This is a genomic window from Paenibacillus piri (genome assembly GCF_004354045.1).
GTDB lineage: Bacteria > Bacillota > Bacilli > Paenibacillales > NBRC-103111 > Paenibacillus_S > Paenibacillus_S piri.
Window position 1 is genome coordinate 57,672 of record NZ_SMRT01000019.1, and the last position, 57,671, is coordinate 115,342.

Below are 57,671 nucleotides of genomic sequence, written 5' to 3' on the forward strand. Positions count from 1 at the left end.
CAGATCATTTCTTGATAACTGTGTGGACCACATCCTTTCAATCAACAAGACCAATATAGAAATTCAAAAAGGCAATTTTTCCGGTTGGTGGGAAAATAAAAAGCGGCAAGATAACTTTGAGCTTGCAGAGAACGAAAAACTTAGAAAAGACATCAAACGCTTGTCGGAATCTGCTAAACGGACGGGCAACTGGTCACATGAAGTGGAAAAAACAAAAAACGGAACAAGAAATTCCGGTTCCAAGGTAGATAAAGGATATATTGGCCACAAGGCTGCTAAAATGATGAAACGCTCTAAATCAATTGAGCAAAGACAGCAATCCGCTATAGAGGAAAAGTCCAAGCTCCTTAAAAATATCGAAACCTCTGACAGCCTGGAGATTTCGCAACTTGATTTTCATAAAAACCAACTTGCTGAGCTTGATCATGTCTCGATTTTTTACGGCGAGAAGGTAGTTTGCACAGAAATAAGCTTTACGATTGAGCAAGGGGAGCGAATTGCGCTTTCGGGTAAAAACGGCTCCGGAAAATCAAGCATCATCAAACTTATTTGCGGAGAGGATATCAGCTATACGGGCGCCTTCAGGAAGGATAGCCAGTTGGAAATATCCTACGTTTCACAGGACACCTCCCATCTGCAGGGTAATTTATCCGACTATGCTGCAAATAACGGGATTGATGAAAGTCTTTTTAAATCGATTTTAAGAAAGCTTGATTTTTCCAGAGTTCAATTTGAAAAGGATATTTCAGCTTTTAGCGGCGGCCAAAAGAAGAAAGTGCTGATTGCAAAAAGTTTGAGTGAGAAAGCTCATTTGCATATTTGGGATGAACCGCTTAATTTTATTGATGTTATTTCTCGCATGCAGATTGAAGATCTGCTGCTTGAATACTCGCCGACCATTCTTTTTGTGGAGCATGACATGGAATTTTACAAAAATGTTGCAACAAAAATCATTGAACTCTAATGCAATTCGTATTGATGGGGCCTTCGGTATTCGGAAGGGCCCATTTTCATTATATTGGAAAAACGTGGGCAAGAATCACCTGTCGAAAAAATTATCGAATACGCCGACGTTAGGAGCGATGTCAATGAAATTCAGTAGACGAGGCGGAAATGACGTTTGAGGGGTTGACAAAATTGCCGCAAACTCATATAGTTAGTTACATAAGTAATTAACCAGTTTGGTGGTGTGGTCATATGGCTTTTTTGATTGACGACAGCCGCCCGATATTCGTACAAATTGCCGAACGGATCGAGGACGATATTATCGGCGGCGGATTGCCGGAGGAATCGCAAGTTCCTTCGACGAATCAATTCGCCGCTTATTACCAGATCAATCCGGCCACTGCAGCCAAAGGCGTCAATACGTTGGTGGATCAGGGAATTTTGTACAAGAAACGGGGGATCGGCATGTTTGTGGCGACGGGCGCACGTGAAGCGCTGATCGAAAAACGCAAGGAACAATTTTATGAACAGTACGTCGTATCGATGGTTCGCGAGGCAGGGAAGCTTGGCATTACGGCGGAGCAGTTGGCGGATATGATCCGGAAAGGAGAGGGTGAGAAATGAGCAGTATTGTGGAACTGAAGAGTGTGACCAAGTCATTTGGTCAAGTTATGGCGGTGCAGGATATTAGCTTTTCCATGGAACAGGGAAAAATATACGGGCTGCTAGGCCGAAACGGCGCCGGCAAAACGACGATTATGCATATGATCACAGCTCAACTATTTCTGACAAGCGGAGAATTGAAAGTATTCGGGGAAACTCCATACGAGAACAATCGGGTGCTCAATCAGCTATGCTTTGTCAAAGAAGGGCAGAAATATCCGGACAACTTTCGCGTTGTCGACGTGCTGGAGGTGGCGGCTGCGCTGTTCCCCAACTGGGACCGGGAGTATGCTCTCTCGCTGATCGAGGATTTCCGTCTGCCAATGAAGCGACGGGTCAAGAAGCTGTCCCGCGGGATGCTGTCCTCTGTCGGAATCGTGATCGGTCTGGCGAGCAGGGCGCCGCTAACGATATTCGACGAGCCGTATTTGGGACTGGATGCCGTGGCTCGGACGATATTTTATGATCGATTGATCGAGGATTTCGCGGTACACCCAAGGACGATCGTGCTGTCTACCCATTTGATCGACGAAGTAAGCCGGATTTTGGAGCACATTATCGTCATCGATCAAGGAAGGCTGCTGTTGGACGAGGATGCCGACGTTTTGCGCGGGCGGGCATTTACCGTCATAGGTCCGGCAGCAACGGTCGATTCGTTTGCGGAAGGCAAAGATACGATTCAACGGGACACATTCGGCGGTTTTGTATCGACGACAGTCATGGGTAATTTATACGGGACGGATCGCAAGCATGCGGAAGCGCTCGGTCTCGAGATTGCTCCCGTATCGCTTCAGCAGATGATCATCCATCTCACGAACGGCAAATCCGGCAATAAGGCGGTGGAACAACAATGAATCGGGTTAATGGCGTCATTCGCATGCATTTGCGAGACAAAGGCTCATTGCTTTATATGCCATGGCTTATCTTGTGTTTCAGCTTCGTGGTCAATCTGATCATCGGTGCCATGATGAGAGAGGATCATGGGCTTTATACCGGTGGCATAAGCAGCATCTACATTTATATGCTCGTTATCGGTATCATTACGGTCAGTCAAACGTTTCCTTTCGCGCTCGGCATGAGCATCAGAAGGAAGGATTACTTCTGGGGGACGACGGCGGTCATCGTCGGTACGAGCGCCTTGTCCTCCGTGCTGCTGCTCCTGCTCGGCTTTGCCGAATCCGAATTGACCGGCGGGTGGGGGGTTCATTTGCACTTTTTCAAATTGCCTTATTTGAATGACGGCTCGGCGTTTGCCCAGCTATGGATAAGCTTCGCTCTGCAGGTTCACATGTTCTTTCTCGGATTCGTGATTTCCAGCGTGCACCGCCGCTTCGGCAAAACCGGCACATGGATATTGGCGCTGGTCATGTTATTGGTGGGAACTGTCGGCTCTTTCGCTTGCACCTATTACGGTTGGTGGCTGCCGATGTTCGGATGGATTGCCGCGCATAGTGCATTTCAGCTTACGCTGTGGATATTTGCGCTTGCCATCGTGTATGCGATTGCCTCCTACTCGCTGCTGCGCAGAGCGACCGTTTGATAGGATGAATGAAGCCCAGCCGGTCAAAACTGAAGTTTCATAATGAAAGAAGACTAAGGCCGACATGGAAAAATAGACCAAAAGCAAAAATGGTAGTTCAAGGGTGACCCCATGAGCTGCCATTTTTGCTTTCGAAGCTTTTGTGGCCATTTGAAACTAAATCGTTAACCGTGCGAGGCATTACTTTGCTTCCGGATCCGAGGTCTGAAAAGGGCGGCAGCTGCTGTAAAATCCGCAATTTAAGCTTAAAGACCCCGCAGCTCTCGGTCCCACAATTATGAGTTGAAGAGGAAAGGCAAAAATAAAATTTTTAAATACTAAAGAAAAGCAACTTTCAAGCAAGATTCTCCAATGAGATTGTCGGAAAAGTAAGCATTCCCCAATCCATAAAGAGACATAAAGAGAACCATTCCACTCACCATAAGAATAAGTTGAGTAAGTATTCCTTTCAAGGATATCGTGCCAATCAAGCCGCGTGTAAATAAATTATAAAATGTCATGAATACAACCATCCCAAAGCACATCATCAACCCAAAATAAAAATCTTCTTTCTTCGTTGTCGGCAATTTCCATCATCCTTTCTGTTCACCCTTGTTATTATAGCGACAGTGGAAACCTCCTCATAAGTGAACAGTCTGTGAACATTTTGAAGTTGAGTGGATTTTTCTACTTTATGTAATCCATGTTTTTCCAATGTCAGCATTACTAAATCCAACATTTAAAGATTAAAAACCACCCTATTTCCAAGCACAAAAAGTGTCTATAGGATGCCGTTGAAGATGATGCTAGCATAAAGTAAGCAAGCGGAAAGCAATATTAAAGGAGGAACAAACCCATGGACCAAACTGATGGAGGACAACGAAAACAGGGAATTATCGATTGCGATGTACATGTGTATCCCAAAAATGTAGATGAGCTGAAGCAATATATGCCGCAGCCTTGGAGGGATCGCTACAAGCCGGGCGGAAGAGGCTTTTATGAAAATCCAGGTCATGGATCCCGTTTGGATGCAAGACCGCCTGGAGGAGGGGGCACAGGAACAGATCCTGACTTTCTGCGGAAGCAGCTCATCGAGGAATATGGAGTCGATCATGCGATTCTGCTTCCCAGGGCGTTCTGCAATATGCAGCCTGATCCCGATTACGCTTCAGCCATAGCATCGGCCTATAATGACTGGCTGGCTGATACATGGCTTGGCAAATACAACAAGGACGGTGTGTTCAAGGGTTCCATCACCATTGCCCATCAAGATCCTGCGGCCGCTGCCAAAGAAATCGACCGCTGGGCCGGACATCCGCACTTCGTGCAGGTCATGACCGATTCGGGAGCACGAGCACCGTTTGGACAGCGTCAATATTATCTCATCTACGAAGCTTGCGAACGGAACGGATTTCCATTTGCGATTCACCCGGGAACGGACGGAATGGGTATCAATGAACAGCCTTCGCCCGGCTATCCAACCCATTACATCGAATGGCATACTTGTCTGTCATTAAGCTTTCAGGCGCATCTGGTCAGCTTCCTTACCGAGGGTGTATTCGAGAAGTTTCCCAATTTCAAGGTTGTGCTTGTGGAAGGCGGCGTTTCCTGGGTGCCTGCTCTATTGTGGCGTCTGGATGCGGAATATAAAGGATTGCGCTTTGAGGTGCCATGGTTAACCAAACGGCCGTCTGAATATTTGCGTGACCATCTCAGAGTGACATCGCAGCCGATCGAACGTCCGGATAATGACCAGTACTTGCTGCAAATATTGGAGATGATGGATGCCAAAAACATCCTGATGTTTTCCAGCGATTATCCGCATTGGGATTTCGATTCACCGACAAGAGCATTTCCTAAGTTGCCAGAAGAGTTATACAGTCGGATTTTTTCAGACAATGCCAGAGAGTTATATAGGCTGTAGGAGGGAGAACAAAAAATGGCCAATCATCGAGTGGGAACAACCGGAGAGATTCCGCCCGGAGCTAGAAAGATTGTTCAGTTGGAAAACAGGTCAATCGGCGTATTTAATGTTAAAGGAACTTATTATGCACTTCGCAATAACTGTCCGCATCAAGGGGCTCCGCTCTGCCAAGGACGTTTGACGGGGTTGGCTATGCATTCCATGCCGGGTGAATACAACTATGGTCGAGAAGATGAAATCATCAGCTGCCCCTGGCATGGATGGGAGTTCGATCTGACAAACGGCAAGTCTATTTACGATCCTCACAAATGTTTGGTGAAAACCTATGAGGTCATTGTAGAGCCCCGATCTATATCGCAACCAAGGACGGTTACAGCTGCGACGGAGGCCGAACAGGAAACGATGATCGACACATATCCGGTGACTGTGGAGGGCGACTGGGTTATTATTCACATATAAGTCATTATTTTTACTTTAATAATAGAGCGCTTACAATCCATTAGCCTGGATCACTCCACTCATCATAAGGAAAGGAAGTACGGAGAATGAATATGGAAAAGGCAATTCCTCAGCAAAATACAATAACCCGCAGCAGAGCACCCGGTTCGTTCGGATTGTGGCAGCAAATCGTTAAATACCGATACATTTATTTGCTGACACTGCCTGGCTTGCTATATTTTATCGTTTTCAAATTCGGTCCGATGTGGGGTCTGTTGTTATCGTTTCAAAATTATAATCCCTTCCAGGGGTTCTGGGGCAGCGAATGGGTGGGCTTCAAACATTTTCATGAGCTTTTTACAAGCAATAATTTTTACATCATGGCTCGCAATACATTTTTAATCAACATTTTTGGGCTGGTATTTTCTTTTCCGCTGCCGATCCTGCTTGCGCTCATGCTGAATGAAATCCGGCACGAATGGTTTAAACGAATCAATCAAACCATTATTTATTTGCCTCATTTTTTATCCTGGGTGGTCGTGGCAAGCATGACCTTCTTCGTTCTTTCAACCGATGTCGGCATCATCAATAAAATTATTATAGGATTTGGCTTTAAACCGATTTCCTTCCTATCGAACCCGGATTACTTCTGGGGATTAATTACCGTGCAAAGTATTTGGAAGGATGCGGGATGGGGCACAATCATATTTCTGGCCGCCATGGCAGGTATCGATCCTCAGCGTTATGAGGCAGCTGTTGTGGACGGCGCAACTCGGATGAAGCAGATCTGGCATATCACCTTGCCAGCGATTCGTCCCACCATCATCATCCTGCTCATATTGCGGCTGGGCCACATAGCCGATGTCGGGTTCGAGCAGCTGCTGCTTATGCAGAATCCGATTGTCCTTCCGGTTGCAGAAGTGTTCGATACCTATGCTTTTAGTCAAGGTATCGTTCGCGGGCAGATTAGTGTAGGGGTTACTGTCGGCATGTTTAAAGGCGCGGTTGGGTTGATCTTAGTGATGGGCTCCAATTATATAATCAAGAAACTGGGCCATGAGGGTATCTACTAACTGAGAAAGGGGGAGGGGTTATGAGTTTCGTTCAGAAGAAAAGGCTAACGTTCGGTGATTATGTAAATTACTCGCTGTTGCTGCTGATTTCATTCGTTTGCGTATTTCCCTTTTTGTATGTATTCAGTGTGTCCTTTACCGATCCGGCAACATATATTCCGCTTCAATTTTATGTATTTCCGGAAAAATGGTCACTGTCGGCATACAAGTACATTTTGTCCACGAACAGCTTTATTAATGCGATGAACAGTACGGTTTTCATTACGGTTGCAGGAACGTTTCTAAATCTGATATTTACCTTTACAATGGCCTACGGATTGACCAAAACTGGGCTTCCGGGGCATCGAATCATGATGAGAGCCGTCGTGTTTACATTGGTATTCAGTGCAGGTCTTGTACCAAGTTATTTGCTGGTTAAGCAATTAGGCCTGCTGAATTCCTACTGGGCCCTTATTTGGCCGAGCCTGACGAATGCCTGGAGCTTGATTGTGGTCAAAAGTTTTATGGATTCGCTACCCTCTGAGCTGGAGGATGCGGCACGAATAGACGGCTGCACCGATTTGGGCGTATTCTTACGCATTGTCATTCCGCTCTCTATGCCGGCGATTGCTGCATTTACGCTATTTTTCGCTGTCGCTCACTGGAATACTTACTTTAATGCTCTCATTTATTTATCGGATTCAAAAAAATGGACGCTGCAGGTTCTTGTAAAGACGTTGGTCATTGACTCTGATTCCAATGGTGTAGGTGCGTCAGGAGCCAGCGATCAAGGTAGAGTGCCGCAGGAAACGATTCGTATGGCGGCGATTATGCTGTCTATGGCGCCAATTCTGGTCGTCTATCCGTTTTTGCAGAAGTATTTTGCAAAAGGTGTAATGTTGGGTTCGATAAAAGGATGAGCAACGCATTATTGTGATACAAATATTCTCCTGTAAAATGTTTAGTTTAATCCTTACAAACAAAATGGAGGTTTTGTACAATGAGTGGACAATCCAAACTGCAAGTGGCCTATGGGGCTGTATATTTCCGGAAGTCGAATCCGCCTGAACAGGATTGGGAACGAGATTACGCTCAGGCAGCGAAGGACGGGATGAACATATTCCGGCATTGGTTCATGTGGGGTAATATTGAAGTTGCCCCTGGCGTATACGATTGGGAGGAATATGACCGGCATATGGATCTGGCTGCCCAATATGGGATCCGCACGATCATTGCCGAGATGATGACTTTTATCCCCCAATGGATGTACCGTACACATAGCCATCTTTTGCAGGTTCAGGCTGACGGCAGCAGGGTGCAAAGCGGGATGAATGCAAGCAGTGCGACGGGAGGTTCGGCAGGCGGCTCAGGAAGCTCAGGAGGAGCTCTTTGCCTTGATTTTGCGGAAGCGAAAGATTTGGCAGGACGATTCTTGCGGGAGCTGGTAAACCGTTACAAAGACCACCCGGGCATGTACGGGTACGATGTATGGAATGAATGCAACTACAGCGCCAACATTGGTTACGCTACGGCAACACAGGCCGAATTCAGAAAATGGCTGGAACTGAAATACGGAAGCTTGAAGAAGCTGAATAAAGCTTGGAACCGTTATACGTATGCCGATTGGGAGGATGTGCAGGCGCCAGTGCAAATCGCACAATTTCCCGAGTGCATGGATTGGCTGCAGTTCAAGAAAGAGAATTTCCACAATCATATGCAATGGCGTATCGACTTGATCCGCAGCCTCGATACTAATAATTTGATTACCGCTCACGGGATTGTGGCCACCCTTGAAACGATGGCATCCGGTGGATCCGACGACTGGCTGGCTGCATCTAAGGTCGAGAGCTATGGGATGACTTGGGTAACCGCCCGCAAAGGCAGCGAGCCGTGGAAGCAGGCACAAGCGATCGACTTGCTGAGGGCTTCATCGCGAGAAAAGCCTTTCTGGCATGCCGAAATGCAAGGGGGACCGTTGTGGCTGCAGCCGCAGGTGATCGGTCGTGCCAAGGAGGATGGACGGGTAGCGACTCCGGAGGATATTCGTTTGTGGAACATGACATCGCTTGCAGGAGGTGCGCGTGGCATCCTGTACTTGCGTTGGAGGTCGCTCTTGGACGGACCGCTTTTCGGTGCTTTCGGTCTTTATGACACGAATGGGCTGCCGAATCCGCGTTCGGAGATGGCCAGTTCCATTGCCCGGTGGTCGAATGCACCCGAACAAGCAGGTCTGATGAGCGGTCAGCCGATTCGCGGCGATATTGGCATAATCGTAGTTCCTGAAACGCAGGTGTTCAATCATACTATTGCTCAGGCCGGTGAAGGCAAGTTTTACACCAAGTGTATGTGGGGAGCCTATCGCGGATTTTTTGACAACCATATCCAGGCGGATTGGGTACATATTGAACATATTGATGAGTACGGCACTTTATATTTACCGTACCCGATCATGTTAACAGCCGATCAGGCTGAGCAATTGGCGGATTGGGTGAAAGGCGGCGGGACTTTGATTTCGGAGGGCTGTCCGGCCTACTTCGGGGACCGCGGGACAGTGGGCGTCGTCCAGCCTAACTTCGGTTTGGACCAGGTGTTCGGCACCGTTCAGCATGAAGTCGAATTTATGCCGGATATCGCGCATACATTGACGTTTGATTGGGGAGGGGAACGGATTGGCGGCGGCTTATTCCGGCAATCCTACAAGCCGACAACCGGCAACGTTACCGGCACCTATCCCGATGGAAACACGGCTGTTGTCGAGCATACATACGGTGAAGGCAAAACATTGTTGATCGGAACCTTTCCTTCGGAAGCTTATTATCGCACCCAAGATGAGGGTACGCGCCGTTTTTTCCGGAGCCTCCTTGATTGGGCGGGGATAAGGCCACAGGTTCTAGTCGACTCCGAACATCTCCGCGTGAGACTGCAAAGCGGAGACGGCGGCAATTATGCATGGATCCTTAATCCCCATTATGAACCGGTAAGCTCAGTCATTGAGATTTCCGATGAGTTCGCTCCGGCAGCCTTGGGTGAAGTGTTATGGGGAGAATACAGCGGCAGCATGGAGGAGGGCCGATTCGAGATTACGGTGCCTGCTAAGGATGTAGTGATTCTAAAACTGTAATAGATAAAACTCTAGGAGGAGAACAAATGGAAAAACAATTTAGTCTCCATAAAACAGCGGCTGTGGTGTCGGCGATGACTCTGATGATGGGAGTAATGGCAGGATGCAGCGGAGGCGACCAGAAAGCAGCGGAACCGGTCAAAGGGGATACCAAAGCGCCTATCAGTATCAAATTACTTGCCCCGTTGTATGAAGAAGTACCCGATTTGAAAAATAAATACTGGACCGAGCTGCAAAAAATGACGAACTCACAGCTTGATATTCAATGGATTCCTTCCGGTGATTATGATACCAAATTTGATCTCGTACTCGCTTCCGGAGATATTCCGGAGGTGATTGTCGGTACGGCACAGAGTCGCCCTACTCTTGTATCCGCTATCAAACAAGGCGCGTTCTGGGACTTGACGCCGTTCCTGGGTGATTTTAAGGACTATCCGAATCTTAAGAAAAATGCCGATCTTGGTGTATTTAAATTCACGAAGGTAGACGGTAAAATATGGGGCGTCCCTCGTATGCGTTCTGTAATTGATATAAGTCTAAAATTCCGCAAAGATTGGGCCGATAAATTAGGCCTTCCTATTCCAAAGACGCTGGATGAATATGCAGCCACGGTGAAGAAAATCATTGACAGCGATCCGGATGGAAACGGCAAAAAGGATACGCTGGGCTTAATTGGTCATGGAGGTATTGTCGATGATGCTACAGGCGGTTTTCAAGCTGCATTTGGTGCATTCACTCCTACTTACGATGAGGACAAAGGACTAATTCATCACACTCTGACTCCTCAATATGTAGAGATGGTCGGTTGGTTTAACACGCTGTATAAGGACGGTATTATCCCTCAGGAGTTTTCTGTAATGAAGAAGACACAAGCAGAAGAACTATTCAATACGGGCCGCGCTGTATCTTACGGACGCAATACTTGGCGTGACTGGAGTATGGAGCAGGAGATAAAGAAGGTGCAAAAGGATGCTGAAGTCGTCAGCCTGCAGCTGCAGGGTCCTAAAGGCGCCAACATCGCACTATCAAGAGGATATTTTGGCGCGTTCTATATTTCCAAGAAAGTACCGGAGGCGAAGGTAAAACAAATCGTGAAGTTCTTTGATTCTACGGCAGCACCGGAAGTGATGGCATTCGGTTACCAAGGAATTCCCGATGTTCACTACAAGCTGGTAGATGGACAGCCACAACTGACCGAGCTGGGAATGAAGGAGGTCAATGTCACTAGTTTACAGCCTTTGGCACTTGCCGAGGATAGGTGGTCTAAGGTGAATAATCCATCAGCCCCGAAGGCATATAACGATGCGAAGAAGAAGCAGGTTGAGATCTACGAGAAAATAGGAATGAAAAATCAATTTGAGTGGCTTGTCTCCGATACTTGGACATCAACGTGGCCTAAGTATGACAGTGAATTCAAAACGAAGCAGACCCAAGCCATTGTAGGTCAAATTACTATGGATGAATTTAAAGCCTATGTGGAAAAATTGCGTAAAACGCCTGAATTGAAGAAAGCATTTCAAGAATTTACCGCGGCAGAGAAGGAATTTAATAAGAATTAATGAATTTGTTCAGCAAGAGGGTGAGGCCTCGATGCCTCACCCGTTTTATCGAATTATAGGACTCTAAAGGAGGTTTCCATGGTTAATCGTTTGCATGATTTTTGGAAAGCCCTATTCTCCAAATCGGCTGATTATAAGGGGGGATTTTTGTCCAGAATGATTTGGTTTGGCTGTATTTCGGCATGTATTCCGGTGATAGTAGGAGGGACCTTTTACTACCAGACCTCAATGAGCCAAATGTACAAGCAGATCAGGGACGAAAGTCAAGTCTCGTTATCCTTAGTTAACGACCGGTTAGAACGTGAATTGGAGCGGGTCGAACAGGAGTCTTTAAACCTAGCCATGGATCCCATTGTATCGGATACTTTCTACTCTTCAACTATTAAAGGGCAATACATCAATCAAAAGCTTATACTGGATATCCTTTCACGTAAAAAAAATGCAACGAATGTGATAGGCGATATTCTTCTTTACAATGTGGAAGCCTCATTGGTATTGTCCAATGAATATGGGCATATCTCCTATGAGGAATACAGATTTCGCAAGGACCTGGATGCCGCTGTCGCATCACCCAGACAGTCGGAATGGGTAATTTCGCCTGATTCCAAGAAGGACGGCTTTGTCTCATTTACAAGGCAGCTGCCCATTATTTCACTTGAAAAAGTAAAGGGGGCCATCGTTTTCCAGGCGAAAGAAAATGAGTTGAAAAGATACTTACTGGACTCCATATCTTTTATTCCGGGTCAAGAAATCATTGTTCTTGATACTCAAAACAAGATTATGCTTCACTCGAAAAAGATCGAATTATTGGGAACCAAGATAGCTGATGATACTGCTGTTAGAAACATTCTTGAATCCATGGATAAATCGGGAAATTTCTTTGCCAACAACTTGACAGGCGAGCAAACGTTGTATACCTATGTCAAATCCCCTTTGGGCCGAACCTACATAGCTACCCTTCCGAAAAAAGAAATTGATAACCGCATGAGCTGGGTGCGATGGGTAACGGTATTCGCGGTACTGTTGTTGCTCGGAATCGGTGTATTGATCAGCTATGTGAATACCCGAAGAGCTTACAATCCGATCGACCATCTGATCAAATATGGTAAAAGCTTGAGTCACGGGCGGATAGTTAGCAGCAATGATAACGAACTAAGTTACATCAAAGAATGCCTTAACTTTTTGAGCAAAGAGTCTGAGCAGTTAGCCGACTATTTGAGTCGAATGGAGCCCGGACTGCGGGAACGTTTTTTTCACAAGTTGTTGGGTAACGAATATGGCGTACTTAACTCGCTTAATGAGGATTGCCAGCGTTTCGGTATTGCCGTGACGGGCAGTTATATGGTGCTGGTTGCCGATGTGGAGCATTATTACCGGGAAAAACGATTCATGCCTAAGGATAAGCCCGTGGTCGGCTTTGCCATTGCCAATGTGATGGAAGAGCTGTTGAATGATCACCCGTCCTTAGAGGGATACGTGGTGAATTGTAATCAGAACCGGGGAATCGTGATCATGCACCACTGTAATAAAACAACTTATGATCAATTTGTTCAAGATACCAAACAGTATGCGACCATTGTATGCGAAGCTCTGCGCAAATATTTGTCGCTTCAAGTATCGATAGGCATAGGAAAAGTGTACTCACATGCAGCGGATATTCCGGTTTCCTACAGGGAGGCGCTGGTAGCGTTGCAATATCGGATGTATCGTGATACGAAACCGGTGCTTTTTATTGAAGATTTGGAAATTACAAAAAAAAAGACAGCCGTCTTCTACCCTCGGGCTGAAGAGAAGGCCATTTTGTCCTGCTTATCCAAAGACGAATTGGATGGAGCACAGGAAGCACTTCAAGCCTTTGCCGACGCTCTGCGCGGTTCTGAGTCTTATAATTTTATTTATCAGGCTTATCACGTGCTGCTTTCTTCTATTATCGATTCGATTGAACAGAGCGGAGTCAGTATCCTTGATATTTTAGAAAATAACTTGTTTGATCAATTGAAGGGGAGGCAAACACAATCAGAAATTTATGATTGGTTTGTCGATGTATGTTTTCCGCTATATAAAAGACTGATTGATCAAACGACTGAATCCGCAAAAATGGGAATTAAACGCGTCTGCCAGTATATCAAGGATAATATTCAAACCGATATCTCTCTGACCATATGTTCAGAACTGATAAGGATGAGTCCTTCTCATGTGAGCCGGTTGTTTAAAAAGGAAATGGGAGTATCATTTGTAGAATATGTGACTACTTGCAAAATGGAGGAAGCGAAGAGACTGCTTCTGGAGACCGAATACACTGTGAACGATATTGCAATATTGATTGGATATTCCGAGCGGAATTTAAGTCGTATATTCCAACGTTTTATGAAGCAATCGCCAGGTCATTACCGAAACAATCATAGATAGGCTGATTGAGCTATCGGAAAACCGTATATTTTTATTGAAGGAGTGATTTAGATGTTAAGAGCTATGATCCGAATTGATGAGCCAGCAGCGCCTATTGTTTTTGCCGCCGAACAACTGAAGCTTGTATTGCTGGAAAGAAACATTGAAGTCGTTTGGGAGGCAAGCTACGTGTCTCCCGCTAGTTCGGAACCAATTCGCTTCGAATTGGCTACTTTGAATTCGCTTCAGGCGGATGTCGGTCCTCTGCCGTCATTGGACCCTGAAGGCTATGTCGTACGAATACAGCAAGTGGAAGGACAGACCTTGTGCAGGGTGATCGGGGCCGATGCAACCGGCACGATGTATGGCGGACTCGACGTTGCGGAAGCCATTCGCCACGGAGAAACCATCGACGAACTTCGGGATTATCATAAGAATCCATTCATCTCACGCCGCGGAATCAAGTTTAATATCCCCTTGGACGCGCGTACGCCAAGCTATTCCGATAACGGAGATGCAGCCCAGCATAATATTGCGGAGATGTGGAGCAAGCCATTCTGGGAGGAATTTCTCGATCAGATGGCGCTGCACAGGTTTAATACGCTATCTCTCTGGAACTTGCATCCCTTTCCCTCCATGGTACAAGTTCCCGAATACCCGGACATCGCTTTACAGGATGTGAAGCGGACGACGGTGCCCTTTAAGGCCGAAATTCGGGGGCAGGGAATGTCGACGGCGGAAACGTTGTCCCACCTGACAACCGTTAAGGAAATGTCCATTGCAGAAAAAATATCGTTTTGGCGCGAAGTTATGCAATATGCCTCTGATCGAGGTGTTCAGATATACATTATAACATGGAATATTTTTACATACGGAACGGAAGGCAATCGTTACGGTATCGACGATCGCCAGAATAACGAAACCACCATCGATTATTTTCGGGCAAGCGTCCGAAGCCTGTTGGAAACGTACCCTCTCTTGGCCGGGATTGGCGTCACTGCGGGTGAAAACATGCAGCACCTGGAATCGCCTTATTCGGATGAGGAGTGGCTGTGGCGCACCTATGGCGAAGCGGTGATGGATATCAAACGGGACAATCCGGAACGACGAATCCACTTCATCCACAGAGCCCATGAAACCTCTTTATCCACCATTAAAGAAGCTTTTCGGGCATATCCCGACACGTTTACTTACAGCTATAAATATTCACTGGCACATATGTACTCGTCGGTAACCCCGCCTTTTATTTACAAGGATGGTTTTATCCGAGAATTGCCCAAAGGAAACAAAACATGGCTCACCGTGAGGGATGACGATTTCTATTACTTCCGGTGGGGGAATCCGGAATTTGCCAGACAATATATTCTGGGAATGCCGCCATCGGACCAGCTTGCAGGGTTCTACATGGGGCCGGACGGCATAATCTGGGGACGCGAATTCGTCAGTACAGAACCCGATTCCCCGCGGCAATCGATGATTGCAAAGTTGTGGTACTGCTTTTCGATTTGGGGACGCTTGTCCTACGATCCTGCCCTTCCGGATCAGCTGTTTGTTAGACAACTGGGTGCCCGCTATCCGGAGGTAGGTTCACGGCCCCTATACGAGGCATGGACGACTGCCTCCAAAATTATTCCGCTCGTGACGACGTTTCATTGGAAAGGCAACAGCCTGGATTTTCAGTGGTATCCGGAGGCTTGCTACAGCAACCCGGGCTACAAAGGGTTTCATACGGTTGAACATTTCATCGAGGATGCGCCTATGCCAGACAGCGGTCTTATGGGCATTCCAGAATATGTGGATCATCTCCGAAGCCAGCGGCCGATGTGGGGGATTACCCCGCTGCAGGTTGTAGACGATCTGCACACCTATGCCCGCAGAACGTTACAACTGATCGACGGGATAGGGGGAGGAAAAGATAAGGAATTGCGGCTGCTTCTCGGTGATCTGCAAGCGATGTCTTTCCTTGGGCATTATTATGCAGCTAAGATCAAGGGGGCAGTGGAATTGCATCTATACCGAACGAGTTCAGATCTAGATTGTCAGCGCCGGTCCATGGAGTACTTACTGCAAGCCTCCGCATACTGGAAGGAATATGCCTCATTAACAGCCAAACAATATGTTCCGCAAATTTTGACACGGCAAGGCTCTAAAACCGTGGACGTCCAACAGCTTTCAGAGCAGGTAGATAAGGATATCACCATAGCCGCGGGGAATATAAGTCAAGAGTAAGCACCCGGAAGCTGGGGGGGCTATGAACCGAACGTAAAGGCGAGTGGAACGGACTTGTCCGATGCGGTATAGTGAAAGGGAAGACCGCTTCTGGACGCGGTCTTCCGAATACTGTAACGGAAGAGGGAGAAGACGCCCATGCTGTTCATCGATAACCGCGGCATTACCGACCCGGCGCTTAACCTGGCGCTGGAAGAATACGCTCTGAAACATTTTCCTGCGAACGAGGACTATTTGCTCTTCTATATTAACGAGCCGTCCATCATTATCGGTAAAAACCAAAATACGGTCGAAGAAATAAACGCCGCCTACGTGAAGGAGAACGGCATTCATATCGTTCGCCGTCTGTCAGGAGGAGGCGCCGTGTATCACGACCTCGGCAACCTGAACTTCAGCTTCATCACGAACGACGACGGCAAGTCGTTTCACAATTACCGCAAGTTTACGGAGCCGGTCGTGCAGGCGCTCCGAGGACTCGGTGTCGAGGCGGAGCTTACAGGACGCAACGACATTCAAGTCGGCGAACGCAAAATATCCGGCAATGCGCAGTATTCCACAAAAGGCCGGATGTTCAGCCACGGTACGCTCATGTTCGAATCGAAAATCGATAATGTCGTTTCGGCGCTAAACGTGAACCCGGTGAAGATCCAATCCAAGGGTGTAAAATCGATTCGAAGCCGGGTAGCGAACATTTCCGAATTTTTGCGTGAGCCGATCTCGATCGGGGAGTTCAAGCGGCGGCTTCTCCAATCCATATTCGGCGGTTACGACATACCCGAGTACAAGCCCGCAGAGTCGGAATGGGAAGCGATCCGGGAGCTCGCAGACGAGCGGTATCGCAATTGGGACTGGAACTACGGCAAATCGCCGTCATTTAACGTCCGCAAAACGCAGCGGATCGAGGGGGCCGGAACGTTCGACATCCGGCTTAACGTGGAAGGCGGCATAATTGTCGAGGCAGCCGTATACGGCGACTTCTTCGGAGCCTGGGGCGTGAACGAATTTACGGACAAGCTGATCGGCATCAAATACGACGAAGCTGCAGTCCGGGCGCTGCTTAGCGAGGTTGAATTAACCCGATATTTCGGCGCGGTTACGGAGGAGCAATGGCTGGAATTGATGTTCTAGCTTTTGGGGACATGCCGAGGCTGTGCAGCGCGACGCCGTGCCGCTCCTCGGCTTTATGTCGGTTAATAATAATATGATTTTATTGTGAGTCGCTTTAATTGCGGCTCTTTTTAGTTAATGTTGTTAAATATCTATCTTTGAGCAAAGATATATAATTAATGATATTAATATTTAATGACAAGAATGGTTTGAGTTTAACCTCGAATTGCAGAATAGCAGTAGCATTTACAAAATATGCTCATTTCGACCCCAGCATGATGTCGTTAAGCCGATTGAGTTTAAGTATTAGTATAAATCATATCGGTTAGATGGAAACATTACGCAAAGATTTTCCGTCTAATAAGCATATGAATGTCAGGGGGTTGCCAAAATGAACGATAATTTTAGAAAAAGCAAACTTCTTGCGGCGGGAATGCTGCTTGTATTGATCGTGACTGCGTGTGCCAATCCTTCTGCTGCACCGATTTCAATGGAAAAACGACAAGCCGCGGCGGCTGGGATCGATTCGCGTATCGTCAAAGCAAGCAACGAGTTCGGCATGCAGCTCCATCGGCAGCTGGTCCAATCGGAGCAGAACAAGAAGAACATATTCATTTCGCCGGCCAGCATTTCTTTGGCGCTCGCCATGACTTACAACGGCAGCAAGGGGGAAACGCAAATCGCGATGGCCAAAACGATGGGTTGGCAAGGCATGTCCCTTGACGAACTGAATCGGGGCAACGAGACGCTCATCTCCCTTTTGCAGCAGCCGGGCAGCGGCGTTCAAGTACGAATTGCCAATTCGCTTTGGTCACGTAAAGGAAAATCGTTTCACAGCGATTTCATGAAAACCAACCAGTCGTTTTACGATGCTAAAGCAACCGAACTCGATTTTAACAACCCGAAAGCTCCTGATACGATCAATGACTGGGTAAAAAAGAATACCAACGGAAAAATTCCTAAAATGATCGAATCCATCGATCCTATGGAAGTCTTGATCCTGATGAATGCAGTCTATTTCAATGGCGGGTGGAAAAAGGAATTCCAACCTTCCGCAACGAAAGAAGAAAGCTTCAAGCTGCAGGACGGTTCCACCAAGCAGGTGCAGATGATGGCGCAGACAGGTACCTACGAATATTTGCAGGAAGAGGGATTTCAAGCCATTCGCTTGCCATATGGAGACGGTCAGATGAACATGCTGGTCATTCTTCCGGATGAATCGTCTTCTTTGGGTGCTGTCCATGAAAAGCTTTGGATAAATCATAGCCGCTTGCACCAGCCGTTCCAGCAGAAGCAAGGCGAGATCAAGCTTCCCCGTTTCAAGATTGAATATAGCGAACAGTTGAAAGAACCGCTCAAGGCCATGGGCCTGACGCTGCCCTTCGACGAGGTCAAGGCGGACTTTTCCGGCATGGCCCCTGTTCCGCCCAACCTGTTCATCAGTATGGTAACACATAAAACGTTCGTCGAGGTCAATGAAAAAGGAACGGAGGCAGCGGCGGTCACTTCGGTACATATGTCAGCGACTTCCGCTCCGATCGATAAACCGTTCCAGATGACGATAAACCGGCCGTTCTTCTTTGCGATTGAAGACCGCCAGACCGACGCATGGCTTTTTGTAGGGTCCGTGGTCGAACCATAAACGACTTACGTGAACTGCACCTATCCGACTTCCCAGTATTTGAACTTGCGCTGTGGGTATTCGCGCTTGCTTTCGTGTATGCGATTTTCACAGATGAATTCCGTCCGTAGCGATTCGATTCCGGGCGGCTTTTTTTATAAAAAATATTGACGTTTCTGTGAACTTTGTGAATAATATATAGCATAAGGGAGATGATTAAACTTGAAAAATAATACGCAAATCCTGCATGCAGTAAAGATTGTAGGCATTTCGCTGCTCACCATAGGAATTGTCCTGTTTGTACTTGGCTTTTTTGGAAGCAATTACAGCAATCTGACTGCAATTGGTATAGGCACCATTTCTGGCGCCGTACTCATTTTTGTAATGGGAATGTTCTTTGTTGCAACGGAAGAAATGCTGACGAAAGCCGGAGAGGGGAATAAAAGCTAATAAAGAGCGCCGGCAACGACGCTCCTTATTGTTGCTCAGGAAATGATACGCAGCTATTTCTGCAGATAACCGGGGCTCGGTTTCAGCTTAGAATCATATATAGCCCCAGACCATACATAATAAAGTACCGAAGATGGTAACCAATGCTATGGCTAATGCGTAGTAGATGTTCGTATAAATGGCCCCTCGGTCCCCGGTTTCACCTGCATGCATAAATACAACGAGTTGAAGGCCTGCCTGGATGAATGCTGTTACAAGGAGTATCGTCATGCCGACGGCAAAGGACATGTCCATAAAGTAAACGGTAAGTGCAACGGCCGTCAGGATGATCGAGGATACGAAACCCATTACTTGTTTGCACGGAAACAGTTGTGTCATTTTACATCATTCCTTTCAGATAGACGAAGCTGAAGATGAAGATCCATACGACGTCCAGGAAGTGCCAGTAAAGAGAGAAGATGAATGATTTATTGGCGGTTTGAGAAGTCAGCCCGTTTCTTTTGACCTGGATCATAATCATTAATCCCCAGAATAGCCCGAATGTCACGTGAGCCCCGTGCGTCCCCAATGTCGTTAGCAGGATGGCTGTAAATGCGCTTGTTTGCAGTCCCGCTCCGATGTGCACATAATGGATGAACTCAAATATTTCTACACTTAAAAAGCCTGCCCCAAGCAAAAGCGTAATCGCGAAAAATGTCATCATTGCTTTCTTATGGCCAATCCGCATGGCATGGATACCGAGTCCGATCATAAAGCTGCTTGTTAAAAGCAAAATGGTTTCTATGAGAACCGGTGTGATTTCGAAAATTTCTTTACCCGTCGGACCGAGTGCAGTACGATCAACCAATGAGAAAAATGAAGCGAATAGCGTACCAAAGAGCATAATTTCCGCTCCGAGAAAAATCCAGAAGCCCAGTATATTCAGTTGATTTTGTTCTGTGCTGTATTCAAGCGGCAGCGAGTGATCGATTTTCATGAATGGGCACCCCGCAGTCTTTTTTCGGTTTCTTCAATTTCATCTGCAGTAATGTAATGGCCGTGATCCTTTTCGAATGAGCGGTAAATCAAGCATGCAAAAATAGCGATGGTTGTGATAATGACGGGAATCCACATGCCGAATACAAATGAAAATCCCCATGCAAAGAAGATGCAGCTCATAATAAACGGTGCCCCGGTATTATTGGGCATATGAATTTTTTCGATTTTGCCCGGAAATAAGTCATGGCCTTTTTTCTTGAAATCCCAGAATGCTTCGATGGAGCTCGTATTTGGCGTAACGGCAAAGTTATAGGCAGGAACGGGACTATGCGTAGCCCATTCCAGAGAACGCGCATCCCATGGATCCGAGCCGATATCTCTTGGAGCGTAACGTATGCTGTAATAGATCGTGTACACCAGCAAAATGAAGCCCACTGCCAAGCCAAGCGCTCCGATGAACGAAAGCAGATTGAGCGGTCCGAATCCGGTTGATTCCGAATACGTGTACATCCGGCGCGCCTGACCGTTCAACCCCGTAAAGAACATAGGGAAGAAGGTGACGTTAAAGCTGATGGCGATAAACCAGAACGCCCATTTCCCGAGCCTTTCATTGAGCATGAAGCCGAACATTTTGGGCCACCAGTAGGTCAAGCCGGCAATCATGGCGAACACTACGCCGGGAATAATCGTGTAATGAAAATGCGCTACCAGGAACATCGTATTGTGGTATTGATAATCCGCGGCCGACATGGCCAGCATCACTCCGGTAACTCCGCCGATGGTGAATATCGGAATGAAGCCTATTGCATACAGCATCGGCACGGTAAACACAATTTTTCCTTTCCAAAGCGTAAACAGCCAGTTAAATATTTTGATCCCGGTCGGGATAGCAATGGCCATCGTTGTGATCGAGAAAATACTGTTTGTCAGCGCGCCTTGACCCATCGTGAAGAAATGATGAGTCCATACGAGGAAGGAAAGGAAAGAGATAATCACCATCGACGCTACCATCGATTTATAACCGTACAGGTTGCGCCGCGCAAAGGTTGAAATAATCTCGCTGTATACACCGAATGCAGGCAAAATTAAGATATATACTTCGGGATGGCCCCATACCCAGAACAGGTTCGCCCACAGCATATCCATACCGCCATTCGTTGTAGAAAAGAAGTGCGTTCCGAATAACCGGTCCATCGTCATCATGGCGAGCGCTACGGTCAATACAGGGAAAGCAAACACAACGATGACGTTAGCCGTCAAGGCAGACCAGGAGAACATCGGCATTTTCATTAATTTCATACCGGGCTCTCTCATTTTTAAAATGGTTACAATAAAGTTAATGCCGGATATTAATGTGCCTATACCGGATATTTGCAAAGCAAGCGCGTAATAGTTCGTTCCTGCAGATTGGCTGAATTCATTGCCTGAAAGCGGGAAGTAAGCCGTCCAGCCTGAATCGGGGGAGCCGCCAATGACGAATGAAATATTGAGCAGCATGGCGCCCATGAAATACAGCCAGAAGCTCAGCGCATTCAAGCGTGGGAAGGCTACGTCACGCGCTCCGATTTGTAAAGGAACAACAAAGTTCATTAACGCATAAATGAAAGGCATTGCCATAAAGATGATCATTACGATCCCGTGCGTTGAGAACACTTCATTATAGTGCTGGGCATCCAGCAGCGTATTTTCGGGTACGGCCGTTTGCGCACGCATCATTAACGCATCAACTCCGCCGCGGAACAGCATAATGAGAGCGGAGATCAAATACATGATGCCGATACGCTTATGATCAACCGTCGTTAACCATTCGCGCCAGAGATAACCCCATTTTTTAAAATACGTTAAGCCAACGACGATCGCAATGACGGTGAGTGCGATAGCGACCATAGATGCATAAATGGCCGGACTTGGATGAGGTACGGCAAATCGTTCAAAAAAGCCCATGCTTTAATGTCTCCCTTCATGTGAAGTCTCTGTATGAGCCCCGGTGTGAGGTTGAGTCTCGGCAGGAACCTCGGCAGGCGTATCCGTGCGAGCATCAGTACCGGCTGACCCATGATGATGGCCTTCTTCCGGCGGCGGTAAAAATTCCAAATGCGTGCCTGTGAACGTTAACTGCCCAAGATGGCCCGGCTTCAGCAGCTCGTCGTATTTTTCTTTGGTAAGTGGCAGGGCCGTTTGTTTAACCTCTTTAATCCATTCATCAAACTTGGCTTGAGGTACGGCTTTCACGTTAAACGTATTTTCAGCGAACCCTTTTCCGCTGAAGTTGGCGTTACGTCCCATATATTCGCCCTGAACATCCGCCGCCAAATGCAAGGTGTTCACCATATCGGACATTGCGTATTTTTGTCCTCCCAGCTGAGGGATCCAGAAGCTTGTAATAGGTCCGTAAGAATACAGCCTGAATTCAAGCGGGCGATTCGTCGGGATGTACAAGTAGTTTACGGTTTCTATATTTTGTTCCGGGTAACTAAAATGCCATTTCCAGTTAGAGGATGCAGCGTAGACAACTAACGGTTTCTGATCCTCGTATCCTTGAGGCGTCGCTTCGACAATATAATTACTGCGAACAGACACAATAGAGAGAAAAATGATAATGAGAATGGGAATTCCAACAACGATCGATTCTACAGTTTTGCTTCCTTCAATGTGAGGAGGCTCATAATCATCCGCTTGCTTGGATGCACGGTATTTGATTAACATAAAGACCAAAATGACGAAAACAATAATGACAATAGCCGACATTAAGCCTATCGACAGCATGATGTCATCGGCCTGTCTCTGAGCCTGCGGTCCTTTAGGATCCAACACCGCTAATTTTCCGCAACCGGTTAATCCCGTGACCATAATCAGTAATGCTGCAAGTAAAGACCATTGATATTTCATTGATGAGCTCCTTTCCTGGGATCGATACTCTCAGAATAGTTGCACCAAACGAATAAAACAATCGGCTTTGAACGATGTCACAAATTTATGTGAAATTTGTCACATAGTTGTTTCAAGTACGCCACCATTTGTTCAAGAAGTCGGAGCAGGAGGCGAAAAACCAGATGCAAACCGTATTTCAGGGCGAAGCAATGCCAAATAAAAATACGATATTGTACCAGGATCGAACAGGTATTTTAAAAGTAAAACGGTAATACATATCATTAGTAATGATCATTAGAAAGGCGGTAGGGCATATGTACAATTCGGCATGGTCGCCTTTGCCAGCAATGAACACCTCATATACGCAACGTGCAGCTTGCAAAATTGAAGTTACAGGAGAAGGAACAGTTTCAGCAGCGCCGGACCAAGCAATTGCCGAGCTGGGGGCGGTTACAGAAAACATCAGTCTTACGGCTGCCCAAAAAGAAAATGCACAAACCGTATCATCCATAATAAATTCATTGCTGGAATTAGGAATCCCGAAAAAACAAATACAAACCGTCCAGTACAGAATCGATACGGAATATAGCTATGAGGACGGAAAACAAACGTTTCGCGGCTATAAAGTGACGCATATGCTGCAAGTTACGATTGATAAAATTGAGCAAACCGGCATCATTATTGACACTGCAGTGAATCATGGGGCTAATACTGTTTCCGGCATCCAATTTATTGCAACACATCGTAATGTCTACTATAATCAAGCATTATCATTAGCCGTTAAAAATGCAGAGTCTAAAGCAATGACCATCGCAAAAACGATAGGAGCGGGGATTGCGAAAATTCCATGTGAGGTTCAAGAGATAGCCCCTTCATTAGAGCCGGTACCCTATCAAGCCAAGCTTTACAGTCAAACCGCGGCTACCCCGGTACAACCGGGGGAATTGAAGTTTACAGCTTCTGTCAGGGTACAATATAATCTGGTTCCGGAAGGATAGACAGTAGAGCCCAAGAAATAGGCCAAATCCCATAGTTCCCGTCTCCTTTATGAATGTCGGTGGGTACGTGATTGGACAATTCACCCGTCAGCTGACCACCGATTCCCATTGGCTTCCTCTGAATAGACGGTTGCATTCATTGAACTGTCTATTTGTCATCCAGGCTAAAACAAAAAAAGCCCCACAATCCCAAAGGAAAGAGGGCTTTGATCACACTTACCGAACAAAGAAGGAGCGAGAAACATGATCAGTAAAATCGGCAGCAGCATGGATGGTGCCGGGGTTCGACGATCAGCACACATTATTATTTCCAAATAGATATAATCGGCTGAATTTGCTGAATATCCCTCAACAGCGGCAGACGATACACATCCTCTATCGTACGAAGTACGTTTTTATGATCCACATACTCGCTATACTGCCCCGGTTTGACCATCGGTCCGACAATAATAAGCGGTATATGATTCGCCTTCGCAAAGTCGTCCTCATCCCATGTAACGATTAGCAAGCTCCGATGTGTCTGCGCCCAGGTCACGTACGATTCCAAATTCGTTTTGAGCCAATCGTCCGCCTGCTTCACCGAACCATCATGCATATCGTCTTGATGATTAGGAATCACGAAAGATACGTTAGGCAGGTTGGTAAAATCCTGTGGAAATTGTGAAAATGGTTGATTTAGCTCTTGCGGTACGTTCGTAAATTGCACCCATGGGTTATGTTTGCGCGCGTAGCCTTTTGACGAGCAACCCGTGTAGCCGACCTCCGGTAAATCTTCCGAATATCCGGTGAAGGTCAGTTTGGCGTTTAACAATTCAGTCGCTAAATTTTGTGCCGTAAACGGCTTTTTACAGCCGTCGTCTGTTACTTCTTGTGTAGAGCCTGAAAACAAAGCGAGATAGTTCGGCTGGCTTGGATGAGTTACTCCATGCGCGTTGGTGAACAGTGCGCCGCCTTGAATGAGCGATTGTATATAAGGCGCATCGGGGCTTCCTACGATTTGATTATAGGAATGGTTCTCTTCGACGACAACGATAATATGATCAATCGGCGAAGTCAGACTTGTAATACTTGTAGCGGATTTAATGTTTACAAATACAGAGCTTGTCGCCTGATCCCAATCGACCTGAAGACCAAGTTGTTCTGCAAGAAAACGTACCGGGAGCATCGTGCTGCCGCTTTCGATATACGGCGCAGTTTCAAGTGTGAACGGGCTGCCATTCACCTGAATGACCGGGTCGCCGATCTTAAGCTCGATCATCATATTAGTCTTATCGAGGATAATTTTACGTTCCTCGTTCTTCCACGTTACTTGAAAGCCAAGCGCTTCGGTAATCGCCCGTAAGGGAACGAAAGCCGTACCGCTCACATTTTGTGCGCTGACCTCTGAGTTCAGTTTGTTACCGTTCATATATATTTGAGCCGGAACGCCGGCGTTTGCAGCCGTTGGAATCGATAGCGCCATACCGATCATCGCAACCAAGTAAAACAGCTTTTTCTTCAACATGCGGATTAACCCCCTAGATTTGGACGTGTCATGTGGACTCGACATGCCAGTTCCATTTATTCGACTTGTATTTAGTTCGATCTATTTGATCTGGCCAATAAACGTGTTCGCCGCACTGGAGAGCGGCATGTTGCGCATGATCATAATCCCTACCTGGGACGGAGGCAGCTGCACGTCCAATTGAATCTCAAAGAGAGTGCCGTTATCAAGCTCTTTGGAGACGAACTCCCTGGTCACGTAAGATATTCCGAGTCCTTTGCGCGCAAACTCGATAAGAAGATCAACGCTTCCAACCTCAATCTCAGGCTTCAGCTCATAACCGTATTCATGAAATAATTCCGTAATGGCCATTCGTGCCCGGCTATTCCGCGAGAACAAAATGATAGGATACCGCAGCAGCATTTCGAACGACAGCACTTTAGCCTTAAGCTCGGCGTAACGCGCCCCGGCTACAAAGCAATCTTGCAGCTGGATACCTTCCCTTACTTCGAGTTGGGTATCGATGATGGGCATACGAACTACACCCAGGTCAATTCTGCCTTCTTTTAAGAAAGTAATGATTTCCGGTGTCGTTCCATGAATCAGGGAAAGTCCTATGCCGGGATGCCGCTGATGGAATTCTTCCAGGAAGGGAAGTAAATAATGCTTGAACAGCGAATCGCTTCCGCCGATTTTCAGCTCTCCGCTGTCCAGATTTTTTAGTTCGTCCATTTTCTTTTCGGCGAGCGATATTAAGATGTGGGACTGTTCTATATAGGAATACAGAATGACGCCTTCTTGTGTCAGAGCAACACCTTTGGAATTCCGGTAAAACAAGGTGATGCCGAAGCTGTCTTCAAGCTGCTTGATGGCGTGGCTGACGCTCGGCTGGGTGAGAAACAAGACTTTAGCTGCTTGAGTCAAGCTGCCTGTCTTTGCCGCCCAATAAAACACTTTGTACAATTCGTAATTGATCATAGACCTCGTCTATAGCTCCTCTTAAATATATTAATTACTTGTATGCTTATAATTTGTATTATAGTTTAACCAAGTAAGAGAAACCAGTGCTTCCGATCGGAGTACGAAAGTATCGTTTCAGGTCATTGCCGTCAACGTCAATATCATAGGGATTCAGAGAGACGGCGAGGTTGAATTGTCCTGGCAATGGGTTGAACCCATCCTGCAAGCATTTGATAAAATCTTGTTCCGCCGCATCTTTATCCGGCCGGCACTAATGGACCGGTTGAGAAATACAAGAAATAAAAGGAGAACAATATGTCTATCACTCGAACCATTGATCAGTTAGCGGTTGATACCATTCGAACCTTGTCTATTGATGCGACCAATAGAGCGAATTCAGGTCATCCGGGCTTGCCGATGGGAGCCGCGCCAATGGCCTATGCATTGTGGGCCAAACTGTTAAACCATAATCCAAGCAACGCCAAATGGTTTAACCGGGACCGCTTCGTCCTTTCTGCCGGCCACGGCTCCGCATTACTGTACAGTCTCCTGCATTTGGCAGGATATAAAGTGTCGATTGAGGATTTGAAGCAGTTTCGCAAGCTGAACAGCTTAACGCCGGGACACCCTGAATTTGGGCACACGGATGGAGTGGAAGCGACAACAGGTCCATTAGGCCAAGGGGTTGCAATGGCTGTCGGAATGGCAATGGCGGAAGCGCATCTGGCATCGAAATTTAATCGGACCGATTTCCCGGTTGTCGATCATTACACGTATGCGCTTGTGGGCGACGGCTGCTTAATGGAAGGGATCTCGTATGAGGCGATGTCCATGGCCGGCCATATGAAGCTTGGCAAGCTCATTGTTTTGTATGATTCCAATGATATCTCTTTGGACGGAAACCTGAACCTTTCCTTCGGCGAAAATATGCAAAAGAGGGCGGAATCGGCTCATTGGGAATATTTGCGGGTTGAGGACGGCAACGACGTTGCTCAAATCGTCAAAGCGATTGAAGCGGCGAAGCAAAATGTTACACAGCCGACCCTTATCGAAATACGGACGATTATCGGTTATGGAAGCAAGGTGGCCGGAACGAACAAAGCGCATGGCAATCCGCTCGGGAAGGAAGAAGCAAAAGCTACAAAAGAAGCTTATGGATGGACCTATGAGGAAGAGTTCACCGTTCCGGATGAAGTTAAAGCTCACTTTGAACAGCTTAAACAAAAGGGCAAAGCTAAAGAAGACGAATGGAACCAATTGTTAGCTTCTTATGATGCCGAATATCCCGTACTTGGCAAGGAGCTAGTCCAAGTTATTGACGGCTCTGTATCGGTTGATGCCGCTAATATCTTAACATTTGATACATCCAAACCGATGTCCACCCGCGTAGCAAGCGGTCAGGCCATCAACCACTTTATTCAAACCGTACCTTCCATTTTTGGAGGCAGCGCAGATTTATCGCATTCTACGATGACGGATATCAGCGGTGATCAGGTGTTTGCCGTTGGCTCGTATTCGGGGCGTAACGTATACTTTGGCGTCCGTGAGCATGCGATGGGTGCAGCCGGTAACGGTATGGCATTACATGGCGGTGTGAAACCGTTCGTCAGCACCTTCTTCGTATTCAGCGACTACTTGCGTCCCGCAATACGATTAGCTGCTCTGCAAAAGCTGCCTGTTATTTATGTATTCACCCATGATTCCATTGCCGTCGGCGAAGATGGTCCGACACATGAGCCGGTCGAGCATTTGGCCGCGCTTCGTACGATCCCGGGGCTTACGGTTATCCGCCCGACCGATGCGAATGAAACGGCAAGCGCTTGGGCATATGCCTTGCAGCAAAATGACGGTCCGGTAGCGCTTGTGCTTAGCCGTCAAAATTTGCCGGTCTATGAGGAGACCAAATCCAGTGTTGAAGAGGTAGCCAAGGGAGCATACATCCTGACGGAAACCAATCCTCAACCGGATGTCATCCTGATCGGGACCGGCTCCGAGGTATCTCTGGCGGTTCGCGCCAAAGAGGAACTGGAGCGGGACAACGTCTCCGTACGCGTAATAGCGATGCCGAGCCGGGAGTTATTCGAACGTCAATCCGAAACGTATAAAGAGACTATCTTACCAAGCTCGGTCACGAAACGGGTAGCCATAGAAGCCGGCATTTCGTTAGGTTGGGAGCGGTACACAGGTCCGGACGGCAAAGTATTATCCATGGATTCGTTCGGTGCTTCAGGGCCGGGTAATGAGGTTATGGAATACTTTGGATTCTCGGTCAAAAATGTAGTTCAACTGACTAAAAACCTACTCAGTATATAAAAATTGGAGGAATGAACAATGAAATTTTTTATCGATACTGCCAACCTCGTTGATATTAAAAAAGCGTACAAAGTCGGTCTTCTTTCCGGCGTTACAACCAATCCTTCCCTCGTTGCCAAAGAAGGCGTTAGGTTTGAAGACCGCATTGCCGAAATCCTGCAGGCTGTTCCTAATGTTGAATCCGTATCGGCAGAGGTGACTCCGGATGCGTTAACAGCTGAAGACATGATCGCACAGGCCGAAGAGCTGATCAAAATTAACGGCGGAGACGAAAACATTACGATCAAGCTTCCCATGACTTTGGATGGTCTCGAGGCATGCCGTTACCTGACGGAGAAAGGCGTTAAAACGAATGTGACGCTGATTTTTACTGTCAACCAAGCATTGCTTGCGGCACGTGCAGGAGCAACCTATGTTTCTCCGTTTCTCGGACGTCTGGATGATATTTCCGAAGACGGCGTTCTGCTGGTAACGAAAATTGCTGAGATGTTCCGTATCCATAACTTGGACGCGCAAATTATCGCGGCCTCCGTCCGCCATCCGGATCACGTAACACGCGTAGCGATGGCAGGGGCACATATTGCTACGGTTCCGTTTCAAGTGATCGAACAAATGTCGAAGCATCCTTTAACAGACCAAGGGATGGAAAAATTCGCCGCTGATTGGAAGAAAGCAATACAAAAATAAAGTGCCGGTGTAAAAAGCAGGATCAAAGGACAAGTCTGAAGAAGAAAAAATCGCTTATCATAGCACAATATCGTGACATGGATGGTGGTTGTTTCCTTAGGAATACCTAGGGAAGCGGCCGCTTTTTTTTTAATCGCCAGAAAGTATTAATTTCTATGATATAGTGTTTATACTTTTTTTAGATTTCATTTAGAGTCCGTTAATAAACAAATATTATCATGAAATGGAAGGCAGGGAGTGAATGTAATGAGAAAACTGAGCACAACCGGAGAAGGTGGCTGCTCACACTCCATCTTTTGTTTTCCGCGATTATGCTAGGAGTGGTGTTTGTTTTTCTGTCTCTAAGCATAGCCGCGGCAAACACAAATGATGAAGGTGTACTCAAAGCGTGTTATACCATTATGCACATGTTGGCCAAGACGACTGTCCGGTATTCGACGATCGACACCTTGGTGACCGGAATTTTACTCTCTTTGTTGACACCAACGGGACTATTCAAACATTACTGGATTATCGCCAAAGAAGGGTTAACTTTACTAACTTGTCGGAATATTCGTGATGTCGGTCTTCAAACCGTGGGGATCGCGAAAGCAGAAACGCAAGTCAATCTAATGTGAGTGAAAAGGAGCTAAGAGACATGGAAAGCGAGATCGGAAACAAATCGGAAAATGGAAACAACGACAGGAAGCCGAAAACATTGATGGAAGCAGGCGAGGAAGTAAGAGGATCCGCCCGTATTCAATTTGTAAGGTTCGTATACGGGTTGCTGGCAGCGAGTTATTTAGCGTGCGTGATTCTTCAGGTGTTTTTCGCCGGATTGGGTGTTTTGGTGGATGCCGGCGATTTGCAGTTGCATCGAGTATTCGCGAATTATTTCGAGTTCGGATCGATCTTCATGTTCCTGCTGTCTTTTTTTGGACGCATCCGTGGAGGACTGCGGTGGTGGACTCTTGGGTTGTTCGTATTAACATCTTTGCAGCATGTTACGATTCAAAACTTCTCGGGGTCACTTCGGGCGCTTCATGCGATTGATGCGTTGCTTTTGTTTGGGATTTCAATCCATTTGACGAAACGCTCCTGGCGGTGGTTGCTGTTGCGGTCGGAAGTCCATTAGAAAATATGTGATTATTTTCTTACTGGTCGGTCACATTATCGTATCAGGAATAGCGCTTCAACTTATTAGCGATTTTGAGAACTGTAGTCACGGGTGCCGAAAAAAAAATAATCGCATCATACGGTTTAATTAGCTTGGTTATTCTGTTTTTCATATGGAATTTGTTGTAAATGGCAGGTTGAGCAGAACATATTTACATTACAAGCCGCTTAGATTGCGGCTTTTTAAGTTCATATTATAAAGTTCCGTGCTTCTTCCATTTCTCACTTATAGCTCAATAAATACGAAGATACGGTAGTTGGAGTTGGCCTCAGACGGGTAAAAGTTTGCAAGCATAATAATCATCGGCTATAATTAATAAACTGATCGGTCAGTTTATTTGTTTTATAATTTCGAATAACGGAGCAAATCACAATGGCAAGACCTGCTGGTCAAGGAGAAAAAACGAAAAAACTCATTGCGGATAGAGCGAAAGTTCTTTTCGAACAAAAAGGGTACGCTGCTACCTCGATGGAAGAAATCCGAGAATTTACCCAAACCAGCAAAGGCAGCATCTATTACCATTTTAAGAGCAAGGAAGAGCTGTTCCTGTATGCGGTTGAGGAATCCTCCAAAGCATGGCGGAGCTTATGGGAGGAACAAGCGAACAAAGTTAACACAGCGCAAGAGAAGCTGTATTTGCTTGCACGCTATTATGCTTCAGATATGCAAAATCCGCTGTCCCAAATCGTTATCGAATATATAGCATCAGAGAAAATTGAACACATGATGAAGGAAAAAATCTTACGTCTCATTCAGCCTGAGTACGACGTCTTTCATCAGATCATCGAAGAGGGTATACGTCAGCATGAGTTTGCAAGCAACAAAAATGTCGAAGACTTAGCCTACATTCTTTATGGCACACTCACGGGATTAAGTGTTACACAATTTTTCGGATATAGTGAAGAGAGGTTTTATTGCCTTTACGAACAAGCGATCGAAGTGTTCCTTTACGGTATTTCCAGACAGTAACCCCTGGTTTGAGAGGGGTATTATTTTTCAGTATTAATAGACCGTACGGTCGGTTTATTAATCACTTAGGAAATATCGCATAACCGCTGCCGTCGGTTGAAAATGATCATGGAAGGAAGGTAAGCGATGTACTTATTACCTAAACATCAATATGAAAAAGTAAGGTCGCTGTTTGAACCGTTCACACACCAGCTCATTACGAAATCGGTATTGGTTGGCAATACGGTTGGGGCGATTTACGTCGATCAAGTTGAGGAGCCGAAATCTGCGGTCATGAATGGAATCGTATTTGAAATGCTGTTTGCGGGCGATCCGGGGAACGAATATTTCAACCGAAAGTTCGGGGAAATGCTGGAGCGGGAAACCATTCTAGCGATGAAGGGAAGTGGAATGCCATACCTTAATTTGTATTATGAATCTGAAGCATGGAAGCAAGCAATTATGCTCGAAATAGCGAAGCGGCAAAAATTATCTCCGTTGAAGAAACGCTTCTATACGATGAATTCGGCAAGCTATGTGGCACCAATTAAACCGCTGAACCGGAACGCATCATTGAGGCTTCTCGACGGTTCGCTGCTAAGAGATCCGACACTCGATAACTTGGACCAAGTTATGCCGTGGATTAATTTGGCTTGGCCATCGGTGGAACGCTTTTTGGAACATGGAATCGGCTACTGCATTGTCGAAAAGAATACGATTGCCAGCTGGTGCTTGTCGTTATTTGCGGATTCGAAGCATCATGAATTTGGTTTAATAACCGATGAAGCGTATCGAGGAAAGGGCTATGCCAAAACTGCAGCTTCCGCTTGTGTCCGTCACTGTCTCGATGACGGAATGATTCCGTATTGGAATTGCGACGATCATAACACGGGCTCCGTCCTTGTAGCCGAGTCGATTGGATTCAAGAAGGAGCGAGAGTACAGTGTGTTTCAAATCTTCGTTGATTCCGAAAATGTATAGATCGAAGCGGGACGAATGAGCTTCTGCTTGCAAAGTAGTCGGGAGATGCTAAATTTGACAAATCTGTTTCAATTCGTTATAATTCCAATAATTAGGAAATTCAATAGTGAATCCAATGATAGAACAAAATATGCTGCGTTTCGTTCAGAGAGGGATTGTAATGGTGTGAAAATCCTGCGAAACTAACCATATTGCCGGTTCAGGAGTGCGGTTAATACCCGCCGGTTTGACCCGTTACAGTCAATAAAGCCGATTGTGCTGCTAAGAGCAAGTGCAATAACTTGGGTGGTACCGCGATAAAATCGTCCCATATTATGGGGCGATTTTTTTTGTCTAAAATTATATTTAAGGGGGAATAAAAATGAAATTGTATGCATCTGATGAGATCCGTACAAAGTACCTCGAGTTTTTCCAAGAAAAAAACCATGCCGTTATTTCAAGCTCTTCGGTTATCCCGGATAACGATCCGACAGTGCTTTTTACTACGGCAGGCATGCACCCGTTAATCCCTTATTTACTTGGTGAAAAGCATCCATCCGGAACGAGATTGACGAACATTCAGAAGTGCATTCGTACCGGGGACATCGAAGAAGTTGGAGACGAAACTCATTGCACATTTTTTGAGATGATGGGAAATTGGTCATTAGGCGACTATTTCAAGCACGAATCGATCGCTTGGAGTTGGGAGTTCATCACATCCTCCGAATGGCTCGGTATACCAAAGAGTAAAATTGCGGTTACCGTGTTTGAAGGGGATGATGATGCACCTTGCGATACGGAATCTTACGATATTTGGCGAAGGTTAGGCCAGAATGAAGAGGAGATATTCTTTTTGCCCAAGGCCGACAATTGGTGGGGACCGGCAGGTCAAACAGGCCCGTGCGGCCCTGATACTGAAATATTTATTATTTCCGAGAAAGAACGTTGCGGACCATCGTGTTCGCCTGCTTGCGGATGCGGGCGTTATGTGGAGTTCTGGAACAACGTATTTTTGCAGTACAACAAAACAGCCGAGGGCAAGTTCGAGCCGCTCACTCAAAAGAACGTCGATACCGGAATGGGTTTAGAAAGAGTGTTAGTTGCTTTAAATGGTGGCACAGTATACGATAGCGATCTCTTTTCGCCCATATTCGCCAGCATAGAATCACTTTCAGGCAAGACATACGAAGATAATAAAAAAGCATATCGTGTCATTGCAGATCATACACGAACAGCTGTTTTTATTTTGGGTGATACGTATGGAATAACCCCGTCCAACGTCGATCAAGGCTATGTGCTGCGTAGGTTGATACGTCGCGCTGTTCGTTTTGCTATGCAGTTGGGCATTCACGAAGGCGGATTGGCACAAATCGCTGAAGCAATAGTTGACCGATACAAATTAACTTATCCCGAGTTACAAACAAATCGCGATATGATTATCAGGGAGTTGCAGACGGAAGAAGCGCGCTTTCAGAAAACACTCGTTCAAGGACTGCGCGAATTCGAAAAGATTTCGGATTCGTTGGAAAATGGCCGGTTGGACGGAGAGGCAGCTTTTAAACTATATGATACATTTGGTTTCCCGATTGAACTGACTTTGGAACTGGCAGAAGAACGTTCTATCGTCGTCGATTTCGAAGGATACCGGGAGAGGCTTCAGAAGCATAAGCAGCTTTCTCAGGCAGGCGCGGCCCAAAAGTTTAAAGGAGGGTTGGCGGATCATTCTACGCAAACGGCTAATTTACATTCGGCAACTCATCTTCTGCACGCTGCATTACGAAAAGTGCTTGGTGACGAGGTGGCCCAGAAGGGCAGCAATATAACGGCCGAGAGACTGCGTTTTGATTTTTCATATCACCGTAAAATGACGAATGAAGAAATCGCGGCAACCGAGAGTATCGTCAATGAAGCGATTGCTGAAGGTGTGGAAATTACTTTTGAGGAGGTAACTTTAGACGAAGCCCGAAACACAGGCGCGATTGGGCTGTTTGAAAGCAAATACGGCGAAAAAGTAAAGGTTTATACAATTGGCATGTACTCCAAAGAGATTTGCGGCGGTCCGCACGCTGCAAATACGGCTCATCTTGGATCATTTAAAATCGTTAAGGAAGAGAGCTCATCTTCTGGCGTGAGACGGATAAAGGCAGTGCTGACACAACCATGAAGTAACGCTTTAACAAATTACTTTTATCATTAGGGTGGAGTTCGTTACCATTTTGTGTAAACTCTCAAATCGATCTATGAAACTGCGATGCCGCGGCTTTGACACGGAGCTCTGCGGCATGATGATCGGCGATGCGGCGATTACCTGAAACAAGGTCATCGCCAAAGCAATCAGAGCCTATCATGCCCCTCCTCCATGTAAAGCTGCTTTTGGCTGCTCGTCAATTAAATCCTTACTTGCTATTAAAAAATAGCTCTCTTGATTATACCCGACAATAACCACTCGATCTTCATCATCATATCCCATATCAAGGATATCTGTAGCTGTCAATATTTTCATTTCCAGCGTTTCCACTGCAATTACATGATATATCATTCAAATCACATCCCCTCATTTACATAATAATCGATCGATATAAAATCCAACATATGAAACTCTTGGAAATAAGCATTGACAAGACAAATAGTAAATATTACTATTTAACTTGTCAATGCTTATCGTTTATACTGACCCTAATTTATCGTGGTCTCAGTATCCCGAAAGGATAACATGTCATGTAATCGTAATAATTACGATCATAATTACGATCATAATTACGATCATAATTACGATCATATTCACATGATTAGTGGTTGGCAGCTTCAATCGCAAAAAACGTTCATATTTCATAAGAGGAGGAAACAAATGAAACGAAGATTAGGTTTGGCAGCAGTTCTGGCGTTTGCCGTTCTTTCCGCCAGCTGCACAAATGCAACAAAAGATGTTTCAACAAAGGCCGGCTCTCCCGACGAAATCGTGGTGTCAATTAAAGGGGAACCCGCCAAAGGTTTTGATCCTGCTTTCGACTGGCCGGGAATGGGTGAGGCCTTGTTTCAGAGCAAGCTGGTTATGTTTGATAAAGATATGAACATCGTCAACGACTTGGCTACTAAAAGAACAATAAGTGCGGACGGAAAAAATCTAATACTTAATTTGCGGCAGGATGTCCTATATTCCGATGGAAAGAAGTTTACGGCAAGCGATGTAGTATTTACCTTTGAAAAAGTTAGAGAAACAACCTCGTACATAGATCTCTCCAACGTAGAAAAAGTAACAGCGGAAGACGACTATACTGTAAATTTCCAATTGAACAATCCGGATTCCACTTTCGAATACACTTTGACACGCATTGCAATCATTCCAAAGCATGCGTACAACGAAGGCTACGGGCAGCATCCGATAGGCTCCGGTCCCTATAAATTTGTTGAATGGCAAAAAGGACAAAAGCTGATTATTGAAGCTAACCCGTTATATTATGGAAAAAAACCAAACATTAAAAAGGTGACGTTTTTATATCTGGATATGGATGCGAGCTATGCGGGGGCCAAAAGAGGGGAAATCGATCTGGCCCGTGTAAGTATGGACTATATCGGTAAGCCCATACCCGGTTATAGCCAACGAAGTATCGAAACGATGGATATTGTGTCCATCAGCATGCCGACTGTAAAAAGAGGGACCTATGTGATGGATGGGATACCGATTGGCAATGACGTGACATCCGATGCAGCGATTAGAAGAGCGTTATCCTACGGAATGGATCGGGCCGGTATTGCCGCAAATGCATTAAATGGCGGAGCGCGCCCGGTTTATTCCCATAATCCGGGTATGCCGTGGGACACTGAAGCGAACAATCTGAAGAATGCCGATGTGGAAACGGCCAAAAAAATTTTGAAGGAAGGCGGATGGATTGACACGGATCAAGACGGTATTGTCATGAAGAACGGCAAGAAGGCCGAGTTTACTCTGTTTTATACTCCAGGTGAAGTAGAGAGGCAAGCGGTCGTATTGGGTGCACAGGAAAGCGCCAAGAAAATCGGCATTAAAATTAATTTGGAAGCCAAGGTGTGGGATGAGATCAGCAATCAAAAGCTGCTCTACAAAGAGGCGTATCTCTTCGGCAAAGGAGCGGACAGCCCGTTTGAAATCTATACCAATTTCAGTTCAGACCGAATTACAAAAGGCACAACAAATTCGCCAAGCTACAAGAATGTACAGGTTGATGAATATTTGAGAAAGGCGATTCAAACAACAAACCAGAAGGAAGCTATGGAACTATGGAAAAAAGCGCAATGGGATGGAAAGAATGGCGTAAATTCATTGGGGGATAGCCCGTTCATTCCGATGGTCGCGTTCCATCATACCTTTTATATCAAGAACGGTGTAGAAATCGGTGATTTCAGGCCTGCACCGCATCGGGGTGCCTATTGGATTACGGTGGACAACATCAAGGACTGGGTGAAAAAGTGATATGTCAATAGCGCTAAAAAGTGAAAAAATTAATCAACACGCCAATGCCGTACATATCGTTGCATTTTTGATTAAAAAAATGTTACGCCTGCTTTTACTTTTTTTTGCTGTTACGGTTATCTGCTTTATTTTAATGAAGTTTTCCCCTATTGATCCGATTGAAGCGTACATTGGAGGAGAGCATGTTTCGTTGCCGCAGGAGCAAATAAATAATTTGCGCGAATATTGGGGACTTAATGACAGCTTTACCGTAAGGTATGTCAAATGGATAAAAGGGCTCCTTAGCGGTAACATGGGAACCAGCATCGTGTACAATCAACCGGTAAAGGCCGTCATTTTGGAAAAATTCTCCGCATCGCTTCTTTTAATGGGAATCGCATGGGCACTATCCGGTATAATTGGTTTTACAATGGGAATTATTGGCGCGATGAACAAGGGCAGACTCGCAGACAGGCTGATTAAATTATATTGCTTAACTTTGGCTTCAGCGCCCATTTTCTGGGTTGGCATTCTGCTTCTGATTGTTTTCTCGGTTAAGCTGGGCTGGTTTCCCATAGGATTGAGCGCTCCGATTCATGTTTACGCAGCTGATGTAAGCTGGGGCGACAGGCTGTACCATCTCATTTTACCGGCGTTGACCTTGAGCCTGACGGGGGTGGCGAGCATTGCCATGCATACAAGGCGCAAATTCATCGATGTTTTGGACAGCGATTATACGCTCTTTGCTAAAGCAAGAGGCGAAAGCAAATGGATGATTGTAAGAAGGCATGGCCTTCGAAATATTTTGTTACCGGCCATTACGTTACAATTTGCATCGATTGCGGAATTGTTCGGGGGCTCTACTTTGGCGGAAGGAATTTTTTCTTATCCGGGTCTTGGCAATGCGGTTGTTCATGCCGGCATCAGGGGTGACCTGCCGCTTCTTGTAGGAATCAGCTTGTTTGCAGCCGCATTTGTATTCGTTGGAAACTTTATTGCCAATATCCTGTATGCCTTGATAGACCCGCGCATAAGAGAGGGGAATCAACGTGGATATTAAGACACATGTTTACTCTGATAAAGCAAACAGTTCTTTTGGTAAAAGATTTTTTAATATGAGGCAGCAAACCATGCTTTATATCGCTCTCTGCGTGTTATTGCTAAGTATCATCCTTATAGCAGGGAATCTGATTACAGAAGAAGCGTTGCGTGTAAGCTTCACCGAAAAAAATCTTCAACCGTCACTCAGTCATATTTATGGGACCGATTGGTTTGGGCGAGACATGTTCCTTCGAACGGTCAAAGGATTGTCGCTTAGCATTATCATCGGAGTAGCAGCTACTGTAGCAAGCGGTATGTTCGCTCTTATTCTGGGAATTGCAGCAGCGATAGGCGGTAAAAAGCTGGATGCTTTCATCAACTGGCTTATAGATGTAGTCATGGGTATGCCTCACTTGATTTTCCTTATCTTGATTTCTTTTGTCTTTGGAAAGGGGCCGCAAGGTATCATCATTGGTATCGTCCTGACCCACTGGACCTATATTGCACGTGTCATCCGCGCAGAGGTTCTGCAGCTAAAATCCAGCCAATATGTACGGGCGTCAAAAAGCTTTGGAAAAAGTAACTGGTATATCGCGAGACATCATATTTTGCCTCATGTGCTTCCGCAATTTTTGGTAGGGCTGATTTTAATGTTTCCGCATGCGATTCTACATGAAGCCTCGCTTACCTTTTTAGGATTCGGGTTGTCCCCTCATCAGCCGGGAATCGGAGTCATCTTGTCGGAATCACTCAATTATTTGAGTACGGGCCAATGGTGGATTGCGCTGATGCCTGGTTTGTCTTTACTTGTCATTGTCATATTGTTTGATCTATTAGGCGAGAAGGTAGAAGCTCTAATTAACCCATATAAGGCGCACGAATAGGAGACGGATATGGAACTAAAGAAGCCGTTGTTGGAAGTACGGGATTTTGCGGTCCATTTCAAACAATACGGAAAAGGGCTGCATCGGAAAGATATACAAGTAATTTCGAACTTTACGCTTGATCTGTACGCTGGAGAAATATTAGCCATTGTAGGGGGTAGCGGCTCAGGAAAAAGCTTGCTTGCCCATGCTATTTTGGGGATTCTTCCAGCAAATGCTTACACTAGCGGAAGTATCAAATACAAAGGCGAAGAGCTCACGCCCAAGAAAAAAGAACAACTGAGAGGCAGGGAAATATCCCTTATACCACAATCTATCAGCTATTTGGATCCGCTAATGAAAACAGGTCATCAGATCGGCAGCCCGTTGCAAAACTTGAAAGGCACCGTAAAAAATATTATGAAAAGATTCCAGTTGGCGGAGTTGGTGGAACAGAAGTATCCCTTCCAGTTATCAGGCGGTATGGCCAGACGGGTTCTCATAGGAACAGCTCTATCCTCGGGAGCACAGTTAATTATTGCGGATGAGCCCACACCCGGACTGCACAAATCGATGGTGGATGAGACGCTGAGCTCTTTAAAAGAGTTGGCAAATAATGGCCGCGGGGTTCTGATGATCACCCATGATATCGATTTGGCCTTTATTATTGCGGATAAGATTGCTGTTTTTAACAAGGGAGTATCGGTAGAGATCGCTGACGCCAAGTTGTTTGAAGCTTCTCCGGACAATGTAGCGCACCCTTACAGTAAAGCTTTATGGCATGCCTTGCCGCAAAACGGCTTTCATTCCATCCGAGGCATGGATTATGGTAATTACATCGATGCTGTACAGCATTCCGGGGATGGTGAAGCATGAAATTAGAAGCAAAAAATATTTATTATAAATATGATGGCGGCAAAGAATGGGTACTTGAAAATATTTCGCTCGATGTAAACGCAGGTGAAGTAGTAGGGCTTATTGGAAGCAGCGGACGCGGCAAAAGCACATTGGGAAAAATCATGGCTGGGCAAATCAAGGCAGACAAAGGTGAAGTGCTGATTGACGGAGTGCCTGTTTCAAGAGGCATATATTGTCCGGTACAGCTTATTTACCAGCATCCCGAACTTGCGGTAAATCCAAAATGGAAGCTGGGTAAAACATTGAGAGAAACGGGACAATACGACGACGGTCTAAGAAAGGAAATGGGGATTCGCGAGGAGTTTCTAAACCGATGGCCTAATGAATTATCCGGCGGAGAGCTCCAAAGGATCTGTGTGATGAGGGTGCTCAAGCCACAAACACGATTCATTATCGCAGATGAAATCAGCACTATGCTGGACGTCATCACTCAATCGCAAATCTGGGATATTGTACTCGATTATGCCAAAAAAGAACATATAGGCATTTTGGCGATTACACATAATGAACATTTGGCCCAAGCCATCTGTACAAGGACGGTGCATTTGACGTAGCAGCTTAAAGCAGGGCACTTGCGGGCATCATGCTCTATAAAGAAGCAGAGGACCAGGAGGATCCTCTGCTTGTATAAGAAAAGCTTCTTTGTTGATTACGCTTTGTGCTACTTGCTTGATCCGGCAATTTGCCGGATCTTTTTTAATATATCCTCATTGTTCATATCTTCGCCCATTGCAAACACTTTTCGTATTTTTCCTGCACCGTCGACAAGAAACAAGGAGGTCACACTATGTACAAATTGGCCATCCGGCATCTTCTGAACCATAACCCCGAAGCTTTTTGCGACTTCTCCGGTTTCCGCCTCCGTTCCGGTCAACAGTTTCCAGCCCGCATAATCCATCCCCATCCGGTCCCCGTACTTTTTGAATACTTCCGGCGTATCTTTGACAGGATCAAAGGTAATAGATTGAAATTGTACTTTGCTTCCCCACAAGCCTTCCTTTTTAAGCTCCTCCTGCAGCTTTACCATGTTATAGGTGGTCATGGGGCATACGTCCGGGCAACTGGTAAATAAAAACTCGATCAGCCGCACTTTCCCGTCGGAATCGCTTAATTGCACGGTTTCTCCTTCAAGATTTTTTAATGTAAAGGGAGGGGCTGGCTTGATGACGGGCAGAGCAGGGCTCTCCTGATTAAGCCAGGAAACGATACTACCTATAAACAGGGCAAGCAGTAGCAGAACCAACAGTTTAAATCCATGCTTGTGTATAATTGCTTTCATAAAGTTCTCCTTATTCATGTATTCGTCGGGTCTGTTGCATAATTGGCCTCATTATAACACAGTCCAAATAGGAGCCACATAACTCAAAAGGGCTAGTTTCCGGCTGCAGCAGCCGAAATTGATTCGCAATCTTCATATTTTTGCCATAAACGGGAAGCTGAAACGTCAGGAGCATCGGACGTTCAAACATATTTCATAAACGTAGCTCTTACGGGGCATTTTGATCAACCGGGATTTCGATATAATCATCCTTGTCGTTACGGCAAGGATTTTATTTGTTTAAGGAGAGGGGAAGTGGTGCAGTATGGATTATCCGACAATAGATTTCGGATGGATCGGAAACGGAAATTTGATCGGAATGATGGCGGTTCTGCATGTCATGATTAATCATGCAGTCGCTATCGGAGGCTCGATACTTATGGTCTCTATCGAATACGTGGCTGTAAAACAGCAAAACGAGCGTCTGGAAGCCTTCTCAAGATGGCTTAGCAAATGGATTTTGATCATTACGACGACGCTTGGCGCCATGACTGGTGTAGGCATCTGGTTTACTACGACAGTTATTCAGCCGTATGCGATTGGCTCGCTACTCCGTATTTTCCACTGGGCCTGGTTCACGGAATGGCTCGTATTTGTCTCCGAGGTTGTACTGATCCTGATGTATTTCTATACGTGGGATAAATGGAGCGGTGATAAGAAAAAGCTGCATTTGCGTACAGGCGTCGCATTATGCGTAATGTCCTGGTTCACGCTGGTTCTGATCACAGGTATACTTGCCGCTCAAATTAATCCCGGTAATTGGGCGGAAACCTTATCGTTCTGGAGCGCCTTTTTAAACGAGACCTGGATTCCTTCAACATTGTTCCGGACTTTCGCTGCTATATCACTGGGAGTCGCGCTGCTTGCTCCTTTTACACGATGGTTTGTCAAAAACAAACTGGATCGGGTAACCGTATTAAAGCTTTTTGGAAAATGGCTCGTCGTTTCTGTTCCTTTAATGATAGCTTTTGGGGTCTGGTATCAACGCACATTGCCTGAAAAGGCACAAGCGCTTGTTGTATGGGGCTCCGGCATGAGCGATTTCACTTTCGCTGTTATTAACGTAACCGGATTATTGCTGATTTTTGTATTGGGGATTATGCTGCTTGACGGAAGAGCTAATTTCCCGGTCTCCCTTACCTTATTTACCGCATTATTTTCCCTGCTGCTGCTGGCTGAATTTGAAATCATCCGTGAAAATATTCGCAAGCCGTATGTCATCTACAATTATATGTATGCAAACGGAGTGTTGAAATCGGACTTGGAACGCTATAAGAAGGAAGGTATGCTGGGCGAGTCCAGATTATCCGGCATTACCAAAGTTACAGATGCCAACAAGCTGCAGGCGGGAGAGGAGCTGTTTAGGATGCAGTGCATATCTTGCCACAGTATTGACGGAGCGCGTCGAAGCAGAGCTATGACTGTACGTGTAAACGGATGGAGCGAAGAGGCCATCGCATCTTTCATTCCACAAATGCATCAAGTACGCCCAGCTATGCCTCCATTTGCAGGTAATGAGGAGGAAGTAAAGGCGTTGGCCGCATATATTCATAGCGTTGTAAGTGAAAAGCAGGCGACTACCGGCAGCAGTCCTGCATCAAAATAAAGCTTCATTAACTGGAGAGGGGTACGTATATGGGAAATCACGCATGGTTGCGCACGGAATCGCCTGTACCGAACGATTTGGGTCTGGCCATACCCGGAAATTTACCGATGTTTGAGGTTATAATTGTTGTGGGCTTTATTCTGCATATTCTGTTTGTCAACCTACTAGTCGCTGGATCCGTATCCGCTGTATACCTGGAGATCAAAGGGATCGTTAAAAAAGATCGGATTTATGACAGTATGGCTAACAGGCTGGCAACCCAAGTGTCAACCTTCAAAAGCATAGCGGTCGTGCTTGGCATAGCGCCTTTATTGATCATCAGCACGATCTACACGCAGTTCTTTTATCCATCCACGATACTGATCGGGCATATGTGGCTTATGATGATTCCGCTCTTAATCATTGCCTTTCTGTCCTTATATGTATACAAGTTTACATGGGAGGTATGGCGCAACCGCAAAGGGATTCATTTGATATTTGGTTTGCTGGGTACGGGTATTTTGTTGTTTATACCGCTGTTGTTTATAACGAATGTTGCTTCCATGCTTCAGCCGGAGCTGTGGGATGTCTCCAGAGGCTTCTGGGGATCGCTGTTTCATTATCCGACTATCTGGCAGCGCTATATGCATTTCATGGGAGCAAGTTTTACCATGACAGGCATATTTATGTATTGGCGAGGGGGGAGAGCGCTTCGCCACGCTCATGATCCGGTTGCCGAAGCAAGCAGGCTATTCGGGAAGAGGCTGGCGGCGGTGTTTACTTTGCTGCAGCTGGCAGCAGGCCCGCTGCTGTTGTTAAGCATGGATGCCCGGGTCAAGAATGCTTTCACCGGAGGATCTATATTTCATACCGGACTACTCGTTTTGGCCATACTGCTGGCTATTGCGTTGAGCTGCATGCTTGTTCGATTGACAAAAGCGGATAGTCGCCGGCTGTTTATGTCGACCGTCGTATTGTTTCTGATTGTATTGAGTTTAATGAGTTGGATCAGACACGAAGTGAGAGAGCTCTACTTGGCGCCTTATGTCAAAGAATCTCCCAGAACGATAGAGAAATCAAGACCATAAAGTTGGTCTGCAAGGAAAAGGCCGCAAAGCTGAAGATGCTCTGCGGCCTTAATACAGTGCTGTTATTTCTTCTCTGCCAGCCAGCGAGCCAGATTGGCAATTTCTTCATCTTTAATCGTTCCTTTAAAGGCAGGCATTCCGCCTCTTCCGCTTTGAATCAGCTTGTAGAGCTGCTGGTCAGACAGCTTTCCGCCGACCTTCTGGAGGTTGGGTCCCATCTTTCCTTCCAAATCGGTTCCATGACAAGCTATGCAGGATTGCTTGTAAATAGCTTCGGCCGCTTGTGCGTTTAACGGTGCTTCGGGCAATGCGGGAGCCGATGCCGCCTGTTTCATCTCTCCCTGATGGCTGTTCACTTGAATGAACAGGCCGCTTACACCTGCAACACAGGCAATGCCGCATAGCAGAGCCATTGTCCACTTGAGCATAGGTATTCTCCCTTCCTTTTTTTCTCGAATATACTAGCATTTTGAGAGAGTGTCTGTATATAGCACTTTGGAGTCAGGTGTTGGAAGCAACCGTTTTTATTCATTACAGTCAGGTGAAGAAATCAATAACAGATAGCTCTTATGAGTCATAGGTTTTTATTGAAAAATATGGTTAGATTAAATAGCAGATCAAGAAAGGAGTCACGCTATGCTGTATAAAAACATCAAGAGTCTTATTTTGATCATACCTACCTTGACCATCGGTTTGTGGGAGTATGTGCGCCATACGTTTCTGCTACCCTATATTTCTATGGATCTTGGAAATTGGCTGGCCCCGCTGCTTGTATTTGTAGTAACCATGACTTTATTGCGCAAGCTATTCCGCATGCTTGAGGTCCTTCAAGAGATGCTGCAGCAGGAAAGAAGCGATAAGGCTGCGCTGCTAGAGCGTGAGAAAATATCCAGAGAGCTTCATGACGGCATTGCGCAATCCCTATTCCTGCTTTCCGTTAAAGCAGATCAAATGGAGCAGGGAAATGAATTGGCAAAAGCGCCGTTCAACAGCTTTCGCAAAACCGTTCATCAAGTAAATGACTATGTGAGGCAGGCCATTGCCAGCTTGCGTTATCCGCCTGTATCGGAATCCAAGCCATGGGGCGAATCCATTCAAAATCTGGTCATCGATTTCAGGAAGGACACAGGTATTGCAGCAGAGTTAAACTGGAAGCTTCGGGAAGAACGGCTTTCCTTAAAGGAAAAAGTGGAACTGTACGCAACTTTAAGGGAAGCTTTAATCAATGTATACAAGCATGCCAATGCGCGCCATGCGTGGGTATCCGGTGAGGAAGAAGCGGCCGGATGGAAATGCAAGGTTACGGATGACGGCGACGGCTTCCCTGCGGAAGCACTGGACAATCCCGGTGGCTTCGGTATTACCATTATGAAAGAAAGAGCACAGGAAATGGGCTGGTTTCTAAATTTCAAGCAAGAGGATGACGGAATGACGGTCGAAGTAGGAAGGAGGGAATAGCCGTGCGTCAACCTATTCGTTTGATGCTGGTCGATGACCATGCGCATGCACGTCAAGCCATGCGAGAAATTATTCAGATTGATCCTGAATTCGACATCGTGTGCGAGGCGACGAACGGTCGGGAGGCTATTGCGCTGGCTGAACAGTGGATGCCCGATCTGATCTTGATGGACATTAATATGCCGCAGCTGGACGGACTGGAGGCGACCAAAATCATTAAAGAGCGGTTTCCTTACGTGAAAATCGTAATGGTGACCGTATCTGATGACATCACGCACTTGTTTGAGGCCTTGAAGAAAGGAGCGCAAGGCTACTTATTAAAAAATTTAAACCCTGCATCCTGGCATGAATATCTCCGGGCCGTAGCAATTGATGAAACGCCTATGTCACGAGAAGTTGCCGTACGTCTGCTTGAGGAATTTTCCTCGATTAAGACCAGAGTTCCCGAGCATTCTCCGCTGACTTCGCGTGAGAAGCAAATATTGGAATGCGTTGCTCAAGGGAAAAGCAACCGCGAAATCTCAGAATCCCTCGCCATATCCGAGCACACGGTCAAAAATCATTTGAAAAATATTTTACATAAGCTTCATTTGGACAACCGGGTTCAGCTCATGCGGTATGCGTTTGAAAAGGGCTGGTTCAGGGGCCGTAATTAATCTAATGGAGGAAAAAATGTATGGTCAAACAATGGTTGCTCGTACTAACGGGATGTATCATCATTGCCGGAATGACGGGATGCGGCGGCAGTCCGGGAGACGCGGGCGGAAACGCAGGGGGTAAAAAGCAAGCTGCAGCAAGAACGCAAAACGATGGATCTGACCCTGACGTGATTTACAAAAGCAGTTGTATTGCTTGTCACGGAGCCAACCTTGAGGGAAAAGCAGGACCAAGCTTGACGAAGATAGGCGCAAAGCTCGGCAAGGAGCAGATTGCAGCCAAAATCCAAAAAGGAGGCGGAGGAATGCCAAGCTACAAGGACAAATTGAAGGATGAGGAAATACAATTGCTTTCAGATTGGTTATCAGCAAAGAAATAAACCGCAATTGACAGTACGGCTGTCAAATAACCTTCACATTTAATTCCCCTGCCTCGATGTTAAAACCTGTTCGAATTATAGAGAAAACTTTATAATTATTTAGTATGCAGATTTCTTTATTTTGTTTAAGCTGCGGCATTTTAAATTCTCTAATAGGATTTAAAATCGTTTAGGAGGAGAATGGGCTTGACATTACAACAATTGAAGTATGTGATAGAGGTTGCAAACCGTGGCTCCATTAATGAAGCAGCCAAAAGACTGTTTATTACTCAACCTAGTCTTTCCAATGCGATAAGGGAGCTGGAAGAGGAATTGCAGCTTTCCATATTTGAAAGATCCAATAAAGGCATATCTCTTTCGAAAGAGGGAGTAGAATTTCTAAGTTATGCTCGGCAAGTCGTAGAGCAGGCACAATTATTGGAAAGCCGGTACCTCAATTCCAAGCCGTCTCCGCAGCATTTTTCCGTTTCGACCCAACATTACGCCTTTGCGGTAAATGCATTTGTCAGTATGGTTCAAAAGTATGGATTAGATGAATATGAAATGGCTTTACGCGAGACCAAAACTTATGAGATTATCGAAGATGTCAAAAGCTTGCGAAGCGAAATCGGGATTTTATATTTGAATGAGTTCAATGAAAAAGTGATTAACAAGATGCTTAAAGCCGCGAATTTACAATTTACCGGTTTATTTACCGCTAAGCCTCATGTTTTTATTAGCATTAAAAATCCGTTGGCAAGCCAGAAGATCGTAACCATCGATCAGCTTCAGCAATTTCCATACTTGTCCTTTGATCAAGGAGAGTACAATTCCTTTCATTTTTCAGAAGAGATTCTAAGCACCATGTCCCATAAGAAAAGCATAAGAGTCAATGATCGGGCTACATTATTCAATTTATTAATTGGTTTGAATGGATACACGATTTCAACAGGCGTGTTAAGCGCCGATTTGAACGGCAATGAAATCATTCCAGTTCCTTTGGATTGCGAGGAAACCATCCATGTGGGCTGGATATCCCATAAAAATATTGAGCTGACTAAGCTAGGTTCTGCTTATGTTGAAGCGTTGAAGCAAGCGGTTACCCTTCATGATTCAAATTAGAAAGTAGGGATCAATTAACAAAAGGTGTCTTTCCCTGACAGCAGCATAGGGATAGGCACCTTAATTTTTCGAAGCGGCCTTCAACGGCAAAAATTCCAACCGGCAGCTTTGCAGCAATTCGGCCTTACATTGACGGGACATGATTACGATATCAAGACCGGATATAGTCTAAGACTATGGCTAGCTATAACTTTATTGAATTACACGATAGAAGCCAGTATGTGATAACTTTTTTGTAACAAATAGTAGAGGAGTTTTTGCATGATGGTGAGAAGCAGTGTATTGGGATATCCGCGTATAGGTGCCGATAGAGAATGGAAAAAAGCGCTGGAAGCATTCTGGGCAGGCAAGCTTGAAGAAGCACAATTTCTAAGCAATTTGCAAGAAATCCGATTGAATCATTTGCGTAAGCAGCAGGAAAAAGGCATTGATTACATTCCTGTTAATGATTTCAGTTATTACGATCATATCCTTGATACTGCCGCGATGTTTGGCATTATCCCGCAGCGGTTTGCTTATGAGGGCGGCGTCGTGTCTTTGCCTGTCTATTACGGAATCGCCCGTGGAACGAAGGATGCTGCAGCAAGTGAGATGACCAAGTGGTTTAATACAAATTATCACTATATCGTTCCTGAATTGTCTGGTGCAACACCGGTACTTACCGAAAACAAGCCGCTTGCAGCTTATCGCGAAGCTAAACAGAAGCTTGGTATCGAAGGAAAGCCGGTGATCGTTGGACCATTGACCTTACTAAAGCTGTCCAAAGGTTACAATATATCGGAGACCGATGCTTGGCTGAACCGATTGCTTCCACTCTATGTACAAATTGTTCAGGAGCTTGCACAAGAAGGCGTTCAATGGGTACAGATGGACGAACCGATTCTTGTAACCAAATTAAGCGAAGCTGACATTCAAAATCTTAAGACCATTTATGAGACATTGGCCGCAGCAGCACCAAACCTGAACATTATGCTGCAAACGTATTTTGAAGCGGTAGAGCACTACAGCGATATTGTCGCATTGCCGGTCAAAGGAATCGGCCTGGATTTCGTACACGGAATTTCCGGGAATATCCAATCGATTAAAGCGTTTGGTTTTCCGGCGGACAAGATTCTAGGCGCAGGCGTCATCGACGGCCGCGGTATCTGGAGAGCGTCACTTAGTGGGAAACTGGCTCTGCTGGAAGAGCTTGCCGAAGTTGTTGCACTTGAACGTTTAATCGTACAATCCTCGTGCAGTCTGCTGCATGTTCCGGTAACGACAGCGGCTGAGACGAAGCTTACAGCTGAGCTGAAACATGCTCTTGCATTTGCAGATGAAAAGATAGACGAGCTTGTACTTTTAACAAAAGCATTATCTTCAGGCAGTGCCGCGATTGCAGAAGAACTGGACCAAAGTGATCGTGCGATACAAGCTCTCCAGCAGTCTGAGGAGCGCAACCGCATCAATATTCAACAAGCCGTTGCTGAGCTGAGCGTTCAACAACCGGAGCGTTCCCGTCCTTTTGCCGAACGTCACAGGGCCCAACAAGTGAAATGGCAATTGCCGTTGTTTCCGACAACGACGATCGGCAGCTTCCCGCAATCCCCAGATGTGCGTAAGGCGCGTCAAATGTGGCGCAAAGGAGAATGGAACAACGAGCAGTATATAGGCTTTATCCGGGAACAAATCGACATATGGATCAAGATTCAGGAAGAAATCGGTTTGGATGTTCTTGTGCACGGGGAGTTTGAGCGTACCGACATGGTTGAGTTTTTTGGCGAGAAGCTCGCAGGTTTCGCGTTTACACAAAACGGGTGGGTGCAATCGTACGGTTCCCGTTGTGTAAAACCGCCGGTTATATTCGGAGATATTGCATTTACCGGGGAAATGACGGTTGAAGAAACCAGGTATGCCCAGTCGCGGACTAATCGACCTGTTAAAGGCATGCTGACCGGACCGATTACCATTATGAACTGGTCGTTTGTTCGTGAAGATATTCCACGTGAGCGCATCGCCTACCAATTAGCCTATGCGCTTAGACAAGAAGTTGAGGCACTTGAGCAAGCAGGTATTGGCATGATCCAGGTTGACGAGCCTGCAGTTCGCGAAGGTCTTCCGCTTAAGGGAAAAGAGCAAGCCGATTATCTTGCATGGGCTGTCAAAGCTTTCCGCATCGCGACTTGCACGGTACAGGAAACAACGCAAATCCATACGCATATGTGCTATTGCGAATTTCATGACATGATTGATTCGATTGAAGCCATGGATGCCGATGTCATTTCCATCGAGACATCCCGCAGTCACGGCGAACTGATTCATAGCTTTGAGTTGAACACCTATAAGCTGGGCATCGGATTAGGCGTATATGATATCCATAGTCCGCGTGTGCCGAGCGTTGAGGAGATGACCGGCATGATTGAACGCGCCTTGCGTGTTTTAGATGCTAAGCTGTTCTGGATTAATCCGGATTGCGGTCTTAAAACCCGCGGACCTGAAGAGACTATCGCTTCCTTGCGGAATATGGTGGATGCAACCATGATTGCCCGTGCAAAACATGCTGCAAATGCCGCAACTGAATGATATCACGTGGCGCCGTATATTCTTGACTTGGCTTTTGTATTTATATATTATAAACATAAAAGTATACTATATTTCATAAAGAAGTGACAGCACCATTATTTTAACTAAAAAAGGAAAATGAAGATGAAGATAAAAGAATTAACGTTGATGACTCGCCAATTGGAAGCCATGAAATCCTTTTACGGCTCACTGTTAGGGTTAGAATTGCTAGAGGATCGCCCATCGTACTTATCATTCCGAGCCGGGGAATCCGTTCTTACATTTCAGAATGGTTCTCCCGGAGAAAATCCGTTTTATCACATTGCCTTTACCATCCCGACGAATAAGTTCGTTGAAGCCAAACGGTGGGTGAGCGAATTAGGTATCCCGTTATTTTCGAAGGAGGGTCAGGACGAGTTTGCGTTTGAAAACTGGAATGCGACTTCCCTCTATTTTTACGATCCGAATGGGAATCTGATCGAGTTTATCGCTCATCATACACTAGATAATGCGACGAACGAAGCTTTCGGACCAAAACTATTGCTTCGAATCAGTGAAATTGGTCTACCTGTCGATAATGTTCCTGCATCTGTAAGGGAACTCACCAGCGCGTTCCAGCTCAGCTTGTGGGGGGGAGACGGGCAGCAATTCGCACCGCTCGGTGGCGCAGAAGGTGTACTGATCGTGGTGGACAGACGTCGGCCATGGTTCCCGGACGGGCGAACACCTGCGGTGTTCGACTCCAAAGTAACGATGGAGGCCGTAGGCTCTGCCAGTTTACGAATGCAGGACGGCCTATACGAATTAAAATCGATCTGAAACAGAGGACGCCATCGATTTCGTTTTGGGATTGTATGCCAACCCTCCAAATAAAGATTGAACTAACGGTACGCGATACCTCAATAAACACAAAGAAACGGCAGCCGGAGAATGGCTGCCGTTTTCTCAACTAAACATTCGAAGGGGATATTGAAAACTTCAACAGAAATATTGGACAATGTTTTTGCCTCATGTCTGGTTGTTAGGACATGTTTTTTTGTTGAAAGTAAACAACCTTAACAAAATAGATCATTAAAAAATGTTAATGGACATTTAACCAATATGGGCATTTGCACATATGGTATGGAGTAAGTTAGCACAGAAAGGAGCTACGGAATGTCCAATGAGTTTGTTGCCCTCTTTGGATGAAGAAAGATTTTGGTCACACATTTTACGAGCGGAATCCACAGGCGATCAAAAAGTTTAACGAAGAAGTCCATAATGCTGTTTCCCACATCGAATGTAAGTATCATACATCCGCTATTGGCTAATCAAGAAAAAATTAATTGGAGGTTTTTACAATGAATGAATTCCAGAATGATCTTCAACAATTGAACGTTTCCCAATTTCAAGCCGGTGAGATGACGCCTTGGAATCAACAAAGCCAGTACACGGCAGGTCAATTTCCGATTGGCGTGGACCCGGCTGATCCATCGCGGTCGTGCGGTGTCTCCGTAGGTTTTTGTGGTGGTTTTTGTCATCATCACTGCGGCGGCTTTTGTGCAGGTTTTTGTCATCATCACTGTGGAGGCTTCTGTCATCATCACTGTGGTGGCTTTTGCCATCATCACTGTGGTGGCTTTTGCCATCATCACTGTCGCTAATCCGTCGCTGCCCGGATTATGCGAATTAACAAGAATCCATTAATTATCTAGAAGAGGTACCAAACAAGGAGCAGTTTGCCGCGGCAGCTGCTCTTTGTTTTCGTTTAATCTTTTGAGGCACATCCCTTAAAAAAACATGAATATTCTAAAAAACTTTTAGTTAAAGAAAAAAGAGCTCATGATATACTTAATTTGTAAGCGGTATCAACGCGCTGTTAAAAGTTGGCAAGAACAAGTAATCGATATCATGCCGGACAGGAGAATTTGCATGAGAAGAAACAGTTATTTTATCAGATTGCTCTCCTTTAACATCATATTGGTCATCGTTTCCGTTTTCATGTTAGGTTATATCGCCTACTTAAAGACAACAAGCTTAATTAACGAGAAGATCGATAAAATCAACGGACAGCTGCTCTTTCAGACACAGCTGCAAATCGAAAATTCCCTTCGATCTGTTGAAAGTGCTATCGTTCAGTTTTCACTTTCGCCAAACCTAATAAATATTATGGATGTCGATTTCAATGTGATCAAGTATGAAAATTATTTGGAATTGAAGAGCTTATTGCCGGAAATAAATACGCTATACTCTCATGATTCAGGCTTTAGTTATTTCGAGATCGTTAATTTGAATAAAGGCTGGGTGTTGCGTAACGGAGGAGTTCTCGCCATTCAAGAGGTCTATAGTCCTGACGAAATTCGGCGGATTAAAGAGGGTGCTTCAAGTTCGATCTGGAGCCGTGTGGACAACGGCAATTTTGAATACACTTTAAAGGTCCCGTTTTCGTCATTTGATCAATTCAATGGCGTTGTGCGCGCAAGGATTCCCGGCAACGAAATATATCATGTACTTGCGACCGGCAAAGACATGGGCGAAATGACCTTAATTGATGCAAATGGCAGCGTAATCCGCGGCTTAATTCAATTTAAATCAATTCAAGATGAGTTAGCGGACGCCGTTCAGAAGGTTCAACGCGACATTCAAATAGAACCGGAAGGAAGCTTTTTAACTAAATTAAACGGTGACGAATATTCTGTTATTTACCGCAAATCGGCCAAGTACGGTTGGACGTATTTATCCGTAGTGTCCACCTTGGAAACGAACAGTACTTCCCGGTTTATCGGATTTTTCATTGTCATCACCAGCTTTGTAGTCATAAGCGTCATTTTCGTGTTTTCTTTATTCGGAGCAAGAAAGCTTTATTCGCCGATCAAACGTTTATTCCATCTGGTTGTATCGAACTCCGACGATAACTCCCATGCTCGCAGCAACGAGTTGGATTTTATCAATAAAAAAATTCGGATGTTTTTACAGGATAGTCAGAGGCTGAAGGCCCAATTGGGAATCAAAGCTAACGAACTCAATGATTTTTTTGCGTTCAAGCTTTTTCAAGGAGAATTAAAACAGACTGAGATTGAAAGCAAATTAGGCATCGATATGCGTTGGGAACAATATTGTGTAATGACGGTGCAAATTGATACGCTGGAAGGTACAGGCTACCGGAAAACCGATTTGGATCTTTTGCTTTTTGCCGTTAAAAACATGCTGGGCGAACTTGCAGCGGAATTATCGGTACTCAGACCGGTCATCATAAACAATGTCCAGGTTCTGCTGATCGGTACCCCGCATAAAAATGTTGAGGTCATGAAAGAAGACGTTTATTTGCTCTCGCGTTCGATTCAGCAAGCCGTCAAACAATATCTAAAGCTGCAAGTGAGCATAGGAATCAGCGATCCCTTCTTCAAGTCGTACGAAGCCTCCGATGGATACCATAAGGCGGCAGATGCGTTAAAATTAAGAATGACCCACGGACGAGAAGCGATTTTGTATATATCGGATTTCGATGAAACCGAAGCAGTCAAAGCCAAGTATCCGGCTTTAATCGCCAAAGATTTGAACGACGCCATTAAATTTGGCGACAAGGAGCAGACAAAGCATTTTCTACATAATTTCATAGCGGAAATCTTTTCAGGACCTTACAGCTACAAAGATTGTCATAAATTTATTTTCCTGCTGCTGATGGATATGATCAAGCTTAGTAACAACTCGGATGAAATGTTTATCCGGCTGTTTAAGGAAAAGCCGTTATTCGATTATTTGGATCAACTGCTGCAAAACTCGGGTCATGATGTAGAAGTTTGGATTTACGACACCGTCATCGAACCTATGATCACAGAGACGTTAGCGAGGAATGAAACCCGTCATCGAAACATAACGAAAACGCTGATTCAATTTATACACGAGGAATACGATACGGATTTGACATTGGAAGCTTGTGCTTCCCGTCTTCATTTCAATCCCAATTATTTGGGGCAAATTTTCAGGAAGGAGTCGGGGAGTGGATTTAATGATTATTTATCCCAATACCGGTTGATTATTTCGAAAAAAATGTTGGCTGAAACCGATTATCAAGTGCAGGAAATCGCCGAAAACCTTCGATTCAGCAACTCGCAAAATTTTATCCGATATTTCAAGAAGATGGAAGGGATAACCCCCAGACAGTATAGGGAAAATTTGATGAAGTCATGACGCGACGCGTCATTTTTTTTGCCGATATTCATTATTGATTATTGATTATTGCAAGTCTGTTCGATAATCACGGTTACACTGCAGGATGGATTATTTACGCATAGCCGCCGCTTTGTTATAACATAAGCAAGTTCATCCAAGCTGAGCCTTAATCGGGGTTAATATGATTTCGGAGGGGAGGTAAAACATTTGAAAATGGTTTCTGATTTATCCCGAACCGCGCGGCTGCAGACCAATCATCCCGCGAAAGGAAAAGCGGACAAGTTGCTAAAGGAAATGATAAGGGACCGCTGGCTATATCTGATGCTGCTTCCAGGCGTGATCTATTTTGTCTGTTTTAAATATTTGCCGATGTGGGGGCTTGTCATTGCGTTTCAAAACTATATGCCCTTCCTGGGGATCCTGAAAAGTGAGTGGGTTGGTTTTGAGCACTTTCTTTTTTTGTTTCGCAGTCCCGATTTTTGGATGCTGCTGCGCAATACTACGATATTGGCTCTGTACAATATTTTCTTTTTCTTCCCGGTGCCTATCATTCTTGCGTTAATGATGAACGAGATCAGGCATGCCCTGTATAAAAAGTTTGTTGTATCTATGGTTTATATTCCGCATTTTCTATCATGGGTTATTGTTGTAAGCTCCTTTTATATTTTTTTTACGATAGAAAACGGAATTGCCAATGATTTCATTCAGTCGTTGGGCTTTGAAAAGGTTCGTTTCCTGGACAGCGTCCAGTGGTTCAGAACGATGGTGACACTCGAAGTGATTTGGAAGGAAAGCGGTTGGGGGACGATCATCTTTATGGCGGCGCTCGCAGGCGTTAACCCGCAGTTGTACGAAGCAGCCAGGATGGATGGCGCGAATCGTTGGAAGCAGCTGTACCATATTACGCTGCCTTCCATACGCAGCACGATCGTCATTTTGCTCATCCTGCGGTTGGGATCGTTTTTGGATACCGGGTTCGAACAAATTTTCCTGATGCTCAATGCTTTGAACCGCGAGGTAGGCGAGGTGTTCGACACTTACGTATACAGGGTTGGAATTCAAGGCGGACAATTCAGTTTCAGTGCCGCTGTCGGTATGTTTAAATCATTGGTCGGTCTTATGCTGGTATTGGTAACGAATCGTATGGCCAAAAAATTTGGCGAAGAAGGTATTTATTAATCCGGCCGGAAAGGAGAGCGCTATATGAATTTATATCAATCCTGGGGCAGCAGGCTGTTCGACCGGTTCAATTATTTTCTGTTGTTGATCATTGCTTTTATTATGGTGGTTCCCTTTCTTGTAAACATCGTCGGTTCGTTCGCCTCACCGGAAGAAGTTCTCCGCAAAAATTTCGTGATCATGCCAACACGCTTTTCATTAGATGCTTACCGCTATATATTCAGCTCGGAAATCATTCCGCGTTCGTTGATTGTCACCGCATTAGTTACTGTAGTGGGTACAGGGGTCAATATCGTTCTGACCTCATTAATGGCCTACCCGCTCGCCTGCAAACGATTGAACCTGCGCAAGCCCATTATGCTGATGGTTATCTTCTCCATGTTGTTTAGCGGAGGCATGATACCAACGTATATTGTCGTCAAAAGCTTCGCGCTGCTGAATTCATACTGGTCCATGATCATTCCCGGTGCCATCAGTGCGTTCTATCTGATTATTATGAAAAATTTTTTCTTGCAGCTGCCTGATGAATTGGAAGACTCGGCACGAATAGATGGGTGCAACGATCTTCAAATTCTATATAAGATTGTTGTTCCGTTGTCGATGCCGGCGATCGCGACCTTCTCTCTTTTTTATGCAGTCGGCCATTGGAACGCCTTTTTTAGTGCTCTGCTGTACATCAACGATGCGACAAAGCTTCCGATCCAGGTTTGGCTTCGTCAGATCGTTATTTTGTCTCAAGTGGGCATAGGTGATTCGAGCAGCGCTTTAGAGGGAGTGGTTCCGCCGGGAAAAACGATTCAAATGAGTGTGACGGTCGTTTCCACACTTCCCATTCTGCTGGTTTATCCTTTTTTGCAAAAGCATTTTGCCAAAGGTGTGCTGCTTGGATCTGTCAAGGAATAAGGATGCAAACTCTGTCAAGAGATCATCATATCACAGTTGGAGGGTTGATTTAGATGAACAATGGTCTGTTCAACAAAGGCGTAACGGGAACCATATTGTTGGCGTCTCTCGTCAGCGCGGCAACCGGGTGCACAGCCGAAAAAACGGGATCCGCTCCGGCACCGGGCACAACCGGACAAAGTACCGCCCCGGCCGCCCCGGTCAAGATTACGATGTTGAGTCAATATGAGACTCCGGAACCGCCAGGCGCCAATAACCCGGTGGTTCGTAAAATCGAAGAATTAACCAATACGAAGTTGGATATTACTTGGGTGCTGAACTCCAATTATACGGATAAATTAAATGTGACGATTGCTTCAAACGATTTGCCGCAAGCGGTACTCGTCGTCAATCCCCAGGACAGTGTTATTGTGAATGCTGCGGTCTCCGGGTTTTTCTGGGATGTAGAGCCTTTCCTTAAGGACTATCCCAATTTAAGCAAATTGGATAAGGATACGTTGAACAATACGAGAATTAACGGAAAAATTTACGGGTTGTACCGGGGCCGTTATCCGGAAAGAATAATTCTTTACTACAGACATGATTGGCTGACTAATGTAGGAATTAAGGAAGCGCCGAAAAATGTCGAGGAATATTACCAGATGCTCAAAGCTTTTACATTTAATGACCCTAACAAATCCGGCAAGCAGGATACCCGTGGCATTACAGAAGATAAAACATTTGGAACCTATACGTTTCCGCTGTTATTCGGCGCACCGAATGGCTGGGGATATATCAATAACCAGGTCATTCCCGAGCAGATGACCAAAGAGTATATGGATTATCTGAAATTTTTCAAAAAATTGTACGATGAAAAGATATTAAACCAGGACTTTGCAACGGCTCCCCAAAAGAAACCTACGGATGATTTTATGCAAGGGGTTATAGGCGTTCGCGGGACTACCCTGGAAAATTATCGCAATGAATATTATTATAACGCCGCTAAAGTATTTCCGGGCGGAGAGGTCCGCGCCATACCGGCGCTGGTATCGACTACAGGACAAAAGCGGGTTCAGAAAGGTCCTGGTTTCCTGGGGATGTATATGTTCCCGAAATCGAGCGTGAAGACAGAGGCGGAGCTGAGACAGATATTAACCTACTTCGATAGGATGTATGACGATAAGCTGGTCAAAACCGTCATGTTGGGTGTTGAAGGTGTCCATTACCAAGAAGAGAGCGGCGGAGCTGTAAAAATATTGGACGAAACCAAATACAGCAAAGAAGTTGTGCCGGTCGTACACCTTGCATCCCGGATCGACCTAATTAACAACGGGTCTCCATTGGCCAAAGAAGCGATAGCCGCATTAGAAGAAATTAAAAAATACGGAGTTGCTGACGCAACTGCCGGATTAAATCTCAGTGACGCAGGCAAGAAAAAGCTGTCGACAATCAAGAATATTCTTGATGATGCCAGAATCAAGTTCGTGATGGGAGTCATAGACGAGGCCGGATATAAGAAAGAGGTCGATAAATGGTTGCAGATGGGCGGCAACGACATCATCAAGGAGTATACGGAATTGTACAACAAATATAAGAAGTAGCGGTAATCCCGATGAGCGGAAAGACTTCTGTGCCCGGTCATCGGGATGATTAATCATTATTAGGGGAGTGTGAATGTAGAATGAATTATCGGGAACTTGTATCGCGTGG

51 protein-coding genes (2 of these 51 cut by a window edge) are annotated in these 57,671 nt (G+C 45.6%); 41 read left to right on the top strand and 10 right to left on the bottom strand.

The window, feature by feature from the left end; translation table 11 throughout:
• The 4 genes from E1757_RS28870 to E1757_RS28885 form a co-directional block, all read left to right on the top strand.
• Positions 1-964, top strand: partial view of an Lsa family ABC-F type ribosomal protection protein gene (locus tag E1757_RS28870; RefSeq protein ID WP_133234776.1) — the 3' portion only. 515 nt of this gene lie to the left of the window's left edge; 964 of the gene's 1,479 nt are visible here — the last part of the coding sequence; its start codon lies off the left edge, out of view; it ends in the stop codon at positions 962-964.
• A 233-nt stretch (positions 965-1,197) separates the two neighbouring features.
• A complete protein-coding gene (locus tag E1757_RS28875) occupies positions 1,198-1,569 on the top strand; it encodes a GntR family transcriptional regulator (RefSeq protein ID WP_133234778.1) in 372 nt (123 codons plus the stop codon).
• On the top strand, positions 1,566-2,462 hold the full coding sequence (locus tag E1757_RS28880) for an ABC transporter ATP-binding protein (protein ID WP_133234781.1): 897 nt from the start codon (positions 1,566-1,568) through the stop codon (positions 2,460-2,462). Before E1757_RS28875 ends, E1757_RS28880 begins: the two co-directional genes overlap by 4 nt.
• On the top strand, positions 2,459-3,148 hold the full coding sequence (locus E1757_RS28885; protein WP_133234783.1) for a hypothetical protein: 690 nt from the start codon (positions 2,459-2,461) through the stop codon (positions 3,146-3,148). The genes E1757_RS28880 and E1757_RS28885 overlap by 4 nt, the downstream gene beginning before the upstream one ends.
• A 317-nt stretch (positions 3,149-3,465) precedes the next feature.
• Here E1757_RS28885 and E1757_RS37435 read toward each other — a convergent pair whose 3' ends face one another.
• Entirely contained in the window at positions 3,466-3,675 is a 210-nt protein-coding gene (locus E1757_RS37435) for a hypothetical protein (RefSeq protein ID WP_484217466.1), read from the bottom strand.
• Positions 3,676-3,983: 308 nt separating this feature from the next.
• Between E1757_RS37435 and E1757_RS28895 the strand changes: the two genes are divergently transcribed.
• The 11 genes from E1757_RS28895 to E1757_RS28945 all read left to right on the top strand — a co-directional run bounded on the left by E1757_RS28895 (position 3,984) and on the right by E1757_RS28945 (position 19,016).
• A complete protein-coding gene (locus tag E1757_RS28895; protein WP_133234786.1) occupies positions 3,984-5,051 on the top strand; it encodes an amidohydrolase family protein in 1,068 nt (355 codons plus the stop codon).
• 15 nt (positions 5,052-5,066) lie between these two features.
• Complete coding sequence (locus E1757_RS28900) at positions 5,067-5,510, top strand: Rieske (2Fe-2S) protein (RefSeq protein ID WP_133234789.1); 444 nt, start codon at positions 5,067-5,069, stop codon at positions 5,508-5,510.
• 86 nt (positions 5,511-5,596) lie between these two features.
• A complete protein-coding gene (locus E1757_RS28905; protein WP_133234792.1) occupies positions 5,597-6,562 on the top strand; it encodes an ABC transporter permease in 966 nt (321 codons plus the stop codon).
• Positions 6,563-6,582: 20 nt separating this feature from the next.
• Entirely contained in the window at positions 6,583-7,461 is an 879-nt protein-coding gene (locus E1757_RS28910) for a carbohydrate ABC transporter permease (RefSeq protein ID WP_133234795.1), read from the top strand.
• 80 nt (positions 7,462-7,541) lie between these two features.
• A complete protein-coding gene (locus E1757_RS28915; RefSeq protein WP_133234798.1) occupies positions 7,542-9,662 on the top strand; it encodes a beta-galactosidase in 2,121 nt (706 codons plus the stop codon).
• A 26-nt stretch (positions 9,663-9,688) separates the two neighbouring features.
• Positions 9,689-11,221 carry a type 2 periplasmic-binding domain-containing protein gene (locus tag E1757_RS28920; protein WP_133234801.1) on the top strand — a complete coding sequence of 511 codons (1,533 nt, stop codon included), beginning with the start codon at positions 9,689-9,691 and terminating at the stop codon, positions 11,219-11,221.
• A 78-nt stretch (positions 11,222-11,299) separates the two neighbouring features.
• Positions 11,300-13,630 carry a helix-turn-helix domain-containing protein gene (locus tag E1757_RS28925; protein ID WP_133234804.1) on the top strand — a complete coding sequence of 777 codons (2,331 nt, stop codon included), beginning with the start codon at positions 11,300-11,302 and terminating at the stop codon, positions 13,628-13,630.
• Between the two features lie 51 nt (positions 13,631-13,681).
• Positions 13,682-15,838 (top strand): carbohydrate-binding family 6 protein, encoded by a 2,157-nt coding sequence (locus tag E1757_RS28930; RefSeq protein ID WP_133234807.1) that lies wholly within the window; start codon positions 13,682-13,684, stop codon positions 15,836-15,838.
• A 138-nt stretch (positions 15,839-15,976) separates the two neighbouring features.
• Positions 15,977-16,966, top strand: a complete 990-nt coding sequence (gene lplA / locus E1757_RS28935; protein WP_133234810.1) for a lipoate--protein ligase — start codon at positions 15,977-15,979, stop codon at positions 16,964-16,966.
• Positions 16,967-17,336: 370 nt separating this feature from the next.
• A complete protein-coding gene (locus E1757_RS28940) occupies positions 17,337-18,587 on the top strand; it encodes a serpin family protein (RefSeq protein ID WP_133234812.1) in 1,251 nt (416 codons plus the stop codon).
• Between the two features lie 201 nt (positions 18,588-18,788).
• Positions 18,789-19,016: a hypothetical protein gene (locus tag E1757_RS28945; RefSeq protein ID WP_133234814.1), complete on the top strand. Its 228-nt coding sequence runs from the start codon at positions 18,789-18,791 to the stop codon at positions 19,014-19,016.
• Positions 19,017-19,109: 93 nt separating this feature from the next.
• Here E1757_RS28945 and qoxD read toward each other — a convergent pair whose 3' ends face one another.
• Genes qoxD through qoxA form a run of 4 tightly spaced genes read right to left on the bottom strand, consistent with a single transcriptional unit; the run spans position 19,110 to position 22,883 of the window.
• Positions 19,110-19,394, bottom strand: coding sequence for a cytochrome aa3 quinol oxidase subunit IV (gene qoxD / locus E1757_RS28950; RefSeq protein WP_133234816.1), 285 nt, complete (start codon positions 19,392-19,394; stop codon positions 19,110-19,112).
• A 1-nt stretch (position 19,395) separates the two neighbouring features.
• Positions 19,396-19,992, bottom strand: a complete 597-nt coding sequence (qoxC, locus tag E1757_RS28955; protein ID WP_133234818.1) for a cytochrome aa3 quinol oxidase subunit III — start codon at positions 19,990-19,992, stop codon at positions 19,396-19,398.
• On the bottom strand, positions 19,989-21,938 hold the full coding sequence (gene qoxB, locus E1757_RS28960) for a cytochrome aa3 quinol oxidase subunit I (protein WP_133234820.1): 1,950 nt from the start codon (positions 21,936-21,938) through the stop codon (positions 19,989-19,991). Before qoxB ends, qoxC begins: the two co-directional genes overlap by 4 nt.
• Positions 21,939-21,941: 3 nt before the next feature.
• Positions 21,942-22,883 (bottom strand): cytochrome aa3 quinol oxidase subunit II, encoded by a 942-nt coding sequence (qoxA, locus tag E1757_RS28965; protein ID WP_133234823.1) that lies wholly within the window; start codon positions 22,881-22,883, stop codon positions 21,942-21,944.
• 296 nt (positions 22,884-23,179) lie between these two features.
• Here qoxA and E1757_RS28970 point away from each other — a divergent pair, with 296 nt between their 5' ends.
• Complete coding sequence (locus E1757_RS28970; RefSeq protein ID WP_246079621.1) at positions 23,180-23,863, top strand: SIMPL domain-containing protein; 684 nt, start codon at positions 23,180-23,182, stop codon at positions 23,861-23,863.
• Between the two features lie 304 nt (positions 23,864-24,167).
• Here the strand turns inward: E1757_RS28970 and E1757_RS28975 are convergent, their stop codons facing one another.
• Positions 24,168-25,367, bottom strand: coding sequence for an alkaline phosphatase family protein (locus E1757_RS28975; protein WP_246079622.1), 1,200 nt, complete (start codon positions 25,365-25,367; stop codon positions 24,168-24,170).
• Between the two features lie 81 nt (positions 25,368-25,448).
• Positions 25,449-26,324, bottom strand: coding sequence for a LysR family transcriptional regulator (locus tag E1757_RS28980; RefSeq protein ID WP_133234825.1), 876 nt, complete (start codon positions 26,322-26,324; stop codon positions 25,449-25,451).
• A gap of 303 nt (positions 26,325-26,627) precedes the next feature.
• On the opposite strand from E1757_RS28980, the gene tkt reads away from it, so the two are divergent.
• The 6 genes from tkt to E1757_RS29015 all read left to right on the top strand — a co-directional run bounded on the left by tkt (position 26,628) and on the right by E1757_RS29015 (position 34,534).
• On the top strand, positions 26,628-28,619 hold the full coding sequence (gene tkt / locus E1757_RS28985; RefSeq protein WP_133234951.1) for a transketolase: 1,992 nt from the start codon (positions 26,628-26,630) through the stop codon (positions 28,617-28,619).
• A gap of 18 nt (positions 28,620-28,637) precedes the next feature.
• Positions 28,638-29,306, top strand: coding sequence for a fructose-6-phosphate aldolase (fsa, locus tag E1757_RS28990; protein WP_133234827.1), 669 nt, complete (start codon positions 28,638-28,640; stop codon positions 29,304-29,306).
• A 637-nt stretch (positions 29,307-29,943) separates the two neighbouring features.
• Positions 29,944-30,420: a DUF6220 domain-containing protein gene (locus tag E1757_RS29000; protein WP_133234829.1), complete on the top strand. Its 477-nt coding sequence runs from the start codon at positions 29,944-29,946 to the stop codon at positions 30,418-30,420.
• 414 nt (positions 30,421-30,834) lie between these two features.
• Positions 30,835-31,431 carry a TetR/AcrR family transcriptional regulator gene (locus tag E1757_RS29005; RefSeq protein ID WP_133234831.1) on the top strand — a complete coding sequence of 199 codons (597 nt, stop codon included), beginning with the start codon at positions 30,835-30,837 and terminating at the stop codon, positions 31,429-31,431.
• Positions 31,432-31,557: 126 nt separating this feature from the next.
• Complete coding sequence (locus E1757_RS29010; protein ID WP_133234833.1) at positions 31,558-32,391, top strand: GNAT family N-acetyltransferase; 834 nt, start codon at positions 31,558-31,560, stop codon at positions 32,389-32,391.
• 361 nt (positions 32,392-32,752) lie between these two features.
• Positions 32,753-34,534 (top strand): alanine--tRNA ligase, encoded by a 1,782-nt coding sequence (locus E1757_RS29015; RefSeq protein WP_133234835.1) that lies wholly within the window; start codon positions 32,753-32,755, stop codon positions 34,532-34,534.
• A gap of 180 nt (positions 34,535-34,714) precedes the next feature.
• Here the strand turns inward: E1757_RS29015 and E1757_RS29020 are convergent, their stop codons facing one another.
• The gene (locus tag E1757_RS29020) at positions 34,715-34,909 is read right to left on the bottom strand and encodes a hypothetical protein (RefSeq protein ID WP_133234837.1); all 195 of its coding nucleotides are present in this window, start codon (positions 34,907-34,909) and stop codon (positions 34,715-34,717) included.
• A gap of 309 nt (positions 34,910-35,218) precedes the next feature.
• Here E1757_RS29020 and E1757_RS29025 point away from each other — a divergent pair, with 309 nt between their 5' ends.
• Genes E1757_RS29025 through E1757_RS29045 form a run of 5 tightly spaced genes read left to right on the top strand, consistent with a single transcriptional unit; the run spans position 35,219 to position 40,175 of the window.
• Positions 35,219-36,820, top strand: a complete 1,602-nt coding sequence (locus tag E1757_RS29025) for an ABC transporter substrate-binding protein (RefSeq protein ID WP_165972333.1) — start codon at positions 35,219-35,221, stop codon at positions 36,818-36,820.
• Between the two features lies 1 nt (position 36,821).
• Positions 36,822-37,859, top strand: a complete 1,038-nt coding sequence (locus tag E1757_RS29030) for an ABC transporter permease (protein ID WP_220446550.1) — start codon at positions 36,822-36,824, stop codon at positions 37,857-37,859.
• The gene (locus E1757_RS29035) at positions 37,849-38,724 is read left to right on the top strand and encodes an ABC transporter permease (protein WP_246079623.1); all 876 of its coding nucleotides are present in this window, start codon (positions 37,849-37,851) and stop codon (positions 38,722-38,724) included. The genes E1757_RS29030 and E1757_RS29035 overlap by 11 nt, the downstream gene beginning before the upstream one ends.
• 9 nt (positions 38,725-38,733) lie before the next feature.
• Positions 38,734-39,579, top strand: a complete 846-nt coding sequence (locus tag E1757_RS29040) for an ATP-binding cassette domain-containing protein (protein WP_133234841.1) — start codon at positions 38,734-38,736, stop codon at positions 39,577-39,579.
• The gene (locus E1757_RS29045) at positions 39,576-40,175 is read left to right on the top strand and encodes an ABC transporter ATP-binding protein (RefSeq protein WP_133234843.1); all 600 of its coding nucleotides are present in this window, start codon (positions 39,576-39,578) and stop codon (positions 40,173-40,175) included. Before E1757_RS29040 ends, E1757_RS29045 begins: the two co-directional genes overlap by 4 nt.
• Positions 40,176-40,282: 107 nt before the next feature.
• Here the strand turns inward: E1757_RS29045 and E1757_RS29050 are convergent, their stop codons facing one another.
• Positions 40,283-40,900, bottom strand: coding sequence for an SCO family protein (locus E1757_RS29050; RefSeq protein ID WP_133234845.1), 618 nt, complete (start codon positions 40,898-40,900; stop codon positions 40,283-40,285).
• 304 nt (positions 40,901-41,204) lie between these two features.
• Between E1757_RS29050 and E1757_RS29055 the strand changes: the two genes are divergently transcribed.
• Both E1757_RS29055 and E1757_RS29060 read left to right on the top strand, forming a co-directional pair.
• Positions 41,205-42,545 carry a c-type cytochrome gene (locus E1757_RS29055; protein WP_133234847.1) on the top strand — a complete coding sequence of 447 codons (1,341 nt, stop codon included), beginning with the start codon at positions 41,205-41,207 and terminating at the stop codon, positions 42,543-42,545.
• 29 nt (positions 42,546-42,574) lie between these two features.
• Positions 42,575-43,612 (top strand): cytochrome c class I, encoded by a 1,038-nt coding sequence (locus tag E1757_RS29060; protein ID WP_133234849.1) that lies wholly within the window; start codon positions 42,575-42,577, stop codon positions 43,610-43,612.
• Positions 43,613-43,674: 62 nt separating this feature from the next.
• Here the strand turns inward: E1757_RS29060 and E1757_RS29065 are convergent, their stop codons facing one another.
• Positions 43,675-44,040 carry a c-type cytochrome gene (locus tag E1757_RS29065; RefSeq protein ID WP_133234851.1) on the bottom strand — a complete coding sequence of 122 codons (366 nt, stop codon included), beginning with the start codon at positions 44,038-44,040 and terminating at the stop codon, positions 43,675-43,677.
• A 208-nt stretch (positions 44,041-44,248) separates the two neighbouring features.
• Between E1757_RS29065 and E1757_RS29070 the strand changes: the two genes are divergently transcribed.
• From E1757_RS29070 to E1757_RS29130, 12 genes are all read left to right on the top strand, one after another.
• Complete coding sequence (locus tag E1757_RS29070; RefSeq protein ID WP_165972334.1) at positions 44,249-45,070, top strand: sensor histidine kinase; 822 nt, start codon at positions 44,249-44,251, stop codon at positions 45,068-45,070.
• 23 nt (positions 45,071-45,093) lie between these two features.
• Positions 45,094-45,726 (top strand): response regulator, encoded by a 633-nt coding sequence (locus E1757_RS29075; RefSeq protein ID WP_133234959.1) that lies wholly within the window; start codon positions 45,094-45,096, stop codon positions 45,724-45,726.
• Positions 45,727-45,746: 20 nt separating this feature from the next.
• Positions 45,747-46,106, top strand: coding sequence for a c-type cytochrome (locus E1757_RS29080; protein WP_133234853.1), 360 nt, complete (start codon positions 45,747-45,749; stop codon positions 46,104-46,106).
• A 186-nt stretch (positions 46,107-46,292) separates the two neighbouring features.
• A complete protein-coding gene (locus E1757_RS29085) occupies positions 46,293-47,207 on the top strand; it encodes a LysR family transcriptional regulator (protein ID WP_133234855.1) in 915 nt (304 codons plus the stop codon).
• Positions 47,208-47,471: 264 nt separating this feature from the next.
• Positions 47,472-49,769 carry a 5-methyltetrahydropteroyltriglutamate--homocysteine S-methyltransferase gene (gene metE, locus E1757_RS29090; RefSeq protein ID WP_133234961.1) on the top strand — a complete coding sequence of 766 codons (2,298 nt, stop codon included), beginning with the start codon at positions 47,472-47,474 and terminating at the stop codon, positions 49,767-49,769.
• Positions 49,770-49,892: 123 nt separating this feature from the next.
• Positions 49,893-50,567: a VOC family protein gene (locus tag E1757_RS29100; RefSeq protein ID WP_133234859.1), complete on the top strand. Its 675-nt coding sequence runs from the start codon at positions 49,893-49,895 to the stop codon at positions 50,565-50,567.
• A 581-nt stretch (positions 50,568-51,148) separates the two neighbouring features.
• Complete coding sequence (locus tag E1757_RS29105; RefSeq protein WP_246079628.1) at positions 51,149-51,391, top strand: hypothetical protein; 243 nt, start codon at positions 51,149-51,151, stop codon at positions 51,389-51,391.
• Positions 51,392-51,659: 268 nt separating this feature from the next.
• The gene (locus E1757_RS29110; protein ID WP_165972335.1) at positions 51,660-53,918 is read left to right on the top strand and encodes an AraC family transcriptional regulator; all 2,259 of its coding nucleotides are present in this window, start codon (positions 51,660-51,662) and stop codon (positions 53,916-53,918) included.
• Between the two features lie 276 nt (positions 53,919-54,194).
• Entirely contained in the window at positions 54,195-55,079 is an 885-nt protein-coding gene (locus E1757_RS29115; RefSeq protein WP_133234963.1) for an ABC transporter permease, read from the top strand.
• 24 nt (positions 55,080-55,103) lie between these two features.
• Positions 55,104-55,982, top strand: coding sequence for a carbohydrate ABC transporter permease (locus E1757_RS29120; RefSeq protein WP_133234865.1), 879 nt, complete (start codon positions 55,104-55,106; stop codon positions 55,980-55,982).
• A gap of 53 nt (positions 55,983-56,035) precedes the next feature.
• The gene (locus tag E1757_RS29125; RefSeq protein ID WP_133234867.1) at positions 56,036-57,562 is read left to right on the top strand and encodes a type 2 periplasmic-binding domain-containing protein; all 1,527 of its coding nucleotides are present in this window, start codon (positions 56,036-56,038) and stop codon (positions 57,560-57,562) included.
• Between the two features lie 80 nt (positions 57,563-57,642).
• A protein-coding gene (locus tag E1757_RS29130) for a glycosyl hydrolase family 95 catalytic domain-containing protein (RefSeq protein WP_133234869.1) crosses the window boundary here: on the top strand, positions 57,643-57,671 show its 5' end (the start). It continues 2,503 nt past the right edge of the window; the window shows 29 of its 2,532 coding nt (coding positions 1-29); it begins with the start codon at positions 57,643-57,645; its stop codon lies off the right edge, out of view.

What these genes read in the sequence shown, in the direction of transcription:
- E1757_RS28910 (WP_133234795.1), top strand. Translation starts at nt 6,583, where the DNA reads ATGAGTTTCGTTCAGAAGAAAAGGCTAACGTTCGGTGATTATGTAAAT.
- E1757_RS28930 (WP_133234807.1), top strand. Translation starts at nt 13,682, where the DNA reads ATGTTAAGAGCTATGATCCGAATTGATGAGCCAGCAGCGCCTATTGTT.
- E1757_RS29055 (WP_133234847.1), top strand. Translation starts at nt 41,205, where the DNA reads ATGGATTATCCGACAATAGATTTCGGATGGATCGGAAACGGAAATTTG.
- E1757_RS28980 (WP_133234825.1), bottom strand. Translation starts at nt 26,324, where the DNA reads ATGATCAATTACGAATTGTACAAAGTGTTTTATTGGGCGGCAAAGACA.
- E1757_RS28975 (WP_246079622.1), bottom strand. Translation starts at nt 25,367, where the DNA reads ATGTTGAAGAAAAAGCTGTTTTACTTGGTTGCGATGATCGGTATGGCG.
- E1757_RS29010 (WP_133234833.1), top strand. Translation starts at nt 31,558, where the DNA reads ATGTACTTATTACCTAAACATCAATATGAAAAAGTAAGGTCGCTGTTT.
- E1757_RS29110 (WP_165972335.1), top strand. Translation starts at nt 51,660, where the DNA reads ATGAGAAGAAACAGTTATTTTATCAGATTGCTCTCCTTTAACATCATA.
- E1757_RS29025 (WP_165972333.1), top strand. Translation starts at nt 35,219, where the DNA reads ATGAAACGAAGATTAGGTTTGGCAGCAGTTCTGGCGTTTGCCGTTCTT.
- qoxC (WP_133234818.1), bottom strand. Translation starts at nt 19,992, where the DNA reads ATGAAAATCGATCACTCGCTGCCGCTTGAATACAGCACAGAACAAAAT.
- E1757_RS29105 (WP_246079628.1), top strand. Translation starts at nt 51,149, where the DNA reads ATGACGCCTTGGAATCAACAAAGCCAGTACACGGCAGGTCAATTTCCG.
- E1757_RS29065 (WP_133234851.1), bottom strand. Translation starts at nt 44,040, where the DNA reads ATGCTCAAGTGGACAATGGCTCTGCTATGCGGCATTGCCTGTGTTGCA.
- E1757_RS28940 (WP_133234812.1), top strand. Translation starts at nt 17,337, where the DNA reads ATGAACGATAATTTTAGAAAAAGCAAACTTCTTGCGGCGGGAATGCTG.
- E1757_RS29005 (WP_133234831.1), top strand. Translation starts at nt 30,835, where the DNA reads ATGGCAAGACCTGCTGGTCAAGGAGAAAAAACGAAAAAACTCATTGCG.
- lplA (WP_133234810.1), top strand. Translation starts at nt 15,977, where the DNA reads ATGCTGTTCATCGATAACCGCGGCATTACCGACCCGGCGCTTAACCTG.
- E1757_RS28920 (WP_133234801.1), top strand. Translation starts at nt 9,689, where the DNA reads ATGGAAAAACAATTTAGTCTCCATAAAACAGCGGCTGTGGTGTCGGCG.
- qoxD (WP_133234816.1), bottom strand. Translation starts at nt 19,394, where the DNA reads ATGACACAACTGTTTCCGTGCAAACAAGTAATGGGTTTCGTATCCTCG.
- E1757_RS28900 (WP_133234789.1), top strand. Translation starts at nt 5,067, where the DNA reads ATGGCCAATCATCGAGTGGGAACAACCGGAGAGATTCCGCCCGGAGCT.
- E1757_RS29000 (WP_133234829.1), top strand. Translation starts at nt 29,944, where the DNA reads ATGGAAAGCGAGATCGGAAACAAATCGGAAAATGGAAACAACGACAGG.
- E1757_RS29050 (WP_133234845.1), bottom strand. Translation starts at nt 40,900, where the DNA reads ATGAAAGCAATTATACACAAGCATGGATTTAAACTGTTGGTTCTGCTA.
- E1757_RS28880 (WP_133234781.1), top strand. Translation starts at nt 1,566, where the DNA reads ATGAGCAGTATTGTGGAACTGAAGAGTGTGACCAAGTCATTTGGTCAA.
- E1757_RS28885 (WP_133234783.1), top strand. Translation starts at nt 2,459, where the DNA reads ATGAATCGGGTTAATGGCGTCATTCGCATGCATTTGCGAGACAAAGGC.
- qoxA (WP_133234823.1), bottom strand. Translation starts at nt 22,883, where the DNA reads ATGAAATATCAATGGTCTTTACTTGCAGCATTACTGATTATGGTCACG.
- E1757_RS28925 (WP_133234804.1), top strand. Translation starts at nt 11,300, where the DNA reads ATGGTTAATCGTTTGCATGATTTTTGGAAAGCCCTATTCTCCAAATCG.
- metE (WP_133234961.1), top strand. Translation starts at nt 47,472, where the DNA reads ATGGTGAGAAGCAGTGTATTGGGATATCCGCGTATAGGTGCCGATAGA.
- E1757_RS29015 (WP_133234835.1), top strand. Translation starts at nt 32,753, where the DNA reads ATGAAATTGTATGCATCTGATGAGATCCGTACAAAGTACCTCGAGTTT.
- E1757_RS29045 (WP_133234843.1), top strand. Translation starts at nt 39,576, where the DNA reads ATGAAATTAGAAGCAAAAAATATTTATTATAAATATGATGGCGGCAAA.
- E1757_RS29020 (WP_133234837.1), bottom strand. Translation starts at nt 34,909, where the DNA reads ATGATATATCATGTAATTGCAGTGGAAACGCTGGAAATGAAAATATTG.
- E1757_RS28915 (WP_133234798.1), top strand. Translation starts at nt 7,542, where the DNA reads ATGAGTGGACAATCCAAACTGCAAGTGGCCTATGGGGCTGTATATTTC.
- E1757_RS29115 (WP_133234963.1), top strand. Translation starts at nt 54,195, where the DNA reads ATGATAAGGGACCGCTGGCTATATCTGATGCTGCTTCCAGGCGTGATC.
- E1757_RS29070 (WP_165972334.1), top strand. Translation starts at nt 44,249, where the DNA reads ATGCTGTATAAAAACATCAAGAGTCTTATTTTGATCATACCTACCTTG.
- E1757_RS28970 (WP_246079621.1), top strand. Translation starts at nt 23,180, where the DNA reads ATGTACAATTCGGCATGGTCGCCTTTGCCAGCAATGAACACCTCATAT.
- E1757_RS37435 (WP_484217466.1), bottom strand. Translation starts at nt 3,675, where the DNA reads ATGATGTGCTTTGGGATGGTTGTATTCATGACATTTTATAATTTATTT.
- E1757_RS29030 (WP_220446550.1), top strand. Translation starts at nt 36,822, where the DNA reads ATGTCAATAGCGCTAAAAAGTGAAAAAATTAATCAACACGCCAATGCC.
- E1757_RS28905 (WP_133234792.1), top strand. Translation starts at nt 5,597, where the DNA reads ATGAATATGGAAAAGGCAATTCCTCAGCAAAATACAATAACCCGCAGC.
- E1757_RS28875 (WP_133234778.1), top strand. Translation starts at nt 1,198, where the DNA reads ATGGCTTTTTTGATTGACGACAGCCGCCCGATATTCGTACAAATTGCC.
- fsa (WP_133234827.1), top strand. Translation starts at nt 28,638, where the DNA reads ATGAAATTTTTTATCGATACTGCCAACCTCGTTGATATTAAAAAAGCG.
- E1757_RS29120 (WP_133234865.1), top strand. Translation starts at nt 55,104, where the DNA reads ATGAATTTATATCAATCCTGGGGCAGCAGGCTGTTCGACCGGTTCAAT.
- E1757_RS28895 (WP_133234786.1), top strand. Translation starts at nt 3,984, where the DNA reads ATGGACCAAACTGATGGAGGACAACGAAAACAGGGAATTATCGATTGC.
- qoxB (WP_133234820.1), bottom strand. Translation starts at nt 21,938, where the DNA reads ATGGGCTTTTTTGAACGATTTGCCGTACCTCATCCAAGTCCGGCCATT.
- E1757_RS29040 (WP_133234841.1), top strand. Translation starts at nt 38,734, where the DNA reads ATGGAACTAAAGAAGCCGTTGTTGGAAGTACGGGATTTTGCGGTCCAT.
- E1757_RS29125 (WP_133234867.1), top strand. Translation starts at nt 56,036, where the DNA reads ATGAACAATGGTCTGTTCAACAAAGGCGTAACGGGAACCATATTGTTG.
- E1757_RS29075 (WP_133234959.1), top strand. Translation starts at nt 45,094, where the DNA reads ATGCTGGTCGATGACCATGCGCATGCACGTCAAGCCATGCGAGAAATT.
- E1757_RS29080 (WP_133234853.1), top strand. Translation starts at nt 45,747, where the DNA reads ATGGTCAAACAATGGTTGCTCGTACTAACGGGATGTATCATCATTGCC.
- E1757_RS29060 (WP_133234849.1), top strand. Translation starts at nt 42,575, where the DNA reads ATGGGAAATCACGCATGGTTGCGCACGGAATCGCCTGTACCGAACGAT.
- E1757_RS29100 (WP_133234859.1), top strand. Translation starts at nt 49,893, where the DNA reads ATGAAGATAAAAGAATTAACGTTGATGACTCGCCAATTGGAAGCCATG.